Below are 55,996 nucleotides of genomic sequence, written 5' to 3' on the forward strand. Positions count from 1 at the left end.
GGCTCGACGGCGGGCGGCGCGGCCCTGCGCCCGGCGTCGCCCCGGCCTTGCCAGGCCAGCCGTTCACGCATCAGCGTCTGCACCCGCTCCATCAGCTGCGTCACGCTGCGGGCAAGCGCCACGCGCCGCGGCAAGCCGGGAATCGAGAGCTCCAGCGCCTTGCGGTCCTCGCGCGCCCAGGCCAGGGCCGTGTCGCGCTGGATGACCGCCGCGCGCAGCCGCATGGATTCGGCCTCCAGGTAGAGGATCCGCGCCGCCTGCGCGGCCAGCAGCCGGCTGCAATGCGATTGGGCCTGCCCGTAGGCGGCCAACAGCGCGGCGTGTTCGCGGCGCAGGTTCTGGCTTTCGGAGGAAGAAGGATGCATCGCGGCCCTCGAAGCGGATAAGGGAGCGGCGCGTCTTGCGCGCCCGGTCAGTCAAGATGATAAATGAGAACCACTCTCTTTTATACCTATGCCCCTACGCTTCGCATGGCACCGGGAAATCCACTACTGACGCAACCAAGTCGCTTAAATATGATCGACAATCGGCACGCCGGCCCGCTCCCGGGTTCGGACCAGACGCCTCCAGCGAGGGCGCCACGCGCCTTCTTTCGCCGTCGCCATGCCCCGGCAGCGGCCTTAACGACGTCTGGGGTGTCCCATGCCGAAATCCACCGAACTGCTCCGCGACATACACGAAACCAATCTGATGTACCTGCTGCTGTTGCAGCGCCTGGCGCGCGCCGGCGACCCGGCGTCGGCCGGCGTGCCGATGTCGGACCAGGCCTGCCGCTGGCTGGCGGGACGCGGCCACGAAGAGCTGGTCAAGCTGGCGCAGTCCAGCGTGCTGCTGGCCCGGCTGGACCTCTCCCCGGACATGCTGCTCTCGGCCCTGAGCCGGGGGCTCGATGCCACCCTGGCGGGCAGCGCCGCGGCGCCGGCCTTGGATCGCCATTGAATCGCCATTTAAGCGCCTTCGAGGCGCCCTCTAGCGGCACGCCGGGCAGGCGCTCGTATCAGGAAGCGCGCCCGACGGCGGCCGCGGCCGCCACCCGGCTGGTCCGCCAATACAGTCCGGCGCTGATCGCCAGCGCGAGCGCCAGCAGGCCGCCCGTCATCTCGGCCACGCCGCGCCAGGCGCCCGTCGTCCAGAACTGGCCGCCCAGGGCGCCCAGCACGCTGGAGCCCACGTAGTACACCAGCAGGTAGAGCGAAGCGGCCAGCGCCTTGTAGCCGCGCGCCATCTGCCCGACCCAGCCGCTGGCCACCGCGTGGGCGGCGAAGAAGCCGAAGGTGAACACCACGATGCCCGCGATCAGCACGGGAAGCGAATCCGACAGCGTGAGCAGCAGGCCCGCCAGCGCCAGGCCGGTCGCGGCGCCGAGCATCGCGCCACGACCGTGGCGGTCCGCCAGCCGGCCGAAGTAGGTAGAGGCGAAGATCCCCACCAGATACACCACGAAGATGAATCCGATGAAGGTCTGGCTGAGGGAAAACGGCGGCAGCAGCAGGCGGAAGCCGACGTAGTTGTAGACGGTGACGAACGCGCCCATCAGCAGGCCGCCCAGGGCGAACAGGCCGCAAAGCGGGCCGTTGCGCAAATGGGCGCGGGCGCCGGCGCGCACGTCGCCCCAGACGCCGGCCCATCCCCTGCCCCGCTGCGCGACGAAACGGCGCGAGGCGGGCAGCAGCCACACGAACATCACGGCCGCCGCCATGCCGAGCACGCCCAGCGTGCCCAGCGCGGCGCGCCAGCCGTAGTGGTCCGCGACCAGCCCGGTGATGACCCGTCCGGACAGCCCGCCGAAGGCGCTTCCGCTGATGTACAGCCCCATGGCGAATCCCAGGGTCTCGGGTTCGACCTCTTCGGCCAGGTAGGCTATGGCGACGGCCGGCACCCCGCCCATGGCCACGCCTTGCAGCGCGCGCAGCGCCAGCAGGCTGTGCCAGTCCGGCGCCATGGCGGCGACGGTGCCCAGCACGGCCGAGGCGAACAGCGACAGCGCCATGACGCGCTTGCGCGGCAGCGATTGCGAAAACAGGCCCACGAAGAAGATCGCCACCGCCAGCAGGCCGGTGCACAGCGACAGGACCAGGCTGCTTTGCGCGGGCGACACGCCGAAGGCGCGGGTGAACAGCGGCATCAGCGGCTGCACGCAATACAACAGCGAAAACGTGGAGAAGCCGGCCGCGAACAGCGCCCATTGGGCGCGGCGCAGCCCGGGCGTGCCGCGGGCAAGGTATTGGGGAGAGTCGGAATCGGTGGCGGAAACGGACGCGGCCGGCGCCGCCGCAGGCGCGGCGAGGTCGGAGGAGGAATGGGCAGCAGGGGTAGACATCGGAAATTCTCGGAAGGCAGCGGGAGGCGGACCGGCTCACGCCGTAAACGGCGCCGCGGAGGCTTACACCCGCCCAATCAAGGTAGACTTTTCCGCTCCATATGTCCAATATATGAAACTACTATCTATCATATTTAAAAACGATGGAGCCGCGCCGCCATGGAACTGCGCCACCTGCGTTACTTCACCGCCGTCGCCGAAGAACTGCATTTCACGCGGGCGGCGGCGCGGCTGGGCATCGGCCAGCCGCCCCTGAGCCAGCAGATCCAGCAGCTTGAGCGCGAAATCGGCACGCCGCTATTCCTGCGGCTGCCGCGCGGCATCGCCCTGACCGAAGCCGGCACGCAGTTCCTGGAAGACGCGCGCGCCATCCTGGCCAGCGCCGACCGCGCCGTGGACACGGCGCGCCGTCTGGGGCGCGGCGAACGCGGCGCGATCGCCGTGGGCTTCACGGCCTCGGCCGTCTTCCATCCCTACCTGCCGCGGGCCATCCGCGCCTACCGCGACCGCTATCCGGGCGTGCGAGTCACGCTCACCGAAAGCAACACGATCTCGCTGTTGCGCGGCCTGCGCGCGGGCGACGTGGACGTGGCCTTCGTGCGCCCGCCCTACGTGCTGGATCCGGAGTTCGCATCCGAGCGCGTGCTGGACGAACCCATGCTGGTCGCCCTGCCCCCGGACCACCCTCTTAGCCGCAAGCGCGCCATCCCCATGGCCGCCCTGGCCGACGAGGACTTCGTGCTGTATCCGCGGCCCATCGGCGCCGGCCTGTACGACGCCATCCAGTCCGCCTGCCAGCGGGCCGGCTTCCTGCCGCGGGTCATCCAGGAAGCGCCGCAGATGGCCTCCATCGTCAGCCTGGTCGCCGCCGGCGTCGGCATTTCGGTGGTGCCGGCGGCCATGCGGCACATGGGCGCGCAAGGCATCGAATACCGGCCCATCAAGGGCGACGCGCCGCATGCGCTCCTGGACATGGCCTACCGCCGCCACGACCGCTCGACCGCGGCGGGCAACGCCGTCGACATGCTGCGCGAACTGGCCCATCCCGAAACCTGAGGCGTGGCAGGCAGTATTGCCCTGTCGCGTTTGACACCTTCTGTAAACCGGCTGCCGGGACGGCAATGTAAATTGTCGCGCTCGCCGGTCCCGCCCCGGATCCGGCGGCCCTCCAAGATTCCAACCGCGTTCCAACTGCGTAAAAGGTGACCCCGTGCGACGTACCCTCCTGGCCTTGGCCATCGCGACGATTCCCGGCCTGGGCTCGGCCGCCGGGCTGGCCTCTTCCATCGGTGCCGTGACCGTCTACCAGGACCGCGCCGTGGTGACGCGGGCGGCCAGCAGCGAACTGCCGGCCGGCGAACACGAACTGGTGCTGGAAAAGCTGCCGGCCTCGCTGCAGGACAATTCCCTGCAGGTGTCCGCCAAGAGCACCGGCCAGGCCACCCTGCTGGACGTGAAGGTGCGCGACGCCTATCAGGCCGACACGCCGAACGAGCGCGTCAAGCAGCTGGAAGAACGGCTGCGCCAGCTCGAAGCCCAGCAGGCCTCGCTGGACGACGAGGCCGCGGTGCTGGACAACCAGCGCGAACTGGTGCTGATGATGCAGCGCGGCGCCACCGAGCCCGGCAAGGACGCCGGCCGCCTCACCCTGGACGAGCTGAAGTCCATCCAGTCGCTCAGCGCCGACACGCTGTCCAGGACACTTGCCGGGCTGCGCCGAGTGGCCGAGCAGAAGGCCGCGCTGGACCGCGACATCGCCGCGCTCCAGAACGAGCTCGGCCAGCTGCAGAACGCGCTGGGCCGTCGCACCAAGACCGTGACCTTGCGCGTGAACCTGGCGCGCGCCGGCAAGGTCGACCTGAACCTGTCGTATGCCGTGGCCGGCGCGCGCTGGACCCCGGCCTACGACGCGCGCCTGCGCCTGGCCGACCGCAGCGTGGACCTGGGCTATTTCGGCGTGATCCGCCAGAACACCGGCGAAGACTGGAACAACGTCAAGCTGACGCTGTCCACCGCCAGGCCGTCGCTGGGCGGCGGCGCGCCGTCGCTGCAACCGTGGATCGTCGACGTCGCGGCGCCGCCTCCGCCGCCGCCCTCGCCCGCTCCCCGCCCCGCCGCCTCGCCCTCCGCCAAGATGCAGGCCGAGATCGCCGCCGAGCGCCGCGCGCGGCACAGCCCCGCCTTCGCCGACGCCGCGGCCGAACCGGTGGCGGAGGCCGTCGAGCTGTCTACCGCGCAGGTGCAGAACGAAGCCACCAGCGCGTCCTTCCAGATCCGGAATCCGGCCACGCTCCTGTCCGACAACGCCACGCAGCGCGTGGCCATCGCGACCGCCAAGCTGCCGGCCACGCTGCAATACCAATCCACGCCCGCGCTGCGCGAGGCGGTCTACCTGACCGCGCAGGCCAGCAACACCACCGACTTCCCCTTTTTGGCCGGTCCCCTGAACACTTTCCTGGACGACGCGTTCGTCGCGTCCGGCAGCCTGAAGGCCGTCATGCCGGGCGAAAAGGTCGAGCTGGCCATGGGCGCGGACGAAGGCATCTCCATCAAGCGCCAGCTGGTGAACCGCTATACCGAGAGCACGGGCTTTTCGGGCAGCGGCAAGCGCGTGACCTACGAATACAAGATCACCGTGAAGAACAACAAGGCCACCAAGGAGCAGGTGTCCTTCAAGGACCGCCTGCCCGTCTCGCGCAACGAGAAGATCGTGGTCAAACTGCTCTCGCCCGCCGACCGCGAGGTCAAGCGCGAAGAAGACGGCCGGCTGGCCTGGGAGTGGGAGATGGAGCCGGGCAAGTCGCGCGAGACCGTGCTCAAGTTCTCCGTCGATTACCCCGGGGACATCGAGGTTTCGGGCCTCTGAGAGCGGGCCCCGGCGCGGCCGGGGCGCCCTTAGCGCATCTGGAAGGCTTCCTGGTGGAACAGCTCGCTCACCGGCATGCCGCGCCGGTGCAGGCCGTCCTTCAGCGCATCGGCAAAGCCCATCGGGCCGCAGAACCACACGCTGGGCCAGGGCGTGCCGGGCTTGTGCTCGGCCGCCAGCTCGGCCGCCGTGAGCGGCCGCTGCGTATCGCTGTAGCGCACGCGCAGCGTCACGTTCGGCACGCGGGCGCACAGCGCTTCGAGGCGCTGCGCGAACGGCGCGTCGTCGGCGTTGCGGGCACAGTAATACAAGGTGGCCACCGGCGCGCTGTCGGGCTGCGCCTGCAGCGCTTCCATCCATGAAATGAACGGCGTGACGCCGATGCCGGCGGCCACCCAGATCTGCGGGCGGCCATCGTCGCGCTGGAAATCGAAACAGCCGTAGGGCCCTTCTATCGTGACCGCCTGGCCCACCGCGAGGCTCTTCTGCAGGCGCCGGGTGTAGTCCCCCAGCGCCTTGATCGAAAACTCCACGCGTCCGGTGCCGTCGTCCGCGCCCGACACCGTGAACGGATGGGCGCCTTCGCGGCGATCGGCCGTCAGGAAGGCAAACTGGCCGGCGCGGTGATGCCAATTGCCCTCCACCCTACAGGTCAGCGACAGGATGTCGTCCGACAGCCGGTTGATGGCGAGTACCTGGCCCCGGTAGCGCCGCCCGCGCCCGATGTTGCCGGTCAGGGCCATCAGCGCGCAGACGCCGCCCAGGGCGGTGCAGGCCCCCACCAGCCAGCCCGCCGGCTGCCACCACCAGGCCGCGGGCGTGAGCACCACGCCATGGAACGCGACCACCAGGAAAATCACGGCGGAAATGCGGTGGACCTGGCGCCAGATGTGATACGGGAAGCGGCTCCACAGCGTCAGCAGCACCAGGGCCACCAGGATCCACACCGCCCATTCCCCGATATCCTTGGCCGAGCCCCGGAACGCGTCGAGCAGCGCGGCCGCGCGCGGCGTCTTGGCGACGGGATCGAACATGGCCAGCAGCACGGGCTTGCCCACCTTGATCAGGTAATGCGCCGCCGCCAGCACCGTGGCCAGGATGCCGCTCCATTTGTGCAGCCGGTACATCTTGTCCAGCCCGCCCACCCGCGTCTCCAGCCACATCGGGCGCACGGCCAGCAGCATGATCAGCGTCATCAGCGCATAGGCGCCCAGGCCCGTCAGCAGGATGAGCTGGTCGCGCGCGGTCCAGATATTGAGTTCGGCGGGCGGCTGCGCCCAGTAGGCGCCGGCCCAGGCCAGCAGGGAAACCAACAGTACGGCGGCCAGGATGCGTCGCATCGATTCATCGCTCCATCTCGAACCGGCGGCCCGCTCATCCGGCCTGGCCGCCACGGATCAATGGTAGTTCCGCCGGACGGGGGCTGGCCCCGCTTGAGGCGGCCTGCTTGATACGGGTCAAGCCTGTGCGCAATCGAAGCGGGCCGCAATCGTCCGGCAAGCGCCAGCATACCCGATGCCCCGCCCGCCGCGGGTCAATGATTGCGGCAGAACTCGATGAAGGCGTCGGGTTCGAGCGGCATGGAAATGCCGTAGCCCTGGGCCACGTCGCAGCCCAGCTCGCGCAGCAGCTGCACGTCGCGCTCGTGCTCCACGCCCTCGGCCACCACGCGGCGGCCCAGCACCCGCCCCATTTCGATCGCGGCGGCCACGACCGCGCGCGAGGCCGGCTCGCGGTGCATGTGCACGATGAAGTCGCGGTCGATCTTGAGTTCGGTGAAAGGCATGGCCGAGAACAGGCGCATCGACGCGATGCCCGCGCCGAAATCGTCCATCGCCAGTTCGAAGCCCCGCACCCGAAGCAGGTTCAACACCGACGACAACGCCAGCCAGTCGGTCACGGGCTCGTCTTCCGTCAGCTCGACCTTGACCAGCCGGGCCGGCAGGCCGGCCTGCCCGACGCGCTGTTCCAGCAGGCCGGGCAGGTCGCGGGTGCAGAGCGTGGACGCGGACGCGTTGATGGCGATGGGCACGGCGATGTCCTCGGCGTACATGCGGCGCAGCACGTCGATGACGCGGTCCGTGACGCGGCTGAACAGCATGCGGTCCAGCCCCAGCCGGTGCGCCGCGGGCACGAAATCGACCGCCGAGATCACGCCCAGCTCCGGATGATCCCAGCGCGACAGGGCCTCGGCCGCCAGCACGCGGCCGGTGGACAGGCTCATCTGCGGTTGCAGCACCACGCTCATGCCCTTGCCGGTGATGAGCGCATGGCCCAGCGCCACTTCCATCAGGTCGCGGCGCACGGCGTTCTGCCGGGGCGACGCGGCGTCGTCTTCGTCGATGCTGCGCAGCGCGGTCTTGATCGCCTGCTGCATGCCGGTGCGCGACACCGGCTTGGACAGCGCCTGGGCCGAGGGGCACCCCGCCTGCAGCGCCAGCCGCACGTGCGATTGCAGCAGCTCGTCGCTGAGGCTGCTGATCCAGATGATGGGCGGCATGCTCTTCAGCCGGCCGGCGTCGACCAGTCGGCGCAGTTCGTTGGGCAGGCGGGTGCCGTCGCCCTCGCCCATGACGATGTCGCTGACGACCACGTCGTAGAATTGCCGCGTCAGCGCGCCGATGGCCTCGGTGCTGCTGCCCACGCCCGCCACCCGCCGGTAACCGAGCGCCAGAAGCATGTTCTGGAGGTAGGCGCGTTCGACCGGATGATCCTCCACCAGGAGAATCCGTCGGGTCGCGCCAGCGTCGGTCTTAGGCATCATCTACCGTCCTAGTCATATAGGGCGGGCCCTTTGCAGGCGGCCGCGGGAACTCTGTAGCCCTCATGCTACGGCATCCACGCGGTGGCTGTCCTTATCGCTAACGGGTTAATGCAGCAACGTCGCCGATAGGCGTAGGAATCGGCTGATCAACCGGACGGAGGCAACCTGCCGTCGCGCCCGCCTCGGCGCGGTGCGATAATGGCGGTCTTTCCCGCATCTACGGCACGGAGCTTCCCTTGACCCGCATTGATGATCCCCTGCACGACCGCGAGGTCGGCGCGGCCGACTCCACCCAGGACAATACCCGCACGGACGACACCCGCATCAGCGCGGTGCGGCCCCTGATCTCGCCCGCGCTGCTGCAGGACGAACTGCCCGTCGCCGCCGAGATCCAGAACCTGGTCGAACGCAGCCGCGCGGAAATCGCCGACGTGCTGCACGGCCGCGACGACCGCCTGGTGCTGGTGGTCGGCCCCTGCTCCATCCACGATCACGGCCAGGCCATGGAGTACGCCCGCCAACTGCGCACCGCCGCCGAGCAGCACAGGCAGGACCTGCTGATCGTGATGCGCGTGTACTTCGAGAAGCCCCGCACCACGGTCGGCTGGAAGGGCTACATCAACGACCCGCGCCTGGACGGCAGCTTCCGCATCAACGAAGGCCTGCGCCGCGCGCGCGAACTGCTGCTGGACATCAGCGGCCTGGGCCTGCCCATCGCCACCGAATTCCTCGACCTGCTCAGCCCGCAATACATCGCGGACCTGATCTCCTGGGGCGCCATCGGCGCGCGCACCACGGAAAGCCCCAGCCACCGCCAGCTCAGCTCCGGCCTGAGCTGTCCGCTGGGCTTCAAGAACGGCACCGACGGCGGCGTCCAGATCGCCGCCGACGCCATGGTCGCCGCCAGCGCCAAGCATGCCTTCATGGGCATGACCAAGATGGGCATGGCGGCCATCTTCGAAACCCGCGGCAACCAGGACACCCACGTCATCCTGCGCGGCGGCAAGCAAGGCCCCAACTACGACGCCGCCAGCGTCGACGCCTGCTGCGCCGCGCTGCGCGCCGCCGGCCAGCGCGAGCAGGTCATGATCGACTGCTCGCACGCCAATTCCAACAAGTCGCACCTGCGCCAGGTCGACGTGGCCAACGACATCGCCGCCCAGCTCGCCCAGGGCGACGCCCGCATCACCGGCGTCATGATCGAAAGCCACCTCGAAGAAGGCCGCCAGGACCTGAAGGCCGGCCAGCCCCTGCGCCACGGCGTGTCCATCACGGACGCCTGCCTGGGCTGGTCGCAGACCGCGCCGGTGCTCGACACGCTCGCCCGGGCGGTGCGCCAGCGCCGCGAAAAAGCGGCGGCCGGCGCTCAGGCGTAGCGGTCGGCGCGGTAAGGCGCCGGATCCACGTCCGGCGCCTCGCCCGTGATCAGGCTGGCCAGCAGCCTGCCCGTCACGGGCCCCAGCGTGAAGCCGTGATGCGCGTGGCCGAAGGCCAGCCACAGGCCCGGGTGGCGCGGCGCGGGGCCGATCACGGGCCGCATGTCCGGCATGCACGGCCGGCACCCCATCCACGGTTCCCGTTCCACCGCCTCGCCCAGGGGCAGCAGTTGTCCAGCCAGCGCGCGCGTGCGCTGGATCTGGATGGGCGACGGCGGCGCGTCGCGCGCCGCGAACTCCGCGCCGGTCGTCAGGCGCACGCCCAGCGTCATGGGCGTCACCACGAAACCGCTCTCGATGTCCGCCACCGGATGCGACAGGCTCGCGCCGTCCTCCAGCGCGAAATGCTGGTGGTAACCGCGCTTCACCGCCATCGGCAGGCGATAACCCAGCGGCCGCAGCACGTCCGGCGACCACGGCCCCAGCGCCACGACCGCGTCGCGGGCCTCGATCGGCCCGTTCTCTCCCTGCGCCCGCCAGCCCTTGCCCTCAGGCCTCAGGCTGCGCGCGTCGCCGCGTTCCAGCACGCCGCCCAGCCGCAGGAACAGGTCGGCATAGCCCTTCGTCACCGCGCCCGGATCCGACACGTTGACCGGGTCCAGCCAGTGCACCGCGCCCGCCATGCGCGCCGACAGCGAGGGTTCCAGCGCCGCCAGCGCCTGCCGGTCCAGCACGCGGTAGGACAGGCCGTAAGGCGCGAGCGCCTCCGCCTCGGCCACGGCGCGGGCCAGCCCGGCTCCGCTGCGCGCGCCGTCGATCCAGCCGTTGCGGCGGAACAGATGGGAGATCCCCGCCTCGTCCTTGAGCGCGTCGTGCTCGGCCACGCAGCGTTCGATCAGCGGCAGCATGGCCTCGGCCGCGCGCGCCAGGCGCCGGGGCGCCGAATGCCACCAATAGCGCAGCAGCCACGGCGCGACCGCGGGGAGGAAACGCGGGTGGTAGCTGACGTCGGGCGTATCGTTCCTGGCATAGCGCCACAGGCTGCGCCAGTCGCGCGGAAACGCATAGGGAATCACGCTGGCGCGTTCGATCAGCCCGGCGTTGCCGTAGCTGGTTTCCTCGCCCGGCCCGCGCCGGTCCAGCAGCACGACCGAACGGCCGCGCCGCGCCAAATGCAGCGCCGTGCTGACGCCCACGATGCCCGCGCCCAGGACCACCACGTCTGTTTTCATGCGCGGCATTCTGCGCCCGGCCGACAGGTTTGGGCAAGCGCGCCCAGGCGTAGAATTCCCGGCAGCGCGGGGCGCGGCCTCGGCGACCCGAAGGAATGCCCATGACCTTGCCTGCCCTGCAACCCGTCACGCTCGCCGGCGCGATCGTGCGCCTCGAACCGATGGCCGCCCGCCACGCCGAAGACCTCGCCCGCGCGGGCCTGCACCCCGAGCTCTGGCGCCTGCAGCCCGAACCGGTCGAGACCCCCGACGACATGCGGCGCTACGTGGACCGCGCGCTCGCCGGCCAGCGCGAAGGCACCTGCCTGCCCTTCGCCATCGTGCGTCAGGACAACGGCGAGGTCATCGGCGCCACCCGCTACATGGACATCGCGCTCGCCCACAAGCGGCTGGAGATCGGCGCCACCTGGCTCACGCCTTCCAGCCAGCGCTCCGGCGCCAATACCGAAGCCAAATTCCTGCTGTTGCAGCACGCTTTTGAAACAATTGGTATCATACGCGTCGTGTTCAAAACGGAGTTGAGCAATGCGCAGTCCCGGCAGGCCATACTCCGCATCGGCGGCGTCGAGGAAGGCGTGTTTCGCAAGCACCTGATCGCGCAGTCCGGGCGTGCCCGCGACATGGTCTACTTCGCCATCCTCGACGAAGACTGGCCCTCGGTCAAAGCGCGCCTGCAGGCACGACTGCGCCGTTCCGCCTAGGCGGCGCCTTTCGTTCTTTACGCAGCCAGTCCGGGCCCGACACGCCCGCCCCAGCACTATTTTCGTCAGGTATGGATCGCACACCCCCCGCCCCGCCCGCGTTCGCGCGCCCCACCATTTTCCTCTACACCGAAGAGCAGCGCGGCAACCAGCTGGTTGAATCGCAGGTGATCGGCATGATGTCCGACGTGTCGGGTTCCGACAAACTCATCGTGGTGCAGGATCCGCACAGCGGCTTGAAGTTCATCTATCGGATCGACCACGAAAGCAGCAACCTCGACGCCGCCGCGCTCACCGAGCAGGAAGCGTCGCTGTTCGACGGCAAGCATGCCGTCCAGATCGACGCCACCTCGTACCGTCTGGGCACGGCCGACAACGCCATGAAACTGCTGCGGGGCAAAACCCAGTGGATACAGGACAAGGGCGCGGTGCTGTCGGTGCTGCTGCAGAACGCCGCGGCCCGCAAGACGCGCTTCGCCGCGGTGCGCATCGAGCGCGACCGCCTGCGCAAGGTGCCGCCGGGCGTTCCGATCGAACGGCTGCCTACATAAAAAAGACAGTACCGGGCGCGCGGCGCTTATCCACAATTTCTGTGGATAAACCCGGCTCCAACACACGGCCGATGGCCGTTGGGGCGATGCCGCCCGGGCTGCTCAATTTTTGACCACCCCCATTTTCGCGCGCGGACGGATGAGATCCTTGATCCATGGCGCGGCGCCGCAACGGGGTTGATGATATTCTCCGCAAGCGCGAGCGCGCGGCGCCAAGCGGCCCGAGCGGCGGCGGGCCGCGCGAACGAACCCCAATAAGAAGCCCTACCTGAAAGGAGCGGATAGCGTGTTTGTCCTTGGAGCGCCCCGCGCGGAACCCCTGGCGCCGGCGTCCCCGTGACGATCATCATCGTCGACGACCACGGAGACTGGCGCGACACCATCGCCGAATACATCCGCGATCTCGGCCTGGACAACGCCATCCTCACCGCGGGCTCCCTGGCGGAGCTGGACCGGCTGTTGCTGACCGTCAACCCGGGCATCCTGGTGCTGGACGCGATGCTGCCCGACGGCGACGCCCTGACCCGCGTCTCTCACCTGCGCACCACCTTCCCATCCATGGGCATCATCATGCTCACGGGCAGGCTGCTGAGCGAAGACAAGGTGTCGGGCCTGAGCCTGGGCGCCGACCACTACCTGACCAAGCCCGTCAACCTCGCCGAGCTGGGCGCCACGCTGGTGTCGCTGTCCCGCCGCCTGCGGGTGGTGCCGGCCGGCGCGCCGGGCCAGGCCCAGCCCGACGTCTGGCGCTTCGATCCCGCGCGCCGCGTCCTGCTGTCGCCCGAGCAGGTCTGCGTCGACATCACCGATACCGAAAGCCGCCTGATCGGCGCGCTGATCCAGGCCGCGCCCCTGCCGCTCTCGCGCGGCCGGCTGGTCGAGGCGCTGGGCGCCAGCGCCGAGGCCTACGACACGCACCGCCTGGATGCCCACGTTCACCGACTGCGCCGCAAGCTGCGGGCGCAGGCCGGCGGCGACATGGGCCTCCGCACCGTCTACGGCGTCGGCTACGTCTGCACCGTTCCCGTGCAGATCGTGGGCGGCGCCCCATCGAGATCCACGCCATGAATGCCGCCATCCGCCCTCGCCGTTCCGTTCTGTACATGCCCGGCGCCAACGCGCGCGCGCTGGACAAGGCGCGCACCCTGGACGCCGACGCGCTGATCCTGGACCTCGAAGACGCCGTCGCGCCCGACGCCAAGGCGCAGGCCCGCGAGCAGGTGGCCGCCGCCCTGCGCGCCGGCGGCTACGGACGCCGCGAATGCGTGGTGCGCATCAACGCCCTCGACACCGCGTGGGGCCATGACGACGTGCGGGCCATCGCCCGGGCGGGCGCCGACGCCGTGCTGCTGCCCAAGGCGCAGTCGGCCGCCGAACTCGCCGCGCTGGCGCAGGCCCTGGACGCGGCGGGCGCGCCCGCCTCGCTGCCCCTGTGGGCCATGGCGGAAACGCCGCTGGGCTTTCTGCGCCTGGATGCCATCGCCGGCGGCCACCCCAGGCTCGCCGCCATCGTGGTCGGCACTTCCGACCTGGTCAAGGACCTGCACGCGCGGCACACGCCGTCTCGCGAAGAAACCCTGCTGGCGCGCTCGATGGCCGTGATGGCGGCGCGGGCCCACGGCCTGGCCGTGCTGGACGGCGTGCACCTGGACCTGAACGACGACGCGGGCCTGCTGGCGGCCTGCGCCCAGGGACGCAACCAGGGCTTCGACGGCAAGACGCTCATCCATCCGAAACAGATTGCGGCGGCCAACGCCGCCTTCGCGCCCGCGCCAGAGGAACTCGCCGCCGCCCGCAAGCGCCTGGACGCCTGGCGCGCCGCGCAGGCGGCCGGCCTGGGCGTGGCCGTGGTCGACGGCGCCCTGGTGGAAAACCTGCACGCCCGGGAAGCCGAGCGCGTGCTGGCGCTGGCCGACGCCATCGCCCGCGCCTAGCGCGTCGCTTGCGGACAGCGCCGGCAGCAGTAATATCGGCTTTCAAATGTATATTGTCGGTAACGCGCCGCCCGGCGCGGGGCCGGTGAATCGGGGAGCGTTCGTGGCGCGGGTCTTGCGGCAACTAGCGGTGTCATTCTGCGCGGCGGCGGTCTGGGCCGTCGCGGCCGGCTTGCCGGCGCCGGCGCAGGCCCAGGCCGCCAATTTCCACCCCTGCAATTCCCAGCCCTCCCTGCCCATGTGCCAGCACGGCTACGGCAAGCGCATCGCCGTCCAGCGCTGGGGCGCGCAACCCGATCCGCTGGATCCGGACGCGGCCGCCAACGCCTCGCTGGTCACGCGCAACCCGGCCAAGGAAGTCGAGAAGCTCAAGTCCACCACGATCCTGGTGCAGGACATGGATACGTCCGAAGTGCTGTTCGCGCGCAACGAGGGCGTCGTGCGGCCCATCGCCTCCATTACCAAGTTGATGGCGGCGTGGACGCTGGTGAAGGCCGGCCTGCCCATGGACGAGATAATCACCGTCGACGCCAGCGACACTCGCTCCACCAGCGAGTTGCCCTCGCGCCTGACGGCCGGCACCAGACTGAGCCGCGGCGATCTGCTACGCCTGGCGCTGATCCCTTCCGAAAACAGCGCCGCGCAGGCCCTGGGGCGCACCTACACCGGCGGCACCGCCGCCTTCGTCGCGGCGATGAACGCCGAAGCCCGGGCGCTGGGCATGACCGACTCCAGCTTCGCCGAACCGAGCGGCCTGTCCAACGACAACCAGTCTTCGGCCCGGGATCTGGCCAAGCTGCTCCAGGCGATTTCCGCGCAGCCGCTGATCCGCCAGTACACGGCCGAAACCAGCTACCAGGCCGCCGGCCAGACCTTCCGCAACACCAACATCCTGGTGGGCCGTCCGCAATGGGAAATCCTGGTCTCCAAGACCGGCACCACCCGCGAAGCCGGCGACTGCCTGGTGATGGCGGTCAAGGTCGGACGGCGCAACCTGGCCATGGTGCTGCTCAACGCGCAAGGCACCAGCGGCTCGCGCTTCGGCGACGCCGTCCGCCTGCGGCGGGTGCTGGATAGCCGGCTCGCATCGCGATAAGCAGCCCCCTCGCGCGACGAGCGCGCGCGGCCCGGTACAATAACGCCCTTGACGCGGACGGACGCCCGTCCCATCCGCCTGTCGCGCCACCCGCGCGCGCCCTCTTCCCCGATGACTTTTCACCGCGCCCGGCCGGCGGAAATACTGCCGCCTCCCCTGTCGCACCATCCATGATCCGCTTCCAACAAGTTTCTCTCGCGCGCGGCGTCAAGCCCCTGCTCGATAAAGTCGACCTGCTTCTGAACCCCGGCGACAAGATCGGGCTGATCGGCGCCAACGGCGCCGGCAAATCCAGCCTCTTCGGGCTGCTGCGCGGCACGCTGCACGCGGATCAGGGCGACCTGGACTTCCCGGCCAACTGGCGCATGGCCTACGTCGCGCAGGAAACGCCGGCGCTGGACCGTCCCGCGATCGAATACGCCATCGACGGCGACGTCACGCTGCGCCGCCTGGAGGCGGAACTGGCGGCGCTGGAAGCCGAACCCGAAAGCGTGGAGAACGGCCTGCGCATGGCCGACATCTATGCCGCGCTGGCCGACGCCGACGCCTACACCGTGCACTCGCGCGCCGAGCAGCTGTTGACCGGCCTGGGCTTCACGCAGGCGCAGATGCAGCTGCCGCTGACCAGCTTCTCCGGCGGCTGGCGCATGCGCCTGAACCTGGCGCAGGCGCTGATGTGCCCGTCCGACCTGCTGCTGCTGGACGAGCCCACCAACCACCTGGACCTCGACGCCATCATCTGGCTGGAAGACTGGCTCAAGCGCTATCCGGGCACGCTGATCGTGATTTCCCACGACCGCGATTTCCTCGACGGCGTGGTCAACGTGATCGTCCACATCGACGAGCGCAAGCTCAAGCGCTACTCCGGCAACTACTCGTCTTTCGAGCGCCAGCGCGCCGCCCAGCTGGAACTGGCGCAAGGCATGATGGAAAAGCAGATGCGCCAGCGCGCGCACCTGCAGTCCTTCATCGACCGCTTCAAGGCGCAGGCCAGCAAGGCGCGCCAGGCGCAAAGCCGCATCAAGGCGCTGGCCCGCATGGAAGAAGTGGCGCCGCTGCGCGCCGCCGCGGAGTTCTCGTTCGAGTTCCGCGAGCCGCTGCGCGCGCCCAACCCGCTGCTCACCATGGACCGCGTCAGCGCCGGTTACCGCGGCGCGGGCGAAGAGGACCAGGCCGCCGCCGACAAGATCATCATCTCGGGCATCAATTTTTCCTTGCAGGCCGGCCAGCGCATCGGCCTGCTGGGCATCAACGGCGCCGGCAAATCCACCTTCATCAAGACCATCGCCGGCGAACTCGACGGCCTGGCCGGCGAGACCCAGTTCAACAAGGGCCTGTCCATCGGCTACTTCGCCCAGCATCAGGTGGAAATGCTGCGCCACGACGAATCGCCGCTGTGGCACATGACCAAGGCGGCGCCCACCGTGCGCGAACAGGAACTGCGCAACTTCCTGGGCAGCTTCAACTTCAACGGCACCATGGCCACCAGTTCCATCGCGCCTTTCTCCGGCGGCGAAAAGGCCCGGCTGGCGCTCGCGCTCATCGTCTGGCAACGCCCCAACCTGCTGCTGCTGGACGAGCCCACCAACCACCTGGACCTGGAAACGCGCGAAGCGCTGACCCACGCGCTGGCGCAGTTCGAGGGCACGCTGATGCTGGTCTCGCACGACCGCCACCTGTTGCGCGCCACCACCGACCAGTTCGTCATCGTGGCCGACGGCAAGGTCAGCCCCTTCGACGGCGACCTGGACGACTACAAGGACTGGCTCTACAAGACCAAGCTGTCCGCGAAGGCAGCCTGAATCCAGGCCGGCGCGCTGGGACAGGGGCTGGTGTCGACGTGCTCCGGCGCCTCCTGGACCCGCCGTTCCATCAGCCGCGCTGGTAGCCCAACAGCACGCTCGCGGCCTCGGCTTCCCGCCGCACGGCCTGGGCGATGGCGCCGTCCGGCGCGGCGTCGAATCCGCCGGTCGCGCCCAGGGCCGTCAGCGCCGCGCAGGGCCGCCCGGCGTGGTCGAGCAAGGGCGCGGATACCGCGCTGATTCCCTTCAGATTGGTATCGCGCACCGTGGCGCAGCCCTGCGTCAGCACCTCGCGCCGCAAGCGGCCGATGGGATCGGCGGGATCGAGCTGCGCGCGCAATTCGCCCGGGGCGTCCGCCAATTCCGCCTCGGCCAGGGCGCGGACCCGGGCGTCGTCCTGCGAGGCCAGGAACACGCGGCCGGTCGCCGACCAGAGCAGCGACAGCACCGAGCCCATCCGCACGTTCACCGTCACCGGCAGGCCCGGCTCCTCGAAGCGCACGATGGTCGGCCCCTTGTTCCCCATGACCGCGACGAAGCAGGTCACCTCCAGGCTTTCGCGCAGCCGGATGAGGCTGGGCTCCGCCAGCCGGATGGGGTCGGCCTGGCGCAAGGCGGCCAGCCCCAGCAGCATCGCTTCCAGCCCGAGGAAATACTGCTGGCTGGCGGCGTCCTGGGCCACCAGCCCTTCTTCCATCAGACTGACCAGATAGCGGTGCACCTTGGCGGGACTCTCGCCCAGCTGGGCGGCGAGCAGCGTGAGGCTGGCGCGGCCGCCCAGCCGGCCCAGGCTCTTCAGCACCGCCATGCCGGTCTCGGCGGCCTGCACGCGCTGGCGGCGCTCGCGCGGGCGCGGGGTCGCGGCGGCGGGTGCGGGGGGGGAATCGGGGGTCTGGTTCATGGCGGCGCTCTGGGGGCTATCCGCCGGCGGCGGGAGCCCCGGAGATTACCCCAATTGATAAATTACGCAATGCGTATATGATTTACGCAATTGTAATCCGGAGCGATCGCCATGGCGCACCCCACCCAGACCGAACCCGCGGCCCCCGCCAACGCCGGCGGCTGTCCCATCGACCACGCCGCGCTGGCCCGGGCCCAGGGCTGTCCCGTCAGTCCGCGGGCCGCCGAGTTCGACCCCTTCGGCGACGGCTACCAGCAGGATCCGCCCGAGTACGTGCGCTGGGCGCGCGAGCAGGAACCCGTGTTCTACAGCCCGAAGCTGGGCTATTGGGTGGTCACCCGCTACGACGACATCAAGGCCGTCTTCCGCGACAACCACACCTTCAGCCCCTCGATCGCGCTGGAGAAGATCACCCCGACCGGCCCCGAGGCCAACGCGGTGCTGGCCACCTACGGCTACGCCATGAACCGCACGCTGGTCAACGAAGACGAGCCGGCCCACATGCCGCGCCGGCGCGCGCTGATGGACCCGTTCACGCCCGAGGCGCTCAAGCATCACGAACCCATGGTGCGCCGCCTGACCCGCGAATACGTGGACCGCTTCATCGACGACGGCCGCGCCGACCTGGTCGACCAGATGCTGTGGGAAGTCCCGCTGACGGTCGCCCTGCACTTCCTGGGCGTGCCCGAGGAAGACATGGACCGCCTGCGCGAATACTCCATCGCGCACACGGTGAACACGTGGGGCCGGCCCAAGCCGGAAGAACAGGTCGCGGTGGCCCACGCCGTCGGGAATTTCTGGCAGCTGGCGGGCAAGATCCTGGACAAGATGCGCCAGGATCCGGACGCGCCGGGCTGGATGCAGTACGGCATCCGCAAGCAGAAGGACTATCCGGACGTCGTCACCGATTCCTACCTGCACTCCATGATGATGGCCGGCATCGTCGCGGCGCACGAAACCACCGCCAACGCCTCGGCCAACGCCATCAAGCTGCTGCTGCAGCACCCCGACGCCTGGCGCGAGCTGTGCGAAGACCCCGGGCTGCTGCCCAACGCGGTGGAAGAGTGCCTGCGCCACAACGGCTCGGTCGCCGCATGGCGGCGGCTGGCCACGCGCGACACCGAGATCGCCGGCGTGCCGATTCCGGCCGGCGCCAAACTGCTGATCGTGTCCTCGTCGGCCAACCACGACGAACGCCATTTCGCCGACGCCGATTTCTTCGACATCCGCCGCGAGAACGCCAGCGACCAGCTCACCTTCGGCTACGGCGCGCACCAGTGCATGGGCAAGAACCTGGCGCGCATGGAGATGCAGATCTTCCTCGAAGAACTGACCCGGCGGCTGCCGCACCTGCGCCTGGCCGAACAGCGCTTCACCTACGTGCCCAATACCTCGTTCCGCGGGCCGGAGCACCTGTGGGTGGAATGGAACCCCGCCGACAATCCCGAGCGCCGCGATTCCTCCCTGCTGGCGCAGCGCCAGCCGGTGCGCATCGGCGAGCCGTCCACCCATGCCATCAGCCGCAAGCTGGTGGTTGCGTCCGTGACGCGCGCGGCCGACGGCATCGCGCGGATCCGGCTGGAATCGCCCGACGGCAAGCCTTTGCCGCGCTGGACGCCCGGCTCGCACATCGACGTGGAATGCGGCGACACCGGCCTGTCGCGCCAGTATTCGCTTTGCGGCGATCCGGCGGTGCCCGGCGCCCTGGAAATCGCGGTGCTGCGCGAAGCCGACGGCCGCGGCGGCTCGGCCTGGATCCACGAGCACCTGCGGCCCGGCGGCACCGTGCGCGTGCGCGGCCCGCGCAACCATTTCAGGATGGATGAAAGCGCGGCCCGCCTCATCTTCATCGCGGGCGGCATCGGCATCACGCCCATCAGCGCCATGGCCCGCCGCGCGCGCGAACTGGGCCTGGACTACCAGCTGCACTACAGCGGCCGCGCGCGCGGCTGCATGGCGCTGCTGGACGATCTGGCGCAACTGCACGGCGAGCGCCTGCACCTGCACGTCAGCGACGAAGGCGGCCGCAACGACTTCGCCGCCCTGCTGGCTCAGCCCGACGCCGGCGCCCAGATCTACGCCTGCGGCCCCGAACGCATGCTGGCCGCGCTGCAGGAGGCCTGCGCGGGCTGGCCCGAGGACGCCCTGCGCGTGGAGCATTTCCACTCCACGCTCGCCACGCTGGATCCTTCCCGCGAGCACGCGTTCGAGGCCGAGCTCAAGGATTCGGGCATCGTGCTGCAGGTGCCCGCCGACCAGACGCTGCTCGCGGCCTTGCGGGCCGCCAACATCGACGTGCAGAGCGATTGCGAGGAAGGGCTTTGCGGTTCCTGCGAAGTGCGCGTGCTGGACGGCGCGGTCGACCATCGCGACGTGGTCCTGACCCGCGCCGAACGCGAAGCCGGCACGCGCATGATGGCCTGCTGCTCCCGCGCCCAGGGCGGTCGCATCGTCCTCGAACTGTAGGCCGCGCGCGCCCGCCCGCGGCGCGCGATCCGGCCGCCTGAAGTGGCCCTGAACGCGTTACAATTCCGCCTTTCCTTACGACGACGTCCCGCAACAAGGCGGGACGCGTTTTTTCCGTCGCCGGACCGCGCCAGATCTCCTATTCGACACTCGTAGATGCCGATCAAAGACCAGTTATTTCTCGCCAGCCAGTATCTTGCGCCCCACCACCTGGTGTCGCGCCTTTTCGGATACGCCTCCGACTGCCGGGAACCCGCGGTCAAGAACTGGATGATCTCGCGCTTCGTGCGCCGCTACGGCGTGGACATGCGCGAGGCCCTGCAGGAAGACCCGCTGGCCTACGACTGCTTCAACGATTTCTTCACCCGCGCATTGAAGGACGACGCGCGCCCGCTGGACGACGAGCCGGGTTCGGTGGTCTGCCCCGCCGACGGCGCCATCAGCCAGATGGGCGCCATCGAGCACGGCCGCATTTTCCAGGCCAAGGGCCACAACTACGGCCTGGCCGACCTGCTGGGCGGGGACGCCGAGCGCGCCGCGCCCTTCCAGGGCGGCGAGTTCGCCACCATCTACCTGTCGCCCAAGGACTATCACCGCGTGCACATGCCGGTTGCCGGCACGCTGCGCGAAATGATCCACGTGCCCGGCCGGCTGTTCTCCGTGAACCCGCTCACCGCCCGCAACGTGCCGCGCCTGTTCGCGCGCAACGAGCGCGTCGTCTGCATCTTCGACACCGAGCACGGCCCGATGGCGCTGGTGCTGGTGGGCGCGATGATCGTGGCCTCCATCGAAACCGTGTGGGCCGGGCTCGTCACGCCGCATAAGCGCCGCGTCAAGGCCGTGCGCTACGACGACGCCGCGCGCGCGCCCATCCATCTGGCCAAGGGCGCCGAAATGGGCCGCTTCAAGCTGGGCTCGACCGCCATCGTGCTGTTCGGCCCGGACAAGATCCGTTGGGCCGACACGCCCTCGGTGCTGGGCCCCGTGCGCATGGGCGAACTGATGGCCCTGCCCGCATAGGGCCACTTATTCTCCAAAAGCGAAATTGGATGTCTAGATTTATTCGCTTTATGCGATGAATCGGCGTTGCTAGATTACGGGCTTTACCGGCCCGCCATGACATCCCTGCTCTCGTCCACTCCCGTCCCCGACGCCGCCGCGGCGCCCGCCGCCCGGCCGCTGCCGCGCGCGCTCGCGCGCCTGCTCTCGCTGGATGACTTCGAGGCCGCGGCGCGCCGCCGGCTGCCGCGCCCGATCTTCGGCTATGTGGCCGGCGCGGCCGAGGACAACCAGTCCCTGGGCGCCAACCGCCAGGCCTTCTCGCGCTATGCCTTCGCGCCGCGCGTGCTGGTGGACGTATCGCGCCGCACTCAACAGATCGAACTCTTCGGCCGGCGCTATGCCTCGCCCTTCGGCATCGCGCCCATGGGCATCAGCGCGCTGTCCGCCTATCGCGGCGATATCGTGCTGGCGCGCGCCGCCCGCGAGCAAGGCATCCCGGCCATTCTCAGCGGCACCTCGCTGATTCCGCTGGAAGACGTGATCCAGGAGGCCCCCGGCACCTGGTTCCAGGCCTATCTGCCCGGCGATCCCCAGCGCATCGATGCGCTGGTCGAGCGCGCGCGGCGCGCCGGCTACGAAACGCTGGTGCTCACAGTGGACATTCCCGTGTCGGCCAACCGCGAGAACAACGTGCGCAGCGGCTTCTCGACCCCGCTCAAGCCCCGGCTGCGCCTGGCCTGGGACGGCCTCACGCGGCCGCGCTGGCTGGCCGGCACCTTCCTGCGCACGCTGCTGGCCCACGGGATGCCGCATTTCGAGAACTCCTTCGCCACGCGGGGCGCGCCGATCGTGTCGGCGTCGGTGCTGCGCGACTTCTCCGCCCGCGACCACCTGAACTGGGAGCACGTGGCGCGCATCCGGCGCCAATGGCCCGGCACCCTGATCATCAAGGGCATCCTGCACCCGCAGGACGCGGCGCTGGCGCGGCGCCACGGCGCGGACGGCGTCATCGTATCCAACCATGGCGGGCGGCAGCTCGACGGCGCGATCTCGCCGCTGCGCGCGCTGCCCGGCGTGGTCGACGCGGCCGGCGGCATGACGGTGATGATGGACAGCGGCGTGCGGCGCGGCGGCGACGTGCTCAAGGCCCTGGCGCTGGGCGCCCGCTGCGTCTTCGTCGGCCGGCCGTTCAACTACGCCGCCGCGGTCGGCGGCGAAGCCGGCGTCTCGCACGCCATCGGCCTGCTGCGCGCCGAGGTCGATCGCAACATGGCCATGCTGGGCATCAACGGCCTGGGGGAGATGGACGCGAGCCTGCTCGCGCGCGAGGAACTGCCGGGGGGCTGAAACGCCGGCCGGCGCGGCCCGGCATAGAATGGCGTTTCTCTTGCCCAGCGCCTCCCGGCCCTCGCGGCCGGGGCGCCTACCGAGCCGCCCGTGTCCCTACGCCAATCCTCGTTTTTCCTGCGCTTTCTGACCCTGGGCGCGCTGGCTCACGTCTACGTGGGCGCGCGCCTGATCCCCGACGCCCTGCTCGGCGGCGCGGGGTCCGCCGCCGCCATCCTCGTCCTGGCGCTGTCCTGCATCCTGATTCCGCTGGGCATGCTGGGCCGCTCGTCCGTGCACCCGCCCTGGGGCGACCGCATCGCCTGGGTCGGGCTGTTCGCCATGGGCCTGTTTTCGTCTTTGTTCGTGCTGACGGTGCTGCGCGACGCGCTGCTGCTGGCGGCCTGGCTGCTGACGCTGCCGCTGGATGCCGCGCTGCCGTGGACCGTGCTGCGCCAGGCCAGCGCCTGGGCCGTCGCCGGCCTGGCGCTGACCGGCACCCTGGCGGGCCTGTACAACGCCAGGCGGCGCGCGCGCGTCGTCGACGTGGACGTGCCCATCGCCGGGCTGCCCGCCGACCTGGACGGATTCACCATCGTGCAGATCAGCGACATCCACGTCGGCCCCACCATCAAGAAGCGCTACGTGCAGGCCATCGTCGACGCCGTGAACGAACAATTGCCCGACATGATCGCCATCACCGGCGACGTGGTCGACGGCAGCGTGGAACACCTGTCCGAGCAGGCCAGTCCGCTGGGCCAGCTGCGCGCGCCCTACGGCGTCTACCTGGTCACCGGCAATCATGAATACTATTCGGGCGCCGCGCCCTGGGTGGCCGAATTCCGGCGCATGGGCCTGCGCGTCCTGATGAACGAACACGCGGTCATCTATCCTTCCGGCCTGCCCGTGGTGGTGGCCGGAGTGACCGACTATGGCGCCGGCGCCTTCGATCCGCAGCAGCGCAGCAACCCGCTCGCCGCGTTGTCCGGCGCGCCGGCGGACGCCTTGCCCAGGATCCTGCTGGCGCACCAGCCCCGCAGCGCCGCCGCGGCCGAGCCGCTGGGCTATACGCTGCAGCTCTCGGGCCACACGCATGGCGGGCAGTTCTTCCCCTGGGGATTCTTCGTGCGCTTCCAGCAGCCCTACACGGCGGGCCTGCACCGCCTGGGCAGGATGTGGATCTATGTCAGCCGCGGCACGGGCTATTGGGGCCCGCCCAAGCGCCTGGGCGCGCCGTCCGAAATCACGCGCCTGCGCCTGCGCGCCGCCAGCCGCTGAGCGCGCGGCTAGATACGGGCCCCGTCTGGCGGTCCGCCGCGTTCCGTGCCGGCGCCGGATGAGGTCGATTCAGGCGTTGTCCGGCAGCGGTCCGCGTTCCAGGTAGCTGGTCAGCGCGATATCGCTGGTGGTGCTCGTGATGCCCTCGATCTGGTGGATGCGCGCGAGCAGCAGTTCCAGCGCCTGGGTATCGCGCACCCTCACCTTGAGCAGCATGGCGCTCTTGCCGGTGATGGTGTGGATCTCTTCCACTTCGTTCAGCTCCGCCAGGCCCAGCACCTGCTGCGTGATGCTCCAGTTGGCGGTGTCGACGTGCACGAAGGCCAGCAGCGGGCGTCCGATGCGGGCCCCGTCCAGCCGGGCGGCGATGCCCTTGATCAGCCCGTCGCGCTTCAGGCGCTTGACGCGCTCATGCACCGCCGGGGCCGACAGGTTCAGCATTTTGCCCAGTTCCGCGTAGCTGGGGGTGGCGTCGCCGGCCAGCAGCGTTAATAGTTTTCGGTCGCGGTCGTCCAGGTCTGACATTGGAATTGCATTCTGCCTAACGGCATTCGAACTTTGATGGAATAAGGGAATATAAGCGTTAACCCTTATTTTATTCCAATAAAATTCGGGGATGCATAACCGAAGCACCGGCAGTTCCCGCCCCGCCTCATCCGTCCCCGCCTTGATGTTCGCCGTCAGCGTCGTCGGCTCCAACGGCCTGGCGCTGAGCCCCATCCTGAGCGACGTCGCCCGCTCCTACTCCACCTCCGCGCTGACCATCAGCACCGCCATCTCCGCCTACGGCGCCGCGACGGCGGCCAGCGCCTTCTTCCTGGCCGCGCGCATCGACCGCATCGGCATCCGGCGCGCGCTGCTGGGCGCGATGGCCCTGCTGATCGCCGCCCTGGCCTTGTCCGCGGCCGCGCCCCACTGGATCGTGCTGACGCTGGCCCAGGCCCTGGCCGGCGTGGCCGCCGGCGTGATCCTGCCGGCCGCCTATGGATCGGCCTCGCTGGTCGCGCCGGCCGGCCAGGAGGCGCGCACGCTGGGCCGCGTGATCTCGGGCTGGTCCGTGTCGCTGGTGGCCGGCGTTCCGCTGTCGGCGCTGATCTCCGACGCCGTGGGCTGGCGCGCCACCTACGCGACGCTGGCGCTGTGCGCCGCGATCGCGGCGCTGGGCCTGCGCAGGCTGCCCGAGCGCCGCGCCGCCAACCCCGCCCCGCTGCGCCTGTCGCGGCTGCTGGCGCCGCTGTCGTACCGCGACGTGCCGGCCCTGCTGCTGGGGTGCCTGGCGTTCTCCTCGGCGTTCTACGGCGTCTACGCGTTCCTGGCCGACCACGTGCGCGCCCTGCTGGCGCTGTCCGCCGGGCAGGTGGGCTTCATCGCCTTCGCCTACGGCGCCGGATTCCTGCTGGCCGGCATGGCCGGCGCGCCGCTGATCGAGCGCGCGGGCCCGCGCCGCGCCCTGCCGGCCGCGCTGGGCGTGATCGCGCTGGTGTACCTGGGCCTGCTGCCGGCGGCGCACTCTCTGGCCGCGGTGCTGGCCATCGCCGTCCTGTGGGGCGCGGCGTCGCAGCTCAGCCTGAACCTGCTCGTGCTGCTGCTGTCCCGGGCCCGTCCGGACGAGCGCGGCGCGGTGCTGGGCCTGAATACCTGCACGACGTATCTGGGCGCGAGCCTGGGCACGGCGATCGCCGGCACCCTCTATGCGCATGCCGGCTTCGAGGCCCTGGGCCTGGCCGCGGCGCTCGCGCTGACCTTGGCCGCCGCCGGCCTGCATTGGCGGCTGAACGGCCGGCGTTCCGCGCGCGGCGAAGCGGCCGCCTGACCCCGAAGCCGGCGCGGCCGGCCGTCAGGCGCGGTATTCCACCGCGCAGTCGCGCCCGGCGCGCTTGGCCTGGTAGAGCGCGAAATCGGCCCGGCGCAACACGTCCGAGGCGCTCATATCGCTCTCGGTGAAGCGCGCGATGCCGCCGCTGACCGACAGCGCCACGGCTGCGCCGTCGATATCGGCGGGATGCTGGCGCAGGCTGGCGCGCAGGCGGTCGCAGATCGCATGCGCCACGTCCACGTCCGAATCGGCGAGCAGCACCAGGAATTCCTCGCCCCCCAGGCGGCCGATGGAATCCTGCTCCCGCAGGCAGGTGCGCAGCACCTCGCAGAAATGGCGCAAGGCGGTGTCGCCGCCCAGGTGGCCGTAGCGGTCGTTGACCTGCTTGAAATAGTCCAGGTCCAGCATCAGGGCCACGTTGGGGCCGCCCTCCCCGCGGCGGGCGGCGGCCAGCCGATCCTCCACGCGCTTGAGGATCTCGCCGCGGTTCCAGCAGCCGGTCAGGCTGTCGATCCGCGCCATGCGCGCCAGCGCCGCTTCCGCGCGCCGGCTTTCGGTGATGTCCATGCCGATATTGACGACCTTGCCGTCGGGCAGGCTCACGTTGGACCACAGGACGGCGAGTTCCTCGCCGTCGCGCGTGCGCGGATGCCATTCCCGGAACGACCGGCTCGGCCGCGGGCCGACGCTGTCGACCACTTCGGCCCGGACCTGCGGCTCGGGATAGAACAGCGCGAACGGATCGCGGCAGGCCTTGATCTCGGCCTCCGACCAGCCGAAACGCCGCTCGCAGGCTTCGTTCCACAGCGTGCAGCGGCCGTCGGCGTCGAAGGCGTTGATCAGCACGGGCGCGGCCTGGAACAGCGCTTCGTACTGCGCCACCACGTCGCGCAGGCGCGCCAGTTCCCGCTCGCGCGCCGCCGCGCCCGCCATGGCGGAGTCGGCGAATCCGCCCAGCATACGGACGTTTTCGACGGTCGGCGCCGGGACGCTGGCCGCGACATTGGACGATGAACTTCGCATGGCTTTGCAATCGAGGGTGGGACGGCCGGGGTGCCCGGCCGAGACGCGCCGAGTCGGCGACGGCGGTGCAGGCGGCGCCGGGCCGCCCGGATCGGAATCGGGGCCAGTATACGTGCGATGGCCGCCGTCGATTGCCAAGAATCGTCAACGCCCGCCTGACGGCGGGCCGACGCGGCTTACCAGGGAAAAGCGATCAGATCGCCGTAGAGACTGCGCAGCTTGGCCTTCACTTCGGGCGACTGCTGGTAGAGCGCGATGAACTTCAGCAGGCGCGGATCCTGCGCGCCGGCCGGCGTGGCCACCCAGCGGATCGCGTAGCGGCGCACGTTGACCGGATCGGTGTTGTCGAATGCCAGGCCGTCCTTTTCATTGATGCCCGCCTGCTTGGCGAAGGTGGTGTAGGTCACCGAGGCCGTCACGTCGTCGAAGGTGCGGGCCGATTGCGACCCTTCGATCTGCACGAACTTCAGCTTCTTCGGATTCGACACCACGTCCTCCAGCGCGGCGTGGTGCGCCACGCCCGGCTTCAAGGTGATGAGGCCGATGGATTCCAGCAACAACAGCGCCCGGCCGGTGTTCACCGGGTCGTTCGGCACTGCGATGGTGGCGCCGTCGGGCACCGGATCGCCCTTCTTCAACTTCTTGGAGAACAGGCCGATGGTGGTGGAATAGCCGTAGGCCACCGGCACCAGGTTGGCGCCGCGGCGCTGGTTGAACAATTGCAGGAAAGGCTCGTGCTGGAAGAAGTTGGCGTCCACCGAACCGTCGGCCACCGCGATGTTGGGCAGCACCCAGTCGTTGAATTCCACCAATTCGACGTTCAGCCCTTCCCGCTTCGCCTGGGCGATGGCCAATTCGGTGGCCGCGTTCGCGACGCTGGCGATCACGCCGATCCGCAATGGCTTTTCCTGCGCCATCGCGCCCGTGGCGCCGGCCAGGCCCAGCGCGGCGACGGCCGCGCCGCGCATCAGTGTCGAAAACAGTCGTTGCAAAAGCATGAACACCATCCAGAGAGGAAAAACGGGGCCTCGCCCGAAGCAGCCGCTATTGTGCAGCAGGCGGGCGCCGCCGCCCGTAAAGGCCTTGGTCCCCCTATGGCAATCCCGCGGGCCCGCCGGCGGCGCTAAGATGAGATCAAACCGTCCTCGGGAGACGCTCATGAGCGCCGTATTGGATACCCCGTCCGGCCCGCCGTCCGCCGCCAGCCATCGCGACCAGGTCGAAGACCAGCTGGGCGCGCACAACTACCATCCGCTCGACGTAGTGATCGCCCGCGGCAGCGGCGTCTGGCTCTACGACGTGGAAGGCCGCCGCTACCTGGACTGCCTCTCGGCCTATTCGGCCGTCAACCAGGGCCACTGCCATCCCGCCATCCTGGCCGCCATGACGGAGCAGGCGCAAAAGCTCACGCTGACTTCGCGCGCCTTCCGCCACGACCAGATGGCGCCGTTCTACGAGGACCTGGCCCGCCTGACCGGCGCCCACAAGATCCTGCCCATGAACAGCGGCGCGGAAGCCGTGGAAACCGCCATCAAGGCCGTGCGCAAATGGGGCTACGAGGTGCGCGGCGTGCCCGCGGAGCGGGCCGAGATCATCGTCTGCGCCAACAACTTCCACGGCCGAACGCTGGGCATCGTCGGCTTCTCCACCGACCCGGACGCCTACGGCAACTATGGCCCCTTCGCCCCCGGCTTCAGGATCGTGCCCTTCGGCGACTACGCGGCCTTCGACGCCGCCATCACGCCCAACACCGTCGCCTTCCTGGTCGAACCCATCCAGGGCGAGGCGGGCGTGGTGCTGCCCCCGGCCGGCTATTTCACGCGGGTCCGGCAGCGCTGCACGGAGCGGGGCATCACGCTGATCCTGGACGAGATCCAGACCGGCCTGGGACGCACCGGCAAGCTGCTGGCCGAAGAGCACGAGGGCATCGAGGCCGACGTCACCCTGATCGGCAAGGCCCTGTCCGGCGGGTTCTATCCCGTCTCCGCGGTGCTGTCCAACGCCGACGTGCTCGGGGTCTTCCAGCCCGGCCAGCACGGCAGCACCTTCGGCGGCAACCCGCTGGCCTGCGCCATCGCGCGCGCGGCGCTGCGAGTGCTGACGGAAGAAGGCATGATCGAGAACGCCGCCGCCATGGGCGAGTATTTCCTGGAGCGCCTGCGCGCCCTGCCCGGCCCCGTGCGCGAAGCGCGCGGGCGCGGCCTGATGCTGGCGGTGGAACTGGAGCCCGACGCGGGCGGCGCCCGCCTGTGGTGCGAACGCCTGCAGGCACGCGGCATGCTGGTCAAGGACACGCACGGGCACACCCTGCGCCTCTCCCCGCCCCTGATCGTGACGCGCGAGCAGATCGATTGGGCCTGCGACCAGCTTGCCGCGGTACTATCCGCCCCTCGATGACGCACCTCGCCCGGAGTCCGCAACTTGCACAACACTGCCAGCCTGCCCAACCGCATCACCCTCATCGGCGCGCCCACCGACATCGGCGCGGGCGCGCGCGGCGCCTCGATGGGGCCGGAAGCCTTGCGCGTGGCCGATCTCGGCCCCGTGATCGAGGCCCAGGGGTTCCAGGTCACCGACCGCGGCAACCTCTACGGCCCCGCCAATCCCTGGCAGCCGCCCGTGGACGGCTACCGCCACCTGGACGAAGTCGCGGCCTGGAACCGCGCGGTGCATGACGCCGTGCACGAGGAACTCAGCCAGGGCAATCTGCCCATCCTGCTCGGCGGCGACCACTGCCTGGGCATCGGCTCCATCAGCGCGGTGGCGCGCCATTGCCGCGCGGCGGGCAAGAAGCTGCGCGTGCTGTGGCTGGACGCGCACGCGGACTTCAACACCCATGCCCTGACCCCCACCGGCAACATCCACGGCATGCCCGTGGCCTGCCTTTGCGGCTACGGCCCGGCGCAGATCACCGGCCTGTCGGGCCAGACGCCCGACATCGAGCCCGGCTGGGTGCGGCAGATCGGCATCCGCAGCGTGGACCAGGGCGAGAAACGCCTGGTCCACGAAGCGGGTCTGGAAGTCTTCGATATGCGCTACCTGGACGAAATGGGCATGCGCGCCACCATGGAGGCCGCGCTGGCCGGACTCGATGCCGACACCCACCTGCACGTGAGTTTCGACGTGGACTTCCTGGATCCCGAGATCGCCCCCGGCGTGGGCACCACCGTGCCCGGCGGCCCCACCTACCGCGAAGCGCAGCTCTGCATGGAGATGATCGCCGACACGGGCCTGATGCGTTCGCTGGACGTGGTGGAACTGAACCCGGCCTTCGACGTGCGCAACAAGACGGCGGAGCTGGCGGTGGACCTGATAGAAAGCCTGTTCGGCAAGTCCACCCTGATGCGCCGCGGCGCCTAGGGCCTGTTGACACTAAAAGAAGCCTCGCACAGGCCCTAGCCCTCCCGTTCCTGCCGGATGGCGTCGGCCGCGGCCTGCAGGCCGAGCAAATGCGCTTCCCGGCGTTCCCGCAGGCGCGGCGTCGGCCCGGCCATGCACAGCGCGTACCATTCGCCGCCCAAGTCCAGCGCGACGGCCAGCCCGGTCAGGTCCGCCACGCTCTCGCCCACGTTCTCCGCCCAGCCCTGCTCCGCCACCCGCTCGACCTCGGCCAGCAAGGCCTCCCGGCTCGTCAGGGTGCGGTCCGTATAGCGCGTGTAATCCGCCTCGGCCAGCGCGCTGTCGCGCTCGGCCGGCGGCAGGCGCGCCAGGATGGCCTTGGCCACGGCGCTGGTGTGCAGGGGCCGGTGGGCGCCGGGCTTGGCGGTGTAGCGCACGGGCTGGGTGGCTTCCACCACGTCCACGTAAAGCACGTGGCCATCCTGGATCTTGCCCAGCATCACCGTCTCGTCGGCGGCGTCGCGCAAGGCGACCAGCCGCGGGCGCACCTGTTCCAGCCAGGGATCGCCCGTCAGGATCTGCGCGCTCAGGGCATGCAGTTTCGCCGTGGGGTAATAGCCCCCGCGACGGCGCACCTCGTATAGATAGCCGCGCGCCACCAGCGTGCGCACCAGCGCCAGGCAGCTGGACATCGGCGCGCCCAGGCCCTGCGCCAGTTCGGTCAGCGGCAGCGGCCGCCGCACCTGGGCGAACAGTTCGATCAGTTCCAGCGTCCGAGCGACGAGCTTGACTTCCATGGCACCCACCCCTGTCCGGATTCCCGGACCGGATCGCGCGATCGTCCTAGGTAATCCACCCTGTTGACTTTCCCTATATGTGAACATAAATTCTTGCACAGGAATTTCTATTCACCAACTAGAAATCTCTTTCAGCCGGCTGGAGAACTGGCGAGCAGGCAGATACACCGCGTCCTCACGAACACCGATAATTCGGCCCGCCCGCGGGCTGGGAGACAAGCAGATGCGTATCAAACCCCTGTTGGCGGCCCTGGCCGCCGTCCTGGCCGCCAACGCGGCCCATGCCCAATCCGACGTGGTGCGCCTGGGCGTATCCAACGACCGCTCGGGCATCTACTCCGACCTGGGCGGCCTGGGCTCCGAAATGGCCGTCCGCATGGCCGTCGAGGATTTCGGCGGCAAGGTCGCCGGCAAGACCGTGGAAGTGATCGGCGCGGACAACCAGAACAAGGCCGACGTGGCCTCGGCGCTGGTGCGCCGCTGGTTCGATACGCAGAACCTGGTGGCCGTGGTGGACGGCGGCGCCAGCTCGGCCGGCCTGGCCGCGCAAGGGGTCGCGCGCGAGAAAGGCGGCACCGCCCTGATCAGCGGCGGCTTCGCCGGCGACTTCAGCGGCAAGCAGTGCAGCCCGCTCAGCACCCAATGGGCGCCCGACACCTACGCGCTGGCCAACGCCGTGGTCAAGAGCGTGGTGGAAAGCGGCGGCAAATCCTGGTACTTCATCACCACCGACTACGTCTTCGGCAAATCGCTGGAAAGCAACGCCACCCGGTTCGTGCAGGGCGCGGGCGGCACCGTGCTGGGCAGCACGCGCCACCCGCTGGGCGCGATGGACTTCGCCTCCTTCCTGGTGCAGGCGCAATCCTCCAAGGCCAACGTGGTGGGCCTGGCCAGCGCCGGCGGCGACCTGGTCAACCTGATCAAGCAGGCGCAGGAGTTCGGCCTCACCGGCGGCAAGCAGCGCATGCTGACCTTCCTCACCTTCATCAACGACGTGCAGGCGATGGGCCTGCCGGTCGCGCAGGGCCTGACCTTCCCCACCGGCTTCTACTGGGACGCGGACGAGGACACCCGCGCCTGGACTCAGCGCTGGCAGAAGAAAATGGGCGTGACCCGGGCGCCGTCCATCGTGCAGGCCCTGAGCTACGTGGCCACCACGCATTACCTGCAGGCGGCCCAGGCGGCGGGCTCGTTCGAGGGCGCCGTCGTAAATCAGAAGATGCGCGAGTTGCCCATCACCACCAAACTGATCAAGAATGCGCGAGTACGTCCCGAAGACGGCCGCGTCATCATGGACCTGTATCTGGTCGAAGTGAAGAAACCCGCCGAATCCAGGTATTCCGGCGACTTCTACCGCATCCTGTCCACGGTGCCGGGCGAAAAGGTCTTCGTGTCCCTGGCGGACAGCGAATGCCCGTCCGTCAAGAAGTAATGCGAACGACACATCACAAGGAGACAACCCATGAAGTGCTATTGCGTCGTGAACTTCCGCGAGCCCCTGCAGGAAATGAACCCGCCCACGCCCACGCCGCAAGGGTCGCAGGTGCTGCTGAAGGTCCGCGCGGCTGGCGTTTGCCACAGCGATATCCACTTGTGGGAAGGCGGCTATGACCTCGGCCAGGGCCGCACCCTGTCCCTGAAGGACCGCGGCGTCTCGCTGCCCCTGACCATGGGCCACGAAACGGTCGGCGCCGTGGTGTCGGCCGGCCCGGACGCCCAGGGGCTGCCGGCCGACCGCAACTACCTCGTCTATCCGTGGATCGGCTGCGGCGATTGCCCGTCGTGCCGCGCCGGCATGGAGAACCATTGCTCCGCCCCGGCCTGCCTGGGCGTGCACCGCGCCGGCGGCTACGCCGACCACATCCTCGTGCCGCATCCGCGCTACCTGATCGACATCGGCGACCTGGACCCGGCGCAGATCGCGCCCTACGCCTGCTCCGGCCTCACCACCTATTCGGCGCTCAAGAAGATCGGCGCCGACATCTACCGTGAACATCCGGTGGTGATCTTCGGCGCGGGCGGGCTGGGCCTCATGAGCCTGACGCTGATCAAGGCGCTGGGCGGCGCCGGCGCCATCGTGGTCGACATCGACCCGGCCAAGCGCCAGGCCGCGCTGGAGGCCGGCGCGCTGGCGGCGATCGACGGCGCCGCGCCCGATGCCGCCCAGCAGATCATCAAGGCCGCCGGCGGCAAGCCCGCGCAGGCCGCGATCGACCTGGTCGGCGCACCCGCCACGACCTCGCTGGCCTTCGATTTCCTGACCAAGGGCGGCAAGCTGATCATCGTGGGCCTGTTCGGCGGCGCCTCGTCCTGGCCCATCGCGCTGATCCCCATGAAAGCCATGTCCATCATCGGCAGCTACGTGGGCAACCTGACCGAACTGCAGGAATTGATGGAACTGGTGCGCGCCGGCAAGGTGCCGCCCATTCCCGTGCACCGCCACGCCCTGGCCGAGGCCGACAGCGTGCTCGCTTCCCTGCGCGCGGGCAAGGTGGTGGGCCGGGCGGTCCTCACCGCCTGAACCGGCGCGCCGGCCGGCGCCCCTATCCCCCCTTCAGGCGCGGGTCGTAGACGAAACGCTCGCGCCTGACCACTTCGATGCGCGGCGCGTCGGGATGCGCGGGATTGATCATGAGGTTGCAGTCGGGCACTTCGCGGCATGCCACGATGGCGCTGGGCACCTGCAGCAGCGCCGACACCCCCGACGCCACCCAGTAGTCGCCCGCGCCCTGGGCCGCCTCGGCGAACGGCACCGCGTCCCAGAAGGGGTAATCCTCCTGCATCTGGTCCAGCGTCAGGATCTGCCTGGCGTCGTACACGGCGCGCGGCACCGACAGTTCGATGAGGTAGCGATTCGCCTGCTCGGAGGCCCGGGCCGCGAAATGCACCACCGTCTCCAGCACCGCCAGGGCCACGCAGGACGAGGTGTAGACCACCGGCGTGCCCGGGCTGTTGTAGCGGCCGCCCACCGCGGCCGCGCCGCCGCCGCTCAGGTCATCGGCCCGGTACTTGCCCGCCGTGGTGCCGATGCGCCACAGCGAAACGCGGTCCTCCGCCGTGCCGTCTTCTTGTTGCGCGCTGCCCGGTTCGCCCTTGGGGCGCCCCGACGGGCTCATGCGTAGACGCCGGCAGCCGCGCGCGCCAGCGTGTCTTCGACGATGCGGCTGCTGGCGTCCGACGTCAGCAGCGACAGCGGCTTGACGTTGCCCAGCGCCGGCACCGGCGTATTGAGCCATTGCACCGCGTCTTCCTCGCTGCCCAGCACCTGGCGCGCCACCCGCACGACCCGCGCCACGCGGGCCAGGCGATCGGATTCGCCCAGGGGCAGCATATGGCCCTCCCGCGTCCAGCGCGACAGCGAAGCCGCCTTGACCTCGGTGATCGCCATGATCTCCGACTTGGGCACTTGCAGGTAATCGGCGGCGTCATCGACCATCTGCGCCGGCAGGCCGCGCCGGACGTCGCGGGCCATGTCCATCAGCGGACTGTCGACCAGTCCGCGGAACAGCTGCTTGGCGCGCGCCGGCGCATGGCGAGGCGGCCGCTTGGCGGTGGCGCCGCGCTTGGCGGGGGATTTGTCGGCGATGGCAATGGTCATGGCAGGCTCCGGGAGGGCCGCGGCCCCAGGCCGCGGGTATTACCAAATTGAATTCATGATATCCCATTTGGAAATCCCCCGGCAAGGCCGGGGGCCCTGCGACCAGGAGCCGCTGCCGCGCAAAACCGACCCCGATTTGGGCCTATCATAGGCGGCTGTAACACGATTAATCAGACTCTTCCAAGGACAGGCAATGACGGACCGTCAGCTCACGATACTCGCGGCGTTGAATCTCATGGTGGCGGTGGGCGCCGGCGCTTTCGGCGCGCACGGGCTCAAGCGCATGATCACGCCCGAACTGCTGTCCGTCTGGCAGACCGGCGTGCTGTACCACCTGATCCATGCGCTGGGCCTGTTCGTGGTGGCGCTCCTGGGCGCCCGCTACGGTTCGCCGCTGCTGTCGGCGGCCGGCCTGGTGATGTTCGTCGGCATCGTGCTGTTTTCGGGCAGCCTGTATATCCTGTCGCTGACCGGCACGCATTGGCTGGGCGCCGTCACGCCCTTCGGCGGGGCCGCGTTCCTCGCCGCCTGGGCCATGGTGGCGCTGGCCGCCTACCGCGCCCAGGGCTAGCCGGCCGCCCGCCGGCCCCCCGCTTTTTTCCCTCACCCCCACGGCGGCAGGAACCGCCGCTTTCCCAGGCTGTAGATGTCCACCTCCACCGCATTGCCCGCCGCTCCCCAACACTCCGCCGCCGCAGGGATCGCCTGCGTGGTGGGCGGCATCTTTTTCCTGACCCTCAGCGACGCCAACGCCAAGTGGCTGGGGTCCAGCTACAACCCGCTGCAGATCCTGTTCCTGCGCGCCCTCATCGCGCTGCCCTTCGTCGCCACGCTGGCCTTCTGGCTGGGCGGACGGCGGGTGCTGCGCACCGCGCATCCCGGGCTGCACCTGATCCGCGGCGCCATCAACGTGGTGTCGGCCTATTGCTTCTACCTGGGCCTGCGCCTGCTGCCCCTGGCCGAAGCCACGGCCATCGCCTTCGCGGCCCCGCTGTTCGTGACCGCCCTGTCCGTGCTGATCCTGAAAGAGCGCGTGGACGCCAAACGCTGGCTGGCGGTGCTGGCGGGCTTCGCCGGCGTGCTGATCGTGGTGCGCCCCGGCACGGACGCGTTCCAGGCGGCCACGCTGCTGCCGCTGGTCACCGCCCTGCTCTACGCGGTCATGATGATCACCGCCCGCGGCATCGGCCGCGGCGAAGGCATGCTGACGACCACGCTCTACATCGTGCTGGGCCAACTGGTGTGCAGCGCGGTCGCCCTGCCCTGGGTCTGGGTCGCGCCCGCCCTGGACGACCTGCCGTACTTCGGCGCGGTGGCGTTGTTCAGCACCCTGGGGCTGGCGCTGATCACGCAGGGCTTTCGCATCGGCCCGGCCTCGGTGGTCGCGCCGTTCGACTACACCGGCCTGATCTGGGCCACGATCCTGGGCTGGATCTTCTGGCGCGAGGCGCCCGACGCGTACGCCTACCTGGGCGCGCTGTTCATCGCGGGCAGCGGCGTCTACATCGCCGTGCGCGAGTCGCGCGCCAAGACGAAGGGCCGCCGGCCCGGCAAGGGCTGAGGCGCGCTATTCGGTGGGCGGCGGGAAATTCCGCCGCAACACGCGCGCCACGTTGGGTTCCTGCGCCGCCTCCCGCGCCACCGCGCTCAAGGCCGGGCAGGTCGTATCGAACCACGCCGGCCCCGGGCGCCAGTGCGTCATCACGGTGACGTACAGGTCCAGCGCCGAAAACCGGCGGCCCAGCATATGCGGCGCCCCGGCCTGGCGCTCCAGTTCCTGCCACAGCTCGGCGCGCCGCGTATGCACCCGCTCGCGCAGCAGGTCGGCGGGAGCGCCGGCGGTGGTCCATTGCGGCGGATCGTCGCCATAGGTGAACGTGGGATAGATCGCGCCCACCAGGCGGATCAGCAGGTTCAGGAAGCGGGCCCGCTCCGGCTTGTCCGGCGGCGGCGCCAGCCCGGCCTGCGGCGCCACGTCATGCAGGTGCAGGATCATGGCCGCGCTTTCCGTCATGACCTCGCCGTCGGGCAGGACCAGCGTGGGCACCTGCCCCAGCGGGTTCAGTGCCAGCAGCCGGTCGCGTTCGGGACCGGGCTTCAGGTAGGGAATGTCGGTCAGCGTGTGCGGCACGTCGGCCAGCACCAGCGCCATTTCGACGATGGCGGATCCGCAGCCCGCGGAACCGATCAGCTCATACGGTTTCATGGCATTCACCCTCCCGAATCCGCCGGCGCCACCCGCAGCACTTCGCCGGGCGAGGCATCGGTCAACACGTAGACGTAGCCGTCGGGCCCCAGCCGCACGTCGCGGATGCGATTCTTGCGGTCGGCCAGCAGCCGCTCCTGCGCCACCACCCGATCGCCGTCCAGCGTCAGGCGGATCAGGTCCTGCGTGGCCAGCGCGCCGATGAAGACGGAATTGCGCCACGCCGGAAAGCGGTCGGCGTCGTAGAACGCCATGCCGCTGATGGCGGGCGACTTGGGCCACCAGTACAACGGCGGCTCCATGTCCGGCAGGGTCTCGCGCTTGGCCTCGGGGATGGGCAGGCCGGAATAATTGATGCCGTGCGTCTGCAAGGGCCAGCCATAGTTCTTGCCGGGCTGGATGAGGTTGATCTCGTCTCCGCCGCGCGGGCCGTGCTCGTTTTCCCAGAGCTCGCCCGACCAGGGGTTCAAGGCCATGCCTTGCGGATTGCGGTGCCCGTAGGACCAGATCTCCGGCCGCGCGCCGGCCCGGCCCACGAAGGGATTGTCGGGCGGCACGGTGCCGTCCGCATTGAGCCGCACCACCTTGCCTTGCAGCTTGCCCAGCTCCTGCGCGGTGGGGCGCTGATTGTTCTCGCCCAGCGAGATGTACAGGTAGCCCTTGCGGTCGAAGACCAGGCGCGACCCGTAGTGCAGGCCCGACGACAGCTTGGGCTCCTGCCGGAACAGCACGCGGAAGCCCTCCAGGGCCGAGCCGTCGCCGGACAGGCGCCCGCGCCCCACGGCGGTGCCGCTGCGCGAGCCGTCGGATTCGGCGTAGGACAGATAGACATAGCGGTCCGAGGCGAAGCCGGGCGAGAGCGCCACGTCGAGCAGGCCGCCCTGGCCCTGCGCAGCCACCTTGGGCACGCCGGACAGCGGCTTGGACAATCCGCCCGCCGCGCGCAGCAGGCGCAGGTTGCCGGAACGTTCGGTGATGAGCGCGTCGCCGCCGGGCAGGAAGGCCATCGCCCAGGGGTGGTCCAGCCCGCGGGCGACCACCGTGACGCGGGCCGCCGCCGAAGGGGGATCGGCCGCCCCGGCGGGCGGCGCGCAGGCCGCGGACAGCGTCAAGAGCAGGACGAAAGCGCGCGTGCTCGCGGCGAGGCGTGGCGGCATGGACATCTCCGGCGGCAACGGTTGGGTGGCGTCAGGACGGCCCGGCACGCCGGCATGCGACCCGCGGAAGGACGCGCGGGTGGCGTACCATATCGGCCAGGGACGGGGTCTCCCGTCCTTCCTCCCAGGAGCCTCCATCACATGAAACTGTACTACATGCCCGGCGCGTGCTCGCTCGCTTCCCACATCGTCCTCGAATGGATCGGCAAGCCCTACGAAACGCACAGGCTCAGCCGCGACGAGCTCAAGGCTCCCGAGTTCCTGAAGGTCAATCCGCTGGGCGCCGTGCCGGCGCTGTCCGACGGCGACTGGACGGTCACCCAGAACGCCGCCATCCTCGAATACCTGGCCGAGCAGGCGCCCGAATCCGGCCTGATGGGCGACGGCTCGGCGCGTTCGCGCGCCGACGTGCGCCGCTGGCTCGGCTTCATCAACTCCGACGTCCACAAGACCTTCTCCATGATCTTCGGCGCGCAGCGCTTCCTGGCCGAAGAAGGCGCGCAGAAGCAGCTGGCCGGCTCCGCCTCCAAGCTGCTGACCCGCCTGTTCGCGCAGCTCGACGCGCAACTGGCCGGCAAGTCCTACCTGACCGGCGACACGCCCACCATCGCCGACGCCTATCTCTACGTGGTGCTGCGCTGGGCGCACGCCAAGGAAGTGGACCTGTCGGGCCTGGACAACCTGGCCGCCTTCTTCAAGCGCATGGAAGCCGACCGCGCCGTGCAATCCGCCCTGGCCGCCGAAGGCCTGTAATCGGCAACCCGCGAGGCCGGTCTCAGGCCTCGCCGGACGCCGCCGCCAGGCCCTCCTCCAGCGTCTTTTTCACCGCCGCCAGGAAGCGCCGCGCCAGCAGCGGCGGCGCGCTCAGGTTCGAGTGCGTGGCCCAGATCTCCACGAACACCGGCGGCGATATCGGCCGCAGCGCCATGTGCGCGGCCTGGTCGGGCGCGACGCACCAGGCGTCCACCAGCGCCGGCCCCAGCCCCTGCTGCACGAAGGAACAGGCGGTCACGGGCGAATGCACCTCGACCGCCGCCGGACAGGCCGCCCGGTCGCCGAAGAACAGCTTGAGCGCGCGGCCCAGCGGCGTGTCCTGCGGATAGCCGATCCACGCGGCCGTCGAAAAATCCTCCGGCCGCACCACGTCGCGGGCGGCCAGCGGATGCGCGGCGGGCAGCACGCAGACCACGGGCACGCGCGCCAGCCGCAGCGAGGTCAGGTTGGGATGATCCGGCGGCTGCATCGAGATGCCGATGTCGGCCTGGCCCGAGAGGAAATACGCGGCCAGCTCGTCGAAGGTCACGCTGCGGTAATCCACGCGCGCGTTCGCGTTGCGGCTGCGGAAGCGGTCCAGCGCCATCGGGACCAGGCGCTGGCCGAAGCTGGCGCTGGCGACGATCTTCAACATGCCCGCGCCCGATTGCGCCAGGCTGGCGGCCAGGTCGTTGACCCGCTGAATGCCGCCGTACACCTGCTCCACCTCGGCATACAGGCGCCGCGCCTCGGCCGTGGGCGACAGCCGGCTCTTGACCCGCTCGAACAGCCGGTAGCCCAGGCGGCTCTCGGTCAGCGCGAGCACGCGGCTGACGGCGGGCTGCGAGACGTGCAGCATCCGCCCGGCGCCGCTGATCGAGCCGGACATCATGATGGCCCGGAAAACCTCGATCTGCCTCAGGTTCAACGGCCGTCCGGCAGTTGGCCCGACCTCGTCCGCGTAGGCGTCCGCATCCATTTTTTCCCCTGTGCCAATCACGCCGAATCGATAACGCCTGATTATAGGTTTTCGACATTTTTCGATGACGGGCGCGTGCGGACCCGGGTGTAACCTGCCGGCGTCAACCACAATAGAACCAGGGGAATCCATCATGCGCAACCACCTTTTCCGCGGCCTTTCCGCGCTGGCGCTCGGCGCCGCGCTGTCGGCCACCGCCGTCGCTGGCGCCTATCCCGACAAGCCCATCACCTTCGTCGTGCCTTCGGCCGCCGGCGGTTCGCCCGACGTGCTGTCGCGCCTGATCACGACCCAGCTGGCCCGCGACACCGGCGCCACCCTGGTGGTCGAGAACCGCCCCGGCGCGGCCGGCAACATCGGCATCGCGCTGGTAAAACGCGCCGCCGCCGACGGCTACACCGTGGGCTACGGCAACATCAACACCCTGGCCGTGAACCGCTCGCTGTTCAAGCGCCTGCCCTACGACGTGGACCAGGACCTCACGCCCGTGGCCCATCTGTTCGACTTGTACAACGCGCTGATCGTGCCGGCCGACTCGCCCATCAAGAGCGTGCAGGACCTGATCGACCGCGCCCGCAAGGAACCCGGCCGCCTCTCCTACGGCGCCTCGGGCGTGGGCACCACCGGCCACATGGGCGGCGAGCTCTTCAAGAGCATGGCCAAGGTCGACGTGATGTTCATCCCGTACAACGGCGGCCCGGCCGCGATCCAGGACCTGCTCGGCGGGCGCCTGGACTACCTGTTCGTGAACACCTCCGAGGCCGCGCCCCTGGTCACCAGCGGCAAGGTCCGCGCCATCGGCGTCAGCAGCCTGAAGCGCCTGCCGCTGATGCCTGACGTGCCGACGCTGGACGAGGCCGGCGTGAAGGGCTACGAGACCGTCTCCTGGGGCGGCGTGGTCGCGCCCAAGGGCACGCCCGACGACGTGGTGGCCACGCTGAACGCCGCCATCCAGAAGGCGCTGCAGGCCCCCGACGTGCGCGCCGGCCTGGCCACGCTGGGCGCCGAACCCGCCAGCGGCTCGCCGGCGCAGTTCAAGCAGCTGATCGACCGCGAAACCGCCAAGTGGCGCCAAATCATCGAATCCGCCGGCATCGAGAAGCTCGACTGAACATGACCGCATCCCCCCTGCAGGCAGACTTCATCGTGGCGGGCGCCACGCTCATCGACGGATCGGGCGGCCCCGCAATCCAGGGCGACCTGGCCGTGCGGGACGGACGCATCGCGGCCGTGGGCGCTTTCGAGCACCCCGCCGGGGTACCCGTGATCGACGGCCGGGGCCGAGTCCTGGCGCCCGGCTTCATCGACTCCCACACCCACGACGACGGCTACCTGCTGGCGCATCCGGACATGCTGCCCAAGGTATCGCAGGGCATCACCACGGTCGTTACCGGCAACTGCGGGATCAGCCTGGCGCCGCTGGCGCGCACGGAGATCCCGCAGCCGCTGGACCTGCTGGGCCCGGCCGCGCTGTTTCGCTACGGCACCTTCCGCGCGTGGATGGACGCCTTGCGCGCCACGCCGGCGGCCGTCAACGTGGCGCCCCTGGTGGGCCACACCACGCTGCGCGTCGCCGTCATGGACGACACCTCGCGCGCCGCCGACGAAGGCGAGCGCGCGGCCATGCGCGAACTGTTGCAGGAAGCGCTGGACGCGGGCGCCTTCGGCGTTTCCACCGGCACCTTCTACCCGCCGGCCAGCGCCGCGCCCACCGACGAGATCATCGAGGTCTGCGCGCCGCTGCGCGGACGCCCCGGCATCTACGCCACCCATCTGCGCGACGAGGCGGACCACATCGTCCCGGCCATGGAGGAAGCGCTGCTGATCGGCCGCGAACTCGGCTGCCGCGTCGTGTTTTCGCACCACAAGCTGGCCGGCGAGCGCAATCACGGGCGCAGCCGCGAGACCCTGGACCTGATCAGCCGGGCCGCCGCCACGCAGCCCGTGTGCCTGGACTGCCACCCCTATCCCGCCACCTCCACGATGCTGCGGCTGGACCGGGCCCGGCTGGCCAGCCGCACGATGATCACCTGGTCCAAGGGCTATCCGGCCGCCACCGGCCGCGACTTCAGCGACGTCATGGCCGAACTGGGGCTGGACGACGAGGCCGCGCTCGCGCGTCTCGCGCCCGCCGGGGCCATCTACTTCCTGATGGATCCCGCCGACGTCGGGCGCATCTTCGCGCACCCGTTGACGATGGTGGGGTCCGACGGCCTGCCCTTCGACCCGCATCCGCACCCCCGCCAATGGGGCACCTTCACCCACGTGCTGCGCGCCATGGTGCGCGAGCAGCGGCTGCTGTCCCTGGAGGCCGCCATCCACAAAATGACCGGGCTGGCGGCCGACCAATACGGCATCGCCGGGCGCGGCAGGCTGCGCGAGGGGTATCATGCTGACTTGGTGCTGTTCGATCCCGCCACCGTCACCGACGTGGCCACTTTTTCAGCGCCCATTCAGGCGAGCCGGGGCATCCACGCGGTGTGGGTCAACGGCAAGCGGGTCTGGGACGGGGAACGAACCGGCGCCGAACGCCCGGGCCAGGTTCTGGCGCCCGGGGCGGCATTACCTCGGAGTGAATAACGTGAATACCTATTCCCAGGGCTGTTACCTGGGTGTATTGGGCGGCATGGGACCCATGGCCGGCGCGGCCTTTGCCCTACGCCTGGCGGCGCTGACGCCCGCCGATGTCGATCAGCAGCACATCCCCACCCTGCTGCGCAACGATCCCCGCATTCCCGACCGCTCCAGCGCCTACATGGCCGGCGGCGAGAATCCCCTGCCCCACATGGTCGACGGCGTGCGCTTCCTGGAGCAGGCCGGCGCGCAGCTGATCGCCATCCCCTGCAATACGGCGCATCTCTGGTACGAGCAGATCGCCGCCGCCACGCGGCTACCGGTGCTGCACATCATCCAGGCCGTCATCGAGGACCTGCGGCGCCTGGGCCTGCCCAAGGGCCGCATCGGCCTGATGGGCACGGCCGCCACGCTCAAGCTCGGCCTCTATCAGCGGCATCTGGAGGCGGAGGGCTACGAGTGCATCGTGCCCGACGACGACGAAGTCGAGCGCTACTGCATGGGCTCGATCCGCGCCGTGAAGGGCAACCTGCTCGAAGACGCCTTCGCGCCGGCCGCCGAGTGCATCGCCCGCCTGCGCGCGCGCGGCGCCGACGCGGTGGTGCTGGGCTGCACCGAACTGCCGCTCGCCGTGCCGCACGCGCTGCGTCCCAGCCTGGGCGTGACGCTGACGGACTCCATCGACGCGCTGGCCCGCGCCGCGATCGCCCACTACCAGGCCGACCAGCCCAAGCAGAAGATCGCGGCCTGAGCCCCGCCCCGAGGCGAAAAAAAAGCGCATCTTGCGATGCGCCCGAATCTCCCTTCGCGGGGATACCGGTCAACCGCCCAGGTACGCCTTGCGCACCTGGTCGTTGACCAGCAGGTTGGCGCCGGTATCCTGCAGCACGACGCGGCCGTTTTCCAGCACGTAGCCGCGGTCGGCCACGCCGAGCGCCTTGTTCGCATTCTGCTCTACCAGGAACACCGTCACGCCCTGTTCGCGGATCTCGCGGATGATGTCGAAGATCTGCGCGATCACCAGCGGGGCCAGGCCCAGCGTGGGCTCATCCAGCAGGAGCAGGCGCGGACGCGTCATCAGGGCGCGGCCGATGGCCAGCATCTGCTGCTCGCCGCCCGACATCAGGCCGGCGCGCTGGCTGGCGCGTTCCTTCAGGCGCGGGAACAGGCCGTAGACGTGGTCGATGCCCGCCTGGATCTCCTCGCGCTTGGCGAAGAAGCCGCCCATCATCAGGTTCTCGGCCACCGTCAGGTCCTTGAAGACCCGCCGCCCTTCGGGCGAAATGGCGATGCCGCTGCGCATGATGTGGTGCGTGTCCTTGTGGGTGATGTCCTCGCCCTCGAAGGAGATGCGGCCTTCCCGCGCTCTCGGGTTTCCGCAGACCGTCATCAGCAGGGTCGTCTTGCCCGCGCCGTTGGCGCCGATGAGCGTGACGATCTCGCCCTTGTTGACTTCCACCGACACCCCGTTGAGCGCCTGGATGGCGCCGTAGTAGGTATGTATGTTTTCCAGCTTAAGCATCATTCCTCCCCGAGGTACGCCTTGATGACGCGCTCGTCGTTGCGCACCTGCTCGGGGGTGCCGGTAGTGATGGGCTTGCCGTGCTCCATGACGAGGATGCGGTCGGAAATGCCCATGATCAGGCTCATGTCGTGCTCGATCAGCAGGACCGCGACGCCGAACTCGCGGCGCAGCTGGTCGATCAGCGATTGCAGGTCGCGCTTTTCCTGGGGGTTCAGGCCGGCGGCCGGCTCGTCCAGCATCAGCAGGCGCGGCTTGGTGATCATGCAGCGCGCGATCTCCAGGCGGCGCTGGTGGCCGTAGGCCAGGTTGCCGGCCTCGCGGTTGGCGAACTCGCGCAGCCCCATGAAATCCAGCCATTGGGCCGCGCGCGACAGCGCGTCGGCTTCCGACTGGCGGTAGGACTTGAGCTTGAGCAGCCCCGGCAACAGCCGCGACTCCACCTGGGTGTGCTGGGCGACCAGCAGGTTCTCCAGCACGGTCAGCTGCTTGAACAGCCGCACGTTCTGGAACGTGCGCACCAGGCCGTGGCGCGCCACCTTGTGGCTGGGCAGGCCGGTGATGGCCTTGCCGTCCATGGTGATCTCGCCCGCGGTCGGCGAGTAGAACCCGCCCACGCAGTTGAACACGGTGGTCTTGCCCGCCCCGTTGGGGCCGATGATGGCGAATACCTCGTCGGATTTGACTTCGAACGCCACGCTGTCCACGGCCAGCAGGCCGCCGAACCGCATGGTGAGCCCGGATACTTTCAGCAATGCCTCGCTCATTTGGCCAGCTCCACGTGGGGACGCTTCATGGGCAACAACCCCTGCGGACGCCACATCATCATCAACACCATCACCAGGCCGAACATCAGCATGCGGTACTCGGCGAACTCGCGCGCCACTTCGGGCAGCACCGTGAGCAACACGGCCGCCAGGATCACGCCCACCTGCGAACCCATGCCGCCCAGCACCACGATGGCCAGGATCAGCGCGGACTCGATGAAGGTGAAAGACTCCGGGTTCACCATGCCCTGGCGCGCGGCGAAGAACGCGCCGCCGAAGCCGGCGAACATGGCGCCCAGCGTGAACGCGGACAGCTTGATGCGCGTGGGGTTCAGGCCCAGCGAGCGGCACGCGATCTCGTCCTCGCGCAGCGCCTCCCAGGCGCGGCCGACCGGCATGCGGATCAGGCGCGTCGACACGAACAGCGTCACCAGCGCCAGCAGCAAGGCCATCAGGTACAGATAGACCACCATGTGCTGGTTCTGGAACGTCCACCCCATGAAGTCGTGGAAGGTCGTGCCGCCTTCGGTGCTGGCGCGGCGCGTCATTTCCATGCCGAAGACCGTCGGCTTGGGAATGCCGGAGATCCCGTCGGGGCCGCCCGTCAGGGTGTTCAGGTTGATGAGCAGCAGGCGGATCATTTCGCCGAAGCCCAGCGTCACGATGGCGAGGTAATCGCCGCGCAGCCGCAAGACGGGAAAGCCCAGGATGAAGCCGAACAGCGCGGCCATGGCGCCCGAGAAAGGCAGCGCCTCCCAGAAGCTCCAGCCGCCCCAGTGGTACAGCAAGGCGTAGGTATAGGCGCCCACGGCATAGAAGCCGACGAAGCCCAGGTCCAGCAGGCCGGCGAAGCCCACGACGATGTTCAGGCCCAGGCCCAGCATCACGTAGATCAGCACCAGCGTGGCGATGTCGACCGAACTGCGGCCGGCGAAGAACGGCCAGATCACCGCGATCGCCAGGAGCAGCAGCGCCAGCGGCTTGTGGGTCCTGGCCGGCGCGGCCGGCAAGGTGGGCAGGCCGGTCTTCAGCTTCTGGAACGGTTTGGCGATCCAGGGCCGCAGCAGCTGGAACACGAACACCACCGCGGCGGCGATCGCCACCAGCGACCAGTGCGCCTCCATGCTGGTGCGCGCGCCCTGGCGGATCAGTTGCAGGCCGAATACCGGCGTGACGATGACCGCCGTCAGCACGGCCGCCATCGTGGCGTTTTTCAGGTTGTTGTTCGACATCAGACTTTTTCCACCTCAGGTTTGCCCAACAGCCCGGTGGGACGGAACAGCAGGATCAGGATCAGCAGCGAGAACGCCACGATGTCCTTGTACTGCGAGGAGATGTACGCGGCCGCGAAGGTCTCGGCCAGCCCCAGCAGCACGCCGCCGAGCATGGCGCCCGGGATGCTGCCGATGCCGCCCAGCACCGCCGCCGTGAAAGCCTTGATGCCGGCCAGGAAGCCGATGAACGGATTGAGCTTGCCGATGGTGATGGCGATCAGCACGCCGCCCACCGCCGCCAGGATCGCGCCCATCACGAACGTGAACGAGATCACGCGGTTGGTGTCGATGCCCAGCAGGTTGGCCATGTGCATGTCCTGCGAGCAGGCGCGCGAGGCGCGGCCCATGCGGGAATACTTGATGAACAGCGTCAGCGCGATCATCAGGGCCACCGTGACCAGGATGATCATGATGCGCGAGTACGGCACCGTGACGTCGAAGTCGGATCCCATGTGGAAGGTCCAGGCGCCCGATACCAGCGAAGGCACCGCCATGTCGCGCGCGCCCTGGCCCAGGGCCACCCAGTTCTGCAGGAAGATCGACATCCCGATGGCCGAGATCAGGGCCACCAGGCGAGGACTGCCCCGCACCGGGCGGTAGGCGACGCGTTCGACGGAAAAGCCGTAGATGCCCGTGACGACGATGGCCACGACCAGCATCGCCGCGATGACGAACGGCATGGGCAGGCCGCTATTGGTGCCTATCGCGGTCAGGGTGACCAGGCCGACGTAGGCGCCGATCATATAGATTTCGCCGTGGGCGAAGTTGATCATACCGATGATGCCGTAGACCATTGTGTAGCCGATGGCGATCAACGCATAGATCGCGCCCAGAGACAATCCGTTGAAGAATTGCTGGGTAAGTTGGGGTATGAGGTCAGACATTATTTCTCTTGCTCCAAATAGTTCCGGCTCCGGTAGAGAGACCCGGAGCCGGAAACCTGGGCGTATTTTATAAGGGCCTGTCACCGCCCCCTGCCCGCCGCTCGGCGCTTTTGGCGCATCGCTGGGCGGCTTGCGGCAGGATTGGGACGACAGGCCCTACCCGCCGGCGAGCCGCCGGCGGGATCGCGAGTTTACAGCTGGGTCTTCTTGCCGTTCTTATCCCACTTGTAGACCGCGAACTCGAAGTCCTTCAGATCGCCCTTGGCGTCGTATTCGACCTTGCCGATCCCCGTGTTGAAGGTGGTCTTGTGCATGTAGTCGGCCACCTTGGCGGGATCTTCGCCCACCGCGTTGATGCTGTCGGCCAGGATCTGCACGGCGGCGTACGCCGGCATCTGGAAGGCGCCGTCCGGATCGCGCTTGGCGTCCTTGAACGCCTTCACGATGCCTTCGTTGCCGGGCAGCTTGGTGAAGTCGGCGGGCAGCGTGACCAGCAGGCCTTCGATGGCCGGGCCGGCGATCGCCACCAGGTCCTGGTTGGCCGTGCCTTCCGGACCCATGAACTGAACCTTCAGGCCCTGTTCGCGCGACTGGCGCAGCAGCAGGCCGAGTTCGGGGTGGTAGCCGCCGAAGTAGACCAGGTCCACGCCGGCCGACTTCAGCTTGGTAATGATGGCCGAGTAGTCGCTGTCGCCGACGTTGATGCCTTCGAACATCGCCACGTTCACGCCGTCCTTGGCCAGCGTGTCCTTGACCTGGGTGGCCACGCCCGAGCCGTAGGTCTGCTTGTCGTGCAGCACGGCGACCTTCTTGGGCTTGAGCGTCTTGGCGATGTAGTTGGCGGCGTACGGGCCTTGCTGGTCGTCGCGGCCGATGGTGCGGAAGAAGAAGTGCGGCTTGATCGTGTCGGTCACCAGCGGCGAGGTGGCGCCCGGGGTGATGCCGACGATGCCCTCTTCCTCGTAGACCTTGACGGCGGCCACGGTCACGCCCGAGCACGCATGGGCCACGGCGAACTTGGCGCCGGAGTTGACCACGCGGTTGGCGGCGGGCACGGCCTGCTTGGGCTCGCAGCCGTCGTCGATGAGGATGGGTTCGAGCTTCTTGCCCTTGACCCCGCCCTTGGCGTTGATGGTCTCGATGGCGGTCAGCGCGCCGGCCTGGATCTGGTCGCCGTACTGCGTGTTGGGACCGGTCATGGGCTGGGGAATGCCGATTTTGATCGTGTCGGCTGCGTGCACGGCGCCGGCCAGGGCAAGCGCCCCAAGCGCGACGGCTACCGGGGTAAGACGATGCAGAAACTTCATGCGGAGTTCTCCAGCGAGGTTTTGAGCGGCTCTGTTCGACGCGGCTTAACGGGTGGGTATCCCGTCATCCGTATCGCCCGTCGCCGGCTTCTTGGGCAAAAATACGGTGTGGCCGGTATTCTGGAAGCAAGGCGCCATACTGTCACTGCGTGTAATCCCCAATATTTTGGAGGGCGTCTTTAATCGTGACGGATTATGCCCGCAAGCCCGTGAAATCGCTGGAGAATTCGCAAATAAACCTTAATAAAACGCTGGCGCGCCGCTGGAACTTGTGCTTGTTTTATTAAATGCGCGTTGATTAATACGCCGTTTAAAAACGCATTTAAATACAGTACTTACGCAGGGCTTACGGATAATGCGGCCGGGCCCATCGCGCGCCTGCGCAACAGCGCCACGAACGCGCGGCAGGCGCGGCTCTGCGGCGCCGCATTATCGAACAGCAGGCCGGGCGTGCGCATCGGCGTCGGGCTCTCCATGGGGATCATGCGCAGCCCGGGGTCCGGCGCGATCGCGCTGGCGGCGGCGATGGCCCCCACGTTCATGCGCGCCACCATGCCCAGCATGGCGGCGATGGTATTCATCTCGGCGATCACCTCGGGCGCCGCGCCCGCCGCCTGGAAGCACTCGTCCAGCATCCGGCGCGTGGAGAAGCCGGCCGGCAGCATCACCAACGGTTCGCGATGCAGTTCGATCATGCGGATGCGCCGACGGTCCGCCAGCGGATGGCGGGCCGACACCACCAGCACCAGCTCCTCGTTGAACAGCGGCTCGAACCGCAGCTCGCTGGGGCCTTCGGGCCGGTATGCCACGCCGATGTCGAGCCGGCCGGCCTCCAGTTGCTGGGCGATGGCGTCGGCCGGCAGTTCTTCGATCAGGACTTTCACCCCGGGGCTGCGTTGCAGCAACTGCGCCACGCAATCGGGAATGAAGTTCAGGTTGAAGGTGTGGGTGGTGCCGACCCGGACCTGGCCGGTCACCAGCGCGACGTCCTGCTTGATCGCGCCCAGCCCCTGGTCGATCTCCTTCAACGCGCGCTGGGCGTAGGCCAGGAAGGTCTCTCCCGCCTCCGTCATCACCACGCGCTTGCCGATCCGCTCGAACAGGCGCTGCCCGATCTCGTCTTCCAGCTGCCGTATCTGGTGGGACAGGGTCGACTGCGTGACGTGCACCCGCTCGGCCGCGCGCGTGAAATTGAGCGAGCCGGACAGCGCGATGAAGTACCTGAGATGCCGCAGTTCCATGGCATGCCCCCAAATCAATCGATGACATCAATGATGATGCAAGATATTAATCATTTTCATCTTTGATCGGGGATCGCTAGTCTTGCAGTTCGCAGCAACCGCAAGAGGAACTTTCATGTCCAAGGTATTGGATGGCATCACCGTAATCGAACAGGGAACGTTCATTACCGGGCCGGCGGCCGGCATGCTGCTGGCCGATCTGGGCGCGGACGTCATCAAGGTGGAGCAGCCCGGCGCGGGCGACCCCTTCCGGGCGTTCAAGGGCGGGCTCTACAGCCCCCACTACCAGACCTACAACCGCAACAAGCGCAGCATCGAGCTGGACGCCAAGAACCCCGACGACGCGCGCCTGTTCGACGAGCTGATCCGCGATGCCGACGTCTACATCCAGAATTTCCGGCCCGGCGCCGCCGAGCGCCTGAACGCGGGCGAGGCCCGGCTGCGCGCCCTCAATCCGCGCCTGGTGTATTGCGCGATCAGCGGTTTCGGCCAGACCGGCCCGGCCGCCGGGCGGCCGGCCTACGATACCGTGGCGCAGGCGGCCAGCGGGTTCCTCAACCTGCTGGTGAACCCGGACAATCCCCGCGTCGTGGGGCCGGCCATCGCCGATTCGCTCACGGGCTTCTATGCCGCCTACGGCATCCTCGGCGCCCTGGTCGAACGCGCGCGCACCGGCGTGGGCCGCAGCGTCGAGGTGTCGATGCTGGAGGCGATGTGCCATTTCAACCTGGACGCCTACACCCACTTTTTCTCGGAGGGAGAAGTCATGGGCCCGTACAGCCGGCCCAGCGTCTCCCAGTCCTATGCGCTGACCTGCGCGGACGGCAAGAAGCTGGCCCTGCACATGTCCTCGCCGGAGAAATTCTGGCGCGGCCTGGCCAACGCCATGGAACGGCCCGACATCCTGCGGGACCCGCGCTTCGCCACGCGCGAAGGCCGCATCGCCCACCACGAGCAGTTGATCGCGGTGCTCGATGGCGTCTTTGCCGGCCGCGCGCGCGAAGAATGGTGCCGGCGCCTGACGGAGGAAGACGTGCCGCATGCCCCGATGTACAACACGGCCGAAGCCCTGCAGGATCCGCAGGCGCGCCACCTTCAGCTGGAAATCGAAGGCGTCCATCCCACGCTGGGCGCATGGCGCACCGTGCGCTCGCCGGTCAGCTTCGACGGCCAGCGCGCCAGCGAGGTCACGCCCCCGCCCCTGCTGGGCGAACACAACACCCAGATCCGCGCCACGCTGGCGAGCCGCAATCCTTCCTCCCGGGACCCGTCATGAAAATAGGCAAGAACACCATCCCCCGCAGCGCCATCTGCACCTCCGACGAACACACCATCGTGGTGCGCGGCGAAGACCTGTGCAAAGACCTGATCGGCCGCATTTCCTTTACCGACTACTTTCACCTGCTGGTCACGGGCCGCCGCCCCGACGCCGCGGCCACGGCCGTGCTGGACGCCACGCTGGTCGCCATCGCCGAGCACGGCTTCGTGCCCAGCGTGCAGGCCGCGCGCATGACGCTGGCGGCCGCGCCCGACGCCATGCAGGGCGCGGTCGCCGCCGGCCTGCTCGGCTGCGGCTCGGTGATCCTGGGCGCCTCGGAAACGGCCGGCCGGCTGTTCGCCGAAATCAAGGAACGCGCCGAGCAGGATCGGTTGGACCTGGACGCCGCGGCGCTCCAGGTGCTCAAGCGCTACCGCGCCGAGGGCAAGGCCATCCCGGGCTACGGCCACCCCCTGCACAAGACCCGCGATCCCCGCGTGGCGCGGCTGTTCGACGTGGCGCGGGAAAGCGGCGCGGACCAGACCTACGTCGAGATCGCCGAAGCCGTGGAACGCCAGATCCCCGCGGTATTGGACAAGGCGCTGAAGCTGAACGTGTCCGCCGCCATCCCGGCGGTGCTGCTGGGCGCCGGATTCCCGCTGCAAGCCCTGCGCGGCGTGCCGTTGCTGGCCCGCACCGCCGGCCTCATCGCGCACCTCAACGAAGAGCTCCAGCAGGCGGCCGGCTTCGCGCTGTCTTACCAGGCCACCCGCGAATTGCAGTACGACGGCAAGGTTCCGGCCGGATTCGGGAAATCGGACCACTAAGCACCATGACGCCGGCGCGCCCGCCGCCGCGAGGCAGCGGGCCGCAAGCCGCGCTAAAAAACACAGGAGACACCCCCACCATGCTACCGACCCTTGCCTTCCCGCAGGCCTTCCGCAACGGTTCCGCGCGCCGCGCCCTCGCGGCGCTGGCCCTGGGCGCCTGCGCGCTGGGCGCGACCGCCCAGCCGGCGCGCGCCGCGGCCTATCCCGAGCGCCCGATAAAAATGATCGTGCCGTTCGGGCCGGGCACCACCACCGATACCGTGTCCCGGATGATGGCGGACGCCATGTCCAAGTCGCTGGGGCAGCCGGTCATCATCGAGAACCGGGCCGGCGCCGGCGGCTCCATCGGCACCGAACTCGTCGCGCGCGCCCCGGCCGACGGCTACACCCTGGTGATGGGCACCGTCGGCACGCATGCCATCAACAAGGCCCTTTATCCCAAACTGGGCTACGACCCCTTGGTCGATTTCAAGCCGGTCGCGCTGGTGGGCTACACGCCGACGCTGCTGGTGGTGGGCTCCGAGTCGCCGATACGCACGCTGCAAGACCTGCAGGCCGCCGCCGCCAAGCCGGGCGGCATCAGCTTCGCGTCCGCCGGCACCGGCACCTCCGGGCACCTGGCGGGCGAACTGCTGAAATCGCGCCTGGGCGGCACCATGGTGCACATCCCCTACAAGGAAGGCAGCCAGGCCCTGACCGACGTCATGTCGGGCCAGACCCAGTTCATGTTCTACCACCCCCTGGCCGTGCTCCCGCACATCAAGTCGGGCAAGCTGCGCGCGCTGGGCACGTCCGTCATGCGCCGCAGCGCTTCCGCGCCGGACGTGCCGACCATCGCCGAACAGCTGGGCGGCGATTTCGACCTGCAGGCCTGGTTCATGCTGTACGCGCCCACCGCCACGCCCGCGCCCGTCCTGCAGACGCTGCGCGACGCCGCCGCGGCGGCGCTGTCCAATCCGGACATCGTCGCCAAGCTGGAAGCGCAGGGGCTGGAGAAAAGCGACGTGCCCATGGCGGGCATCGATAAGTTCGGCCAGGAGGAACTGGCCAAGTGGTCGGAGCTGATCCGGCAATCCGGCGCCCAGGCCAACTAGGGACCGTCCGCGCCAACGGGGCCTTGCGCGGGCCCTCGTCAGGCCGACGCCATCGCGGCGCCGGCGGGTCCCCTCAGGCGTTGGCCGGCCTGGCCAGGTTCCACATCAGGGCGCGGAACGGCGCCAGCATGCTGATATTGACGACCAGCTTGATGGCCAGGTCGCCCATCATCCAGGTGACCCAGGGCGTGCCGGTGGCGGCGAACGCCACGCTGAAGAACACCGCGGTGTCCAGGATGGCGCCCAACGTGCCCGACACCAGCGGGGCGCGCCACCAGCGCTGGTCGCGCAGGCGGTCGAAGACCTGGATGTCCACCAGCTGCGCGCAGATGTAGGCCAGGCCCGAAGCCAGCGCGATGCGCGGCGACGCCACCCAGACCGACACCGCCAGCGCGGCGGCGAAGCCGAACCACGCCACGCGGCGCGCGGCCGCCGGCCCGAAGCGGCGATTCAGCACGTCGGTCACGAGGAACGCCACCGGATAGGACAGCCCGCCCCAGGTGAGCCAGTCGTTCAGCGGCACCTGGACCAGGATGTTCGAACCCACCACCACCAGGAGCATGCACAGCACGGCGATGCCGAACTGCACCCGGCTCATGGGCGGGTAGCGTCTTGCCGCGGCCATCATTTGCCGAATTCCTCCGCCAGCTCGCGGGAGCGCCGCGCGGCGGCGGCGATGGCCTCCTCCACGATGCCGGCAAAGCCGGCGGCGCCGAAGGCGTCCAGCGCGGCGGCCGTCGTGCCGCCCTTGGAGGTGACCCGTTCGCGCAGCGTCGACAGCGGTTCGGTGGACTCCGCCGCCAGGCGCGTGGCGCCGGCCAGCGTGCCCAGGGCCAGTTGCTTGGCCTGGTCGGCCGTGAGGCCCACCTTCTGGCCGCCGGCCACCAGCGCCTCCAGGAACAGGAAGACATAGGCGGGGCCGCTGCCGGACAGGGCCGTCACGCCGTCGAGCGCCGCGTCGCCGTCCACCCAGACCACGTCGCCCACGCTGGAGAGCAGGCGGGCCGCCAGTTCGCGGTCGGCGTCGCTCACGCCGCCCAGCGCCGCCAGGCCCGTCATGCCCGCGCCCACCAGGGCCGGGGTATTGGGCATGCAGCGCACCAGGCGGCCGAACGGCGCCTCGGGCGTGCCCAGCCAGCCGGCCAGCGTATCGGCGCGGATGCCGGCCGCCACGCTTACCACCAAAGTGTCTTCGCGCAACCATTGACGCGTGGAAGCCACAACGTCTTTCATGTTCTGTGGCTTGACAGCGAACACCCAGACGCGGCAGCGCGCCAGGGCCTCGTCGGGGGCCACGGCGGTGGTCATGCCGCGGGCCTGCCAGGCGGCGTGCGCATCCTGGTTTATGTCAATGACATGGATGTTGCCGGCGGCGCATACTTTGCCCGCCAGGCCCGATGCCAGGGCGGCTGCCATATTGCCGCCACCAATGAACGCAATCGAAAGTTCGTTTTTCATAGCCAGCGATTGTAAACGGTAGTACCCGTAGGGAGAAAAAGGAAAAATGTTCGTTCGCGCCTAAAACGCGCAATTTGACAGGCGTTTAGACTGATGTGAAAGTCACGGTTTTGTCACAAACAATTCATAAGGTGTCGTGTTTTCCGCGCTCGGACACCCCGGCCGCGACACGCCCAACCTGGAGGAACCTCACTATGCGATCCCACCGTATTGCCTTAACTTTTGCCGCCATCATGACGGCTTTCGCAGGCGCCTCCGCGCATGCCGCCACCGAGATCCAATTCTGGCACTCGATGGAAGGCGCCCTGGGCGACCGCGTGAACGGCCTCGTCGACGAATTCAACAAGAAAAACCCCGACTACCAGGTCAAGGCAGTTTACAAGGGCAACTACGGTGAATCCATGAACGCCGGCATCGCCGCGTTCCGCGCCGGCAACGCGCCCGACATCCTGCAAGTCTTCGAAGTGGGCACCGCCACCATGATGTACGCCAAGGGCGCCATCAAGCCGGTGCAGCAGATGTCCGAGGAAGTCGGCAACCCGATCGATCCGAAGGAATTCATCGGCGCCGTGGCCGGCTACTACTCGTCGGCCGACGGCAAGCTGGTGTCGATGCCCTTCAACAGCTCGACCGTGGTGTTCTACTACAACAAGGACGCCTTCAAGAAGGCCGGCCTGGACGCCGACAATCCCCCCAAGACCTGGGAAGAGCTGGCCGCCGCCGGCCAGAAGCTGAAGGCCGCCGGCCAGGAATGCGGCTACACGACCTCCTGGCCGTCGTGGGTCCAACTGGAGACGTTCTCGGCCTGGCACAACGTGCCCTACGCCACCAAGGACAACGGCTTCGGCGGCCTGGACGCGCGCATCGCCATCAACACCCCGCTGCACGTGCGCCACCTGGAGAACCTGGCCAAGCTGGGCAAGGAAGGCATCTTCATGTACGGCGGGCGCGGCGACGAGCCCAACTCGCTCTTCATCAGCGGCAAGTGCGCCATGATCACCGGCTCGTCCGGCCTGCGCGCCAACATCGCCAAGAACGCCAAGTTCGAATTCGGCACGTCCACCCTGCCGTATTACTCGGACGTCCAGGGCGCGCCGCAGAACACCATCATCGGCGGCGCCTCGCTGTGGGTCTTCGCCAACAAGAAGCCGGAAACCTACAAGGGCGTGACCGCGTTCTTCAAGTTCCTGGCCAGCCCGGAAATCGCCGCCCGCTGGCACCAGCAGACCGGCTACGTGCCCGTCACCAAGGCCGCCTACGAGCTGACCAAGAAGGAAGGCTTCTACGAGAAGAATCCCGGCACCGAAGTCGGCGTGAAGCAGTTGAACGTCGAAACCACCGCGCAATCGCGCGGCCTGCGCCTGGGCTTCCTGCCGCAGATCCGCGAGATCGAGGACGCTGAAATCGAGCGCATCGTCTCCGGCAAGGTTGCCGCCAAGGACGGCGCCGAGAACATCGTCAAGCGCGGCAACGAGCTGCTGGAAAAGTTCGAGAAGAGTGTAAAGTAACGCCCTTCCGAAATGCCGGCCCGGCCCTGTCAATCGGTATTTTCCATGCCGCGACAAGGACTTGGGCTCTTCGGCACCACGCAGTACAAGGCTTAAGGCCCTGCTTTTTTAGGGCTTTAAGCCTGTCGTATTTTGCGAATGCGGTTTCAGGCGGCGGTTACTCCAACCGCCGCTTTTCTGTACCTTGGGTTCCCCCTATGGAAAAACGCGTTGTATTCGGGCACAAGACCTTGCCCTATCTGCTGCTCCTGCCGCAGCTCATCATTACCGTGGTCTTCTTCTTCCTGCCTGCCGGCCAGGCCATGTGGCAATCGATGCGGCTGGAAGATGCTTTCGGGCTATCGTCCGAATTCGTCGGACTGGACAACTTCATCGACCTGTTCTCGCAACAGGCGTACCTGGACTCCTTCCGTGTCACCGCCGTCTTCTCGATCCTCGTGGCGGTGGTCGGCCTGGGCGTGTCCCTGCTGCTGGCCGTCATGGCAGATCGCGTGATCCGCGGCGCCGGCCTCTACAAGACGCTGCTGATCTGGCCCTATGCCGTGGCGCCCGCCGTCGTCGGCGTGCTGTGGCTGTTCCTGTTCTCGCCCTCCGTCGGCATCCTGGCCGTGGCCCTGCGCCATGCCGGCGTCGACTGGAACCCCCGCCTGGACGGCAACCAGGCCATGCTGCTGGTGCTGATCGCCGCGGTGTGGAAGCAGATTTCGTACAACTTCCTCTTCTTCCTGGCCGGCCTCCAGTCGATCCCGCGCTCGCTCATCGAAGCCGCCGCCATCGACGGCGCCAGCCCGTCGCGCCGCTTCTGGAGCATCGTGTTCCCGCTGCTTTCGCCCACCACCTTCTTCCTGCTGGTGGTCAACATCATCTATGCCTTCTTCGACACCTTCGCGGTGGTGGACACCACCACGCAGGGCGGTCCCGGCACGTCGACCTCGATCCTGGTCTACAAGGTGTACAGCGACGGCTTCCGCGGCCTGGACCTCGGTTCGTCCGCGG

At 68.9% G+C, this 55,996-nt stretch carries 52 protein-coding genes and 1 pseudogene (1 of these 53 cut by a window edge); 30 read left to right on the forward strand and 23 right to left on the reverse strand.

The window, feature by feature from the left end; genetic code table 11:
• Nucleotides 1-365, reverse strand: a pseudogene (locus ADE01S_RS13425) (DUF2325 domain-containing protein); the annotation flags it as partial.
• 277 nt (nt 366-642) lie between these two features.
• Here ADE01S_RS13425 and ADE01S_RS13430 point away from each other — a divergent pair.
• Complete coding sequence (locus ADE01S_RS13430; protein ID WP_062682199.1) at nt 643-939, forward strand: flagellar transcriptional regulator FlhD; 297 nt, start codon at nt 643-645, stop codon at nt 937-939.
• 58 nt (nt 940-997) lie between these two features.
• Here ADE01S_RS13430 and ADE01S_RS13435 read toward each other — a convergent pair whose 3' ends face one another.
• Complete coding sequence (locus ADE01S_RS13435; RefSeq protein ID WP_062682200.1) at nt 998-2,320, reverse strand: MFS transporter; 1,323 nt, start codon at nt 2,318-2,320, stop codon at nt 998-1,000.
• Nucleotides 2,321-2,479: 159 nt separating this feature from the next.
• Between ADE01S_RS13435 and ADE01S_RS13440 the strand changes: the two genes are divergently transcribed.
• Complete coding sequence (locus tag ADE01S_RS13440; protein ID WP_062682201.1) at nt 2,480-3,376, forward strand: LysR family transcriptional regulator; 897 nt, start codon at nt 2,480-2,482, stop codon at nt 3,374-3,376.
• A 154-nt stretch (nt 3,377-3,530) separates the two neighbouring features.
• Nucleotides 3,531-5,186, forward strand: coding sequence for a mucoidy inhibitor MuiA family protein (locus ADE01S_RS13445; protein ID WP_062682202.1), 1,656 nt, complete (start codon nt 3,531-3,533; stop codon nt 5,184-5,186).
• Between the two features lie 29 nt (nt 5,187-5,215).
• Here the strand turns inward: ADE01S_RS13445 and ADE01S_RS13450 are convergent, their stop codons facing one another.
• A complete protein-coding gene (locus ADE01S_RS13450; protein WP_062682203.1) occupies nt 5,216-6,526 on the reverse strand; it encodes a ferredoxin reductase family protein in 1,311 nt (436 codons plus the stop codon).
• A 194-nt stretch (nt 6,527-6,720) separates the two neighbouring features.
• Nucleotides 6,721-7,950, reverse strand: coding sequence for an EAL domain-containing response regulator (locus ADE01S_RS13455; RefSeq protein ID WP_463049242.1), 1,230 nt, complete (start codon nt 7,948-7,950; stop codon nt 6,721-6,723).
• Between the two features lie 236 nt (nt 7,951-8,186).
• Here ADE01S_RS13455 and ADE01S_RS13460 point away from each other — a divergent pair, with 236 nt between their 5' ends.
• Complete coding sequence (locus tag ADE01S_RS13460; protein ID WP_062682204.1) at nt 8,187-9,326, forward strand: 3-deoxy-7-phosphoheptulonate synthase; 1,140 nt, start codon at nt 8,187-8,189, stop codon at nt 9,324-9,326.
• Here ADE01S_RS13460 and ADE01S_RS13465 read toward each other — a convergent pair.
• Nucleotides 9,317-10,558 carry an NAD(P)/FAD-dependent oxidoreductase gene (locus tag ADE01S_RS13465; protein WP_062682205.1) on the reverse strand — a complete coding sequence of 414 codons (1,242 nt, stop codon included), beginning with the start codon at nt 10,556-10,558 and terminating at the stop codon, nt 9,317-9,319. The two genes, ADE01S_RS13460 and ADE01S_RS13465, sit on opposite strands and share 10 nt — an antisense overlap.
• A 101-nt stretch (nt 10,559-10,659) precedes the next feature.
• Between ADE01S_RS13465 and ADE01S_RS13470 the strand changes: the two genes are divergently transcribed.
• The 6 genes from ADE01S_RS13470 to ADE01S_RS13495 all read left to right on the forward strand — a co-directional run bounded on the left by ADE01S_RS13470 (nt 10,660) and on the right by ADE01S_RS13495 (nt 16,642).
• On the forward strand, nt 10,660-11,259 hold the full coding sequence (locus tag ADE01S_RS13470; RefSeq protein ID WP_062682206.1) for a GNAT family N-acetyltransferase: 600 nt from the start codon (nt 10,660-10,662) through the stop codon (nt 11,257-11,259).
• A gap of 71 nt (nt 11,260-11,330) precedes the next feature.
• Nucleotides 11,331-11,810, forward strand: coding sequence for a hypothetical protein (locus ADE01S_RS13475; RefSeq protein ID WP_062682207.1), 480 nt, complete (start codon nt 11,331-11,333; stop codon nt 11,808-11,810).
• A 336-nt stretch (nt 11,811-12,146) separates the two neighbouring features.
• On the forward strand, nt 12,147-12,878 hold the full coding sequence (locus ADE01S_RS13480; RefSeq protein ID WP_062682208.1) for a response regulator transcription factor: 732 nt from the start codon (nt 12,147-12,149) through the stop codon (nt 12,876-12,878).
• Nucleotides 12,875-13,744: an HpcH/HpaI aldolase/citrate lyase family protein gene (locus ADE01S_RS13485; RefSeq protein WP_062682209.1), complete on the forward strand. Its 870-nt coding sequence runs from the start codon at nt 12,875-12,877 to the stop codon at nt 13,742-13,744. Before ADE01S_RS13480 ends, ADE01S_RS13485 begins: the two co-directional genes overlap by 4 nt.
• A gap of 115 nt (nt 13,745-13,859) precedes the next feature.
• Nucleotides 13,860-14,840 (forward strand): serine hydrolase, encoded by a 981-nt coding sequence (locus tag ADE01S_RS13490; RefSeq protein ID WP_242663430.1) that lies wholly within the window; start codon nt 13,860-13,862, stop codon nt 14,838-14,840.
• A gap of 170 nt (nt 14,841-15,010) precedes the next feature.
• Nucleotides 15,011-16,642, forward strand: coding sequence for an ATP-binding cassette domain-containing protein (locus ADE01S_RS13495; protein WP_062682210.1), 1,632 nt, complete (start codon nt 15,011-15,013; stop codon nt 16,640-16,642).
• A 70-nt stretch (nt 16,643-16,712) separates the two neighbouring features.
• Here the strand turns inward: ADE01S_RS13495 and ADE01S_RS13500 are convergent, their stop codons facing one another.
• Nucleotides 16,713-17,543, reverse strand: a complete 831-nt coding sequence (locus ADE01S_RS13500) for an IclR family transcriptional regulator (protein ID WP_062682211.1) — start codon at nt 17,541-17,543, stop codon at nt 16,713-16,715.
• Nucleotides 17,544-17,654: 111 nt separating this feature from the next.
• On the opposite strand from ADE01S_RS13500, the gene ADE01S_RS13505 reads away from it, so the two are divergent.
• The 4 genes from ADE01S_RS13505 to ADE01S_RS13520 all read left to right on the forward strand — a co-directional run bounded on the left by ADE01S_RS13505 (nt 17,655) and on the right by ADE01S_RS13520 (nt 23,615).
• Nucleotides 17,655-20,009 (forward strand): cytochrome P450/oxidoreductase, encoded by a 2,355-nt coding sequence (locus ADE01S_RS13505; protein WP_062682212.1) that lies wholly within the window; start codon nt 17,655-17,657, stop codon nt 20,007-20,009.
• Between the two features lie 156 nt (nt 20,010-20,165).
• Entirely contained in the window at nt 20,166-21,029 is an 864-nt protein-coding gene (gene asd / locus ADE01S_RS13510) for an archaetidylserine decarboxylase (RefSeq protein WP_062682213.1), read from the forward strand.
• Nucleotides 21,030-21,125: 96 nt separating this feature from the next.
• A complete protein-coding gene (locus ADE01S_RS13515) occupies nt 21,126-22,358 on the forward strand; it encodes an alpha-hydroxy acid oxidase (RefSeq protein ID WP_062682214.1) in 1,233 nt (410 codons plus the stop codon).
• Between the two features lie 90 nt (nt 22,359-22,448).
• Nucleotides 22,449-23,615 (forward strand): metallophosphoesterase, encoded by a 1,167-nt coding sequence (locus ADE01S_RS13520; RefSeq protein ID WP_062682215.1) that lies wholly within the window; start codon nt 22,449-22,451, stop codon nt 23,613-23,615.
• 69 nt (nt 23,616-23,684) lie between these two features.
• On the opposite strand, the gene ADE01S_RS13525 is transcribed toward ADE01S_RS13520, so the two are convergent.
• Nucleotides 23,685-24,140: an Lrp/AsnC family transcriptional regulator gene (locus ADE01S_RS13525; protein WP_062682216.1), complete on the reverse strand. Its 456-nt coding sequence runs from the start codon at nt 24,138-24,140 to the stop codon at nt 23,685-23,687.
• A 91-nt stretch (nt 24,141-24,231) separates the two neighbouring features.
• Between ADE01S_RS13525 and ADE01S_RS13530 the strand changes: the two genes are divergently transcribed.
• Nucleotides 24,232-25,428, forward strand: a complete 1,197-nt coding sequence (locus tag ADE01S_RS13530; RefSeq protein ID WP_062682217.1) for an MFS transporter — start codon at nt 24,232-24,234, stop codon at nt 25,426-25,428.
• Nucleotides 25,429-25,452: 24 nt separating this feature from the next.
• Here ADE01S_RS13530 and ADE01S_RS13535 read toward each other — a convergent pair whose 3' ends face one another.
• Together ADE01S_RS13535 and ADE01S_RS13540 are read right to left on the reverse strand one after the other, a co-directional pair.
• Nucleotides 25,453-26,454, reverse strand: a complete 1,002-nt coding sequence (locus tag ADE01S_RS13535; protein ID WP_087881417.1) for a sensor domain-containing diguanylate cyclase — start codon at nt 26,452-26,454, stop codon at nt 25,453-25,455.
• Between the two features lie 176 nt (nt 26,455-26,630).
• Nucleotides 26,631-27,452, reverse strand: a complete 822-nt coding sequence (locus ADE01S_RS13540) for a MetQ/NlpA family ABC transporter substrate-binding protein (protein WP_082775795.1) — start codon at nt 27,450-27,452, stop codon at nt 26,631-26,633.
• A gap of 160 nt (nt 27,453-27,612) precedes the next feature.
• Here ADE01S_RS13540 and rocD point away from each other — a divergent pair, with 160 nt between their 5' ends.
• Nucleotides 27,613-28,851, forward strand: coding sequence for an ornithine--oxo-acid transaminase (rocD, locus tag ADE01S_RS13545; RefSeq protein WP_062682218.1), 1,239 nt, complete (start codon nt 27,613-27,615; stop codon nt 28,849-28,851).
• A gap of 24 nt (nt 28,852-28,875) precedes the next feature.
• Entirely contained in the window at nt 28,876-29,814 is a 939-nt protein-coding gene (gene rocF / locus ADE01S_RS13550; RefSeq protein ID WP_062682219.1) for an arginase, read from the forward strand.
• 35 nt (nt 29,815-29,849) lie between these two features.
• Here rocF and ADE01S_RS13555 read toward each other — a convergent pair whose 3' ends face one another.
• Entirely contained in the window at nt 29,850-30,590 is a 741-nt protein-coding gene (locus ADE01S_RS13555; protein WP_062682220.1) for an IclR family transcriptional regulator, read from the reverse strand.
• 223 nt (nt 30,591-30,813) lie between these two features.
• Between ADE01S_RS13555 and ADE01S_RS13560 the strand changes: the two genes are divergently transcribed.
• Both ADE01S_RS13560 and ADE01S_RS13565 read left to right on the forward strand, forming a co-directional pair.
• Nucleotides 30,814-32,022 (forward strand): ABC transporter substrate-binding protein, encoded by a 1,209-nt coding sequence (locus ADE01S_RS13560; RefSeq protein WP_062682221.1) that lies wholly within the window; start codon nt 30,814-30,816, stop codon nt 32,020-32,022.
• 30 nt (nt 32,023-32,052) lie between these two features.
• Nucleotides 32,053-33,111, forward strand: a complete 1,059-nt coding sequence (locus ADE01S_RS13565; protein WP_062682222.1) for an alcohol dehydrogenase — start codon at nt 32,053-32,055, stop codon at nt 33,109-33,111.
• A gap of 22 nt (nt 33,112-33,133) precedes the next feature.
• Here the strand turns inward: ADE01S_RS13565 and ADE01S_RS13570 are convergent, their stop codons facing one another.
• Together ADE01S_RS13570 and parS are read right to left on the reverse strand one after the other, a co-directional pair.
• Complete coding sequence (locus ADE01S_RS13570; RefSeq protein ID WP_082775789.1) at nt 33,134-33,706, reverse strand: RES family NAD+ phosphorylase; 573 nt, start codon at nt 33,704-33,706, stop codon at nt 33,134-33,136.
• Nucleotides 33,703-34,188: a type II RES/Xre toxin-antitoxin system antitoxin gene (gene parS / locus ADE01S_RS13575; RefSeq protein ID WP_062682223.1), complete on the reverse strand. Its 486-nt coding sequence runs from the start codon at nt 34,186-34,188 to the stop codon at nt 33,703-33,705. The genes ADE01S_RS13570 and parS overlap by 4 nt, the downstream gene beginning before the upstream one ends.
• Before the next feature lie 193 nt (nt 34,189-34,381).
• On the opposite strand from parS, the gene ADE01S_RS13580 reads away from it, so the two are divergent.
• Nucleotides 34,382-34,759, forward strand: a complete 378-nt coding sequence (locus ADE01S_RS13580) for a DUF423 domain-containing protein (protein ID WP_062682224.1) — start codon at nt 34,382-34,384, stop codon at nt 34,757-34,759.
• Nucleotides 34,760-34,834: 75 nt separating this feature from the next.
• Nucleotides 34,835-35,749: a DMT family transporter gene (locus ADE01S_RS13585; RefSeq protein ID WP_062682225.1), complete on the forward strand. Its 915-nt coding sequence runs from the start codon at nt 34,835-34,837 to the stop codon at nt 35,747-35,749.
• 6 nt (nt 35,750-35,755) lie between these two features.
• Here the strand turns inward: ADE01S_RS13585 and ADE01S_RS13590 are convergent, their stop codons facing one another.
• Both ADE01S_RS13590 and ADE01S_RS13595 read right to left on the reverse strand, forming a co-directional pair.
• Nucleotides 35,756-36,394, reverse strand: a complete 639-nt coding sequence (locus ADE01S_RS13590) for a glutathione S-transferase family protein (RefSeq protein WP_062682316.1) — start codon at nt 36,392-36,394, stop codon at nt 35,756-35,758.
• A gap of 5 nt (nt 36,395-36,399) precedes the next feature.
• On the reverse strand, nt 36,400-37,551 hold the full coding sequence (locus ADE01S_RS13595; protein ID WP_062682226.1) for a PQQ-dependent sugar dehydrogenase: 1,152 nt from the start codon (nt 37,549-37,551) through the stop codon (nt 36,400-36,402).
• A gap of 141 nt (nt 37,552-37,692) precedes the next feature.
• Between ADE01S_RS13595 and ADE01S_RS13600 the strand changes: the two genes are divergently transcribed.
• Entirely contained in the window at nt 37,693-38,304 is a 612-nt protein-coding gene (locus ADE01S_RS13600; RefSeq protein WP_062682227.1) for a glutathione S-transferase family protein, read from the forward strand.
• 22 nt (nt 38,305-38,326) lie between these two features.
• Here ADE01S_RS13600 and ADE01S_RS13605 read toward each other — a convergent pair whose 3' ends face one another.
• Nucleotides 38,327-39,283 (reverse strand): LysR family transcriptional regulator, encoded by a 957-nt coding sequence (locus tag ADE01S_RS13605; protein ID WP_062682228.1) that lies wholly within the window; start codon nt 39,281-39,283, stop codon nt 38,327-38,329.
• Nucleotides 39,284-39,416: 133 nt separating this feature from the next.
• Here ADE01S_RS13605 and ADE01S_RS13610 point away from each other — a divergent pair, with 133 nt between their 5' ends.
• Genes ADE01S_RS13610 through cuyB form a run of 3 tightly spaced genes read left to right on the forward strand, consistent with a single transcriptional unit; the run spans nt 39,417 to nt 42,608 of the window.
• Nucleotides 39,417-40,394, forward strand: coding sequence for a Bug family tripartite tricarboxylate transporter substrate binding protein (locus ADE01S_RS13610; RefSeq protein WP_062682229.1), 978 nt, complete (start codon nt 39,417-39,419; stop codon nt 40,392-40,394).
• 2 nt (nt 40,395-40,396) lie between these two features.
• Nucleotides 40,397-41,863: an N-acyl-D-amino-acid deacylase family protein gene (locus tag ADE01S_RS13615; protein WP_062682230.1), complete on the forward strand. Its 1,467-nt coding sequence runs from the start codon at nt 40,397-40,399 to the stop codon at nt 41,861-41,863.
• Nucleotide 41,864: 1 nt separating this feature from the next.
• Nucleotides 41,865-42,608: a cysteate racemase gene (gene cuyB / locus ADE01S_RS13620; RefSeq protein WP_062682231.1), complete on the forward strand. Its 744-nt coding sequence runs from the start codon at nt 41,865-41,867 to the stop codon at nt 42,606-42,608.
• Between the two features lie 69 nt (nt 42,609-42,677).
• On the opposite strand, the gene ADE01S_RS13625 is transcribed toward cuyB, so the two are convergent.
• From ADE01S_RS13625 to ADE01S_RS13650, 6 genes are all read right to left on the reverse strand, one after another.
• Entirely contained in the window at nt 42,678-43,379 is a 702-nt protein-coding gene (locus ADE01S_RS13625) for an ABC transporter ATP-binding protein (RefSeq protein WP_062682232.1), read from the reverse strand.
• Complete coding sequence (gene livG / locus ADE01S_RS13630; protein WP_062682233.1) at nt 43,379-44,146, reverse strand: high-affinity branched-chain amino acid ABC transporter ATP-binding protein LivG; 768 nt, start codon at nt 44,144-44,146, stop codon at nt 43,379-43,381. The genes ADE01S_RS13625 and livG overlap by 1 nt, the downstream gene beginning before the upstream one ends.
• Nucleotides 44,143-45,378 carry a high-affinity branched-chain amino acid ABC transporter permease LivM gene (locus ADE01S_RS13635; protein WP_062682234.1) on the reverse strand — a complete coding sequence of 412 codons (1,236 nt, stop codon included), beginning with the start codon at nt 45,376-45,378 and terminating at the stop codon, nt 44,143-44,145. Before ADE01S_RS13635 ends, livG begins: the two co-directional genes overlap by 4 nt.
• On the reverse strand, nt 45,378-46,304 hold the full coding sequence (livH, locus tag ADE01S_RS13640; protein ID WP_062682235.1) for a high-affinity branched-chain amino acid ABC transporter permease LivH: 927 nt from the start codon (nt 46,302-46,304) through the stop codon (nt 45,378-45,380). The genes ADE01S_RS13635 and livH overlap by 1 nt, the downstream gene beginning before the upstream one ends.
• A gap of 191 nt (nt 46,305-46,495) precedes the next feature.
• The gene (locus ADE01S_RS13645; RefSeq protein ID WP_062682236.1) at nt 46,496-47,611 is read right to left on the reverse strand and encodes a high-affinity branched-chain amino acid ABC transporter substrate-binding protein; all 1,116 of its coding nucleotides are present in this window, start codon (nt 47,609-47,611) and stop codon (nt 46,496-46,498) included.
• Nucleotides 47,612-47,946: 335 nt separating this feature from the next.
• Nucleotides 47,947-48,852 (reverse strand): LysR substrate-binding domain-containing protein, encoded by a 906-nt coding sequence (locus tag ADE01S_RS13650; protein ID WP_062682237.1) that lies wholly within the window; start codon nt 48,850-48,852, stop codon nt 47,947-47,949.
• Between the two features lie 115 nt (nt 48,853-48,967).
• Between ADE01S_RS13650 and ADE01S_RS13655 the strand changes: the two genes are divergently transcribed.
• The 3 genes from ADE01S_RS13655 to ADE01S_RS13665 all read left to right on the forward strand — a co-directional run bounded on the left by ADE01S_RS13655 (nt 48,968) and on the right by ADE01S_RS13665 (nt 52,034).
• On the forward strand, nt 48,968-50,128 hold the full coding sequence (locus tag ADE01S_RS13655; protein WP_062682238.1) for a CaiB/BaiF CoA transferase family protein: 1,161 nt from the start codon (nt 48,968-48,970) through the stop codon (nt 50,126-50,128).
• Nucleotides 50,125-50,937 (forward strand): citryl-CoA lyase, encoded by an 813-nt coding sequence (locus ADE01S_RS13660; protein ID WP_062682239.1) that lies wholly within the window; start codon nt 50,125-50,127, stop codon nt 50,935-50,937. The genes ADE01S_RS13655 and ADE01S_RS13660 overlap by 4 nt, the downstream gene beginning before the upstream one ends.
• 80 nt (nt 50,938-51,017) lie before the next feature.
• Nucleotides 51,018-52,034, forward strand: coding sequence for a Bug family tripartite tricarboxylate transporter substrate binding protein (locus tag ADE01S_RS13665; protein WP_062682240.1), 1,017 nt, complete (start codon nt 51,018-51,020; stop codon nt 52,032-52,034).
• A gap of 73 nt (nt 52,035-52,107) precedes the next feature.
• Here ADE01S_RS13665 and ADE01S_RS13670 read toward each other — a convergent pair whose 3' ends face one another.
• Both ADE01S_RS13670 and proC read right to left on the reverse strand, forming a co-directional pair.
• Nucleotides 52,108-52,662: a queuosine precursor transporter gene (locus tag ADE01S_RS13670; RefSeq protein ID WP_062682241.1), complete on the reverse strand. Its 555-nt coding sequence runs from the start codon at nt 52,660-52,662 to the stop codon at nt 52,108-52,110.
• Nucleotides 52,659-53,492 (reverse strand): pyrroline-5-carboxylate reductase, encoded by an 834-nt coding sequence (gene proC / locus ADE01S_RS13675; protein ID WP_062682242.1) that lies wholly within the window; start codon nt 53,490-53,492, stop codon nt 52,659-52,661. The genes ADE01S_RS13670 and proC overlap by 4 nt, the downstream gene beginning before the upstream one ends.
• Nucleotides 53,493-53,686: 194 nt before the next feature.
• On the opposite strand from proC, the gene ugpB reads away from it, so the two are divergent.
• Together ugpB and ugpA are read left to right on the forward strand one after the other, a co-directional pair.
• A complete protein-coding gene (ugpB, locus tag ADE01S_RS13680) occupies nt 53,687-55,000 on the forward strand; it encodes a sn-glycerol-3-phosphate ABC transporter substrate-binding protein UgpB (protein ID WP_062682243.1) in 1,314 nt (437 codons plus the stop codon).
• 197 nt (nt 55,001-55,197) lie between these two features.
• A protein-coding gene (gene ugpA, locus ADE01S_RS13685; protein ID WP_062682244.1) for a sn-glycerol-3-phosphate ABC transporter permease UgpA crosses the window boundary here: on the forward strand, nt 55,198-55,996 show its 5' portion. It continues 83 nt past the right edge of the window; the window shows 799 of its 882 coding nt (coding positions 1-799); the start codon lies at nt 55,198-55,200; its stop codon lies beyond the right edge, outside the window.

The sequence above is a fragment of the Achromobacter denitrificans NBRC 15125 genome (assembly GCF_001571365.1).
GTDB classification, from domain to species: Bacteria; Pseudomonadota; Gammaproteobacteria; order Burkholderiales; family Burkholderiaceae_B; genus Achromobacter; species Achromobacter denitrificans.

Coding starts and splice junctions, on each gene's coding strand:
- ADE01S_RS13430 (WP_062682199.1), top strand. CDS start 643: ATGCCGAAATCCACCGAACTGCTCCGCGACATACACGAAACCAATCTG.
- ADE01S_RS13435 (WP_062682200.1), bottom strand. CDS start 2,320: ATGTCTACCCCTGCTGCCCATTCCTCCTCCGACCTCGCCGCGCCTGCG.
- ADE01S_RS13440 (WP_062682201.1), top strand. CDS start 2,480: ATGGAACTGCGCCACCTGCGTTACTTCACCGCCGTCGCCGAAGAACTG.
- ADE01S_RS13450 (WP_062682203.1), bottom strand. CDS start 6,526: ATGCGACGCATCCTGGCCGCCGTACTGTTGGTTTCCCTGCTGGCCTGG.
- ADE01S_RS13455 (WP_463049242.1), bottom strand. CDS start 7,950: ATGATGCCTAAGACCGACGCTGGCGCGACCCGACGGATTCTCCTGGTG.
- ADE01S_RS13465 (WP_062682205.1), bottom strand. CDS start 10,558: ATGAAAACAGACGTGGTGGTCCTGGGCGCGGGCATCGTGGGCGTCAGC.
- ADE01S_RS13470 (WP_062682206.1), top strand. CDS start 10,660: ATGACCTTGCCTGCCCTGCAACCCGTCACGCTCGCCGGCGCGATCGTG.
- ADE01S_RS13475 (WP_062682207.1), top strand. CDS start 11,331: ATGGATCGCACACCCCCCGCCCCGCCCGCGTTCGCGCGCCCCACCATT.
- ADE01S_RS13485 (WP_062682209.1), top strand. CDS start 12,875: ATGAATGCCGCCATCCGCCCTCGCCGTTCCGTTCTGTACATGCCCGGC.
- ADE01S_RS13495 (WP_062682210.1), top strand. CDS start 15,011: ATGATCCGCTTCCAACAAGTTTCTCTCGCGCGCGGCGTCAAGCCCCTG.
- ADE01S_RS13500 (WP_062682211.1), bottom strand. CDS start 17,543: ATGAACCAGACCCCCGATTCCCCCCCCGCACCCGCCGCCGCGACCCCG.
- ADE01S_RS13505 (WP_062682212.1), top strand. CDS start 17,655: ATGGCGCACCCCACCCAGACCGAACCCGCGGCCCCCGCCAACGCCGGC.
- asd (WP_062682213.1), top strand. CDS start 20,166: ATGCCGATCAAAGACCAGTTATTTCTCGCCAGCCAGTATCTTGCGCCC.
- ADE01S_RS13515 (WP_062682214.1), top strand. CDS start 21,126: ATGACATCCCTGCTCTCGTCCACTCCCGTCCCCGACGCCGCCGCGGCG.
- ADE01S_RS13525 (WP_062682216.1), bottom strand. CDS start 24,140: ATGTCAGACCTGGACGACCGCGACCGAAAACTATTAACGCTGCTGGCC.
- ADE01S_RS13530 (WP_062682217.1), top strand. CDS start 24,232: ATGCATAACCGAAGCACCGGCAGTTCCCGCCCCGCCTCATCCGTCCCC.
- ADE01S_RS13535 (WP_087881417.1), bottom strand. CDS start 26,454: ATGCGAAGTTCATCGTCCAATGTCGCGGCCAGCGTCCCGGCGCCGACC.
- ADE01S_RS13540 (WP_082775795.1), bottom strand. CDS start 27,452: ATGCTTTTGCAACGACTGTTTTCGACACTGATGCGCGGCGCGGCCGTC.
- rocD (WP_062682218.1), top strand. CDS start 27,613: ATGAGCGCCGTATTGGATACCCCGTCCGGCCCGCCGTCCGCCGCCAGC.
- ADE01S_RS13555 (WP_062682220.1), bottom strand. CDS start 30,590: ATGGAAGTCAAGCTCGTCGCTCGGACGCTGGAACTGATCGAACTGTTC.
- ADE01S_RS13560 (WP_062682221.1), top strand. CDS start 30,814: ATGCGTATCAAACCCCTGTTGGCGGCCCTGGCCGCCGTCCTGGCCGCC.
- ADE01S_RS13565 (WP_062682222.1), top strand. CDS start 32,053: ATGAAGTGCTATTGCGTCGTGAACTTCCGCGAGCCCCTGCAGGAAATG.
- ADE01S_RS13570 (WP_082775789.1), bottom strand. CDS start 33,706: ATGAGCCCGTCGGGGCGCCCCAAGGGCGAACCGGGCAGCGCGCAACAA.
- parS (WP_062682223.1), bottom strand. CDS start 34,188: ATGACCATTGCCATCGCCGACAAATCCCCCGCCAAGCGCGGCGCCACC.
- ADE01S_RS13580 (WP_062682224.1), top strand. CDS start 34,382: ATGACGGACCGTCAGCTCACGATACTCGCGGCGTTGAATCTCATGGTG.
- ADE01S_RS13585 (WP_062682225.1), top strand. CDS start 34,835: ATGTCCACCTCCACCGCATTGCCCGCCGCTCCCCAACACTCCGCCGCC.
- ADE01S_RS13590 (WP_062682316.1), bottom strand. CDS start 36,394: ATGAAACCGTATGAGCTGATCGGTTCCGCGGGCTGCGGATCCGCCATC.
- ADE01S_RS13595 (WP_062682226.1), bottom strand. CDS start 37,551: ATGCCGCCACGCCTCGCCGCGAGCACGCGCGCTTTCGTCCTGCTCTTG.
- ADE01S_RS13600 (WP_062682227.1), top strand. CDS start 37,693: ATGAAACTGTACTACATGCCCGGCGCGTGCTCGCTCGCTTCCCACATC.
- ADE01S_RS13605 (WP_062682228.1), bottom strand. CDS start 39,283: ATGGATGCGGACGCCTACGCGGACGAGGTCGGGCCAACTGCCGGACGG.
- ADE01S_RS13610 (WP_062682229.1), top strand. CDS start 39,417: ATGCGCAACCACCTTTTCCGCGGCCTTTCCGCGCTGGCGCTCGGCGCC.
- ADE01S_RS13615 (WP_062682230.1), top strand. CDS start 40,397: ATGACCGCATCCCCCCTGCAGGCAGACTTCATCGTGGCGGGCGCCACG.
- ADE01S_RS13625 (WP_062682232.1), bottom strand. CDS start 43,379: ATGCTTAAGCTGGAAAACATACATACCTACTACGGCGCCATCCAGGCG.
- livG (WP_062682233.1), bottom strand. CDS start 44,146: ATGAGCGAGGCATTGCTGAAAGTATCCGGGCTCACCATGCGGTTCGGC.
- ADE01S_RS13635 (WP_062682234.1), bottom strand. CDS start 45,378: ATGTCGAACAACAACCTGAAAAACGCCACGATGGCGGCCGTGCTGACG.
- livH (WP_062682235.1), bottom strand. CDS start 46,304: ATGTCTGACCTCATACCCCAACTTACCCAGCAATTCTTCAACGGATTG.
- ADE01S_RS13645 (WP_062682236.1), bottom strand. CDS start 47,611: ATGAAGTTTCTGCATCGTCTTACCCCGGTAGCCGTCGCGCTTGGGGCG.
- ADE01S_RS13650 (WP_062682237.1), bottom strand. CDS start 48,852: ATGGAACTGCGGCATCTCAGGTACTTCATCGCGCTGTCCGGCTCGCTC.
- ADE01S_RS13655 (WP_062682238.1), top strand. CDS start 48,968: ATGTCCAAGGTATTGGATGGCATCACCGTAATCGAACAGGGAACGTTC.
- ADE01S_RS13660 (WP_062682239.1), top strand. CDS start 50,125: ATGAAAATAGGCAAGAACACCATCCCCCGCAGCGCCATCTGCACCTCC.
- ADE01S_RS13665 (WP_062682240.1), top strand. CDS start 51,018: ATGCTACCGACCCTTGCCTTCCCGCAGGCCTTCCGCAACGGTTCCGCG.
- ADE01S_RS13670 (WP_062682241.1), bottom strand. CDS start 52,662: ATGATGGCCGCGGCAAGACGCTACCCGCCCATGAGCCGGGTGCAGTTC.
- proC (WP_062682242.1), bottom strand. CDS start 53,492: ATGAAAAACGAACTTTCGATTGCGTTCATTGGTGGCGGCAATATGGCA.
- ugpB (WP_062682243.1), top strand. CDS start 53,687: ATGCGATCCCACCGTATTGCCTTAACTTTTGCCGCCATCATGACGGCT.